This window comes from Ruficoccus amylovorans (assembly GCF_014230085.1).
Classification (GTDB): Bacteria; Verrucomicrobiota; Verrucomicrobiia; order Opitutales; family Cerasicoccaceae; genus Ruficoccus; species Ruficoccus amylovorans.
In genome coordinates this window covers 1-53,460 of record NZ_JACHVB010000044.1, presented here as the reverse complement: position 1 = coordinate 53,460, position 53,460 = coordinate 1, and the positions used below count along the sequence as shown (strand labels likewise).

Below are 53,460 nucleotides of genomic sequence, written 5' to 3'. Positions count from 1 at the left end.
CGAGGGTGTAGCAGCTCAGTCCGACGAGCAGCAGTCGCAGGATCAGGTTCACGGTTGTCCTTTTGCTTGAGTTTGGCCTGGGTGATGAGGCTCGCTCCCCAGATCAGGGAGCAGAGCACCGACGAGCCTCCGAGGACCCGGAGCGCCCCGGCGAGGGGCCCGAAGTCCACCGGGGGCGGCGAGGCGGGTGGCGGTCCGCACTGGCAGGCGACCGCCACCCCCACGGTGAGCAGGACGAGGATGAGGTTAGGCCACATCGTTGCCTCCCCTCCAGCGGGCGCAGGGTCCGCGGTACGGACACCAGCCGCAGTGCATGCCCGGCTGCGGATGCCAGCGCTCGTGATAGACCCCGTCCACCATGGCCTGGGCCATGCTCCAGAAGCGCTCCCGGGCAGCCTCGTCGGCAGGCGGGAGTCGGTGGACGATGACCTTGGGCGTCTTCGTCTTGACGAGGAAGACCAGTTCGCGGGCCGAGACGGGTTGTCCGGTGGCCTCCTCGATGAGCAACTGGTAGGCGCACAGTTGCCCCTCGTGCAGGAAGGCCTCCAGCTCGACGTTGGGGGTGGCGGCGACCGTCTTGAAGTCGCACACCACCGGGCCGTCCGCAGCGGACAGAACCAGGTCCACGTAGCCCAGCAGGGGCGAGGGCAGCTCCGGGAAGTCGTCCTGGAGCTTGACCTCGACCCCGATGGGCTTGGCTTCGGTCTGGGCGTGTTCGCTCTCGCAGTAGGCCCGCAGGAGGGACTCGCCCTTGGCCAGGGTGGTTTCCCGTTCCTCCTCGGCGAAGGAGACGGAGGCCTCCTGCTCGTGGGCGGCGAAGGCCGTCTGGTAGCTGGCGAGGACCGCCTCGGTCGAGGCATCCCCGCCGCGCCAGCGGGCGATCCAGTAGGCCTGGATGCCCGCGTGGACGGCCTTGCCCAGGTGCAAGCTCACGCTGCCCGGCTCCGGCAGGCCCAGCACGCGCTTGAAATAGAAGCGCAGGGAGCATTGCAGGTAGTCGCGGATGGACGAGGGGCTGACGTGGGCCAGCGCCCCGTCGCTGGAGCGCAGCGGGAAGGCCACGACATCCGCCGGGGGGCGGTGGTCGGGATCGGCGGGCCGGATCATGGCGCCCTCCCGGTTGGGGCCGTGCGACGGGTGCTGCCCCGGCGTGGGGAGCGAGCGGCCTGGCCCTTGCCCCCGTGGCGTTCCAGTAACTCGTCGATCAGCCCGGAGGCTTCGAGTTTGTTGAGGGAGCGCACGCCCTTGCCGAAGCGTTGACGGGCCAGTTCGTTGATGGCCTGCTTGTCGAGGGCGTGTTCTTCTACGAGCCTGAGGATCAGCTCACGCTGTTTGGGTGAGCAGGTCCAGGTGTCCTCGCCGGTGGGCGGTGGCGAGGACGGGTCCGCCTGCGACGGGGTGGTGGTTGAGCCCGGCTGCCTGCCTTGCGGCAGCCAGCCGGTCTGTTGGAGTTCGCGGTCCACGGAGGTTTGGAGCAGGCGGTACACCCGCTCCGACTCCTCTGGGACCTGGTTGATGTCGCCCAGCTCCGCCCGGATCGTCACCCCGTACTGGTGCGACGAGTACCCCGGCAGTCCGAGCTTCTTGCAATAGTTGGCCTCCAGTACGATTGCCATGAGGGCCTCCTTTCCTGGTTCATCGACCGGTCCAGATACAATAAGACCCGGGCGGCGGTCGATCCGCCCCGGGTCTCAGATAACGGAACCTTCCGCTATCAAAAGTATATAACGCAGAAATGGGGCAAGTTGCCGGTGGAGGGGCGGCGGTAGATGCCGCTTCGACGGGACCATACAAAATTCGTCGCAAGCTCTGACCGGATTGCCCAACTGACCTGTAATACCAGAAGGCACCCACATCATCCATAAGTGCTCCTGTAAATCTCTCTCCTTCGCCGAAATTGAGAAGCTCAATAAAAAGCTTTTTTCTGACTATCTGAAAGCTGTATGCTGATTTACGACCTCGGCATGTTTGCCCCAAGCCACTGCCCCCCCCCCTCCCCCCCAAAAAATAAGCATGAAAACACACCTCTGCGCAGCCCTTACCCTCGCGCTTGCCATGACGCTGAGCCTGGCCGCCACGCCACGCTCCGGGGAGATCGTTCTCCCAATAACGACGGCCGGCGAAGCCACTCCGCCCCCCGAACTGGTAACGTATCGGCAGAAACATCTCGATGACCGCGGCCTAAACCGGACCATTCGCGACATTTCCCAGCCCACCCTGAACCTCTTCCTGCCCGAGCATCCCCTGCCAGGCCATCCTGCCGTCGTCATCTGTCCCGGCGGCGGCTATGCTGCCGTGGTTTATGATCGCGAAGGACTGGCCATCGCCCGCTACCTCTCCTCGCAAGGCGTGGCGGCTGCCGTCTTGAAGTACCGCCTGCCCGCCCCGGACGCAACCGGCGACGGCCTGCCCCGGAGCCAACAGGACGCCCTCGCGGCCATTCGCTACCTGCGGGACCACAGCGCCGATCTCGACATTAACCCTGACCGGATCGGGATCATGGGCTTTTCCGCCGGAGGCCACCTCGCCGGTTCCACCGCCGTCTTTGGCACGAGGGAGGAGGGAACCCGCCCCGACTTCGTCGCTCTGGTTTACCCGGTCGTATCCATGAGCGACGACATCGCTCACCGCGGCTCCCGCGATAACCTGCTCGGCAGCGCCCCCTCCGAGCAGCGCCTGATTGATTTCTCCCTCGACCGGCGCGTCACCGGCGACTGGCCGCCGTTCTTTCTCGTCCATGCCACAGACGACAAGGTCGTTGTCATCGAGAACAGCGAACGCCTGGCCACCGCCCTCAAAGAGCACGGCGTGCCCACGGTCTGGATGCCCGTCTCAAGCGGGGGCCACGGCTTCAGCTTGGGGCGAACTCCCGAGTCCTCGGTCTGGAAAGAGCGCTTCATCGAGTGGGTCGGCCAGTTGGACTGACCCAAGCTGCGCCCGAAGTCGCCTTGCCCAATATCCAAATTGCTCTCGTCTCGCTCGTGACAGGTTATTCGCAGTGTTCTAATAACGAACAAGGAAGACTGACCGGAATCCTTTGTTGTAAAAATAACGTAACAAACAAGTTGCTGCGACCGAATATAATGAGAGGGCAAGAGCGTGGTCGATTCGTTGCCCTCTGCCTGATTTGACGAGGTTTTTCTTGTTGCCTGTAATCAGGCATGCCGGTAGTTCCTTTCGCTTTTCCAGAAGCAGATCCGACCATGAAAGATACTCAGAGTCCCTTGGAGCGGGTGCCGGCGTCAGGCACGCCGGGTTCCGTTAACAAACGTACCTCCAATAGCTTAACTCTGTCTATCGTAACTGCCACCTATAATAGCAGCGCTTTCGTCAAGGATTGTGTCGCCTCCGTCCATGCCCAGACATTCGCACAGATAGAGCATATCATCATAGACGGTGCCTCCAGTGATAATACCCTGGAAATAATCAATACCGTACCGAACCGTATATCCCAGATAATATCCGAACCGGACAAGGGCATATACGACGCTATGAACAAGGGCATTTCCGCCTCCAGCGGAGACATAGTAGGAATCCTCAACTCCGACGATTTCTACGCCGACGAGAGCGTTCTGGAAAAAGTCGCGGACACCTTTTGCCAGACCGGATGCGACGTCGTGTTCGGCAATCTCGACTTCGTCAGCCCGAATGACACCTCGCGTGTCCTGCGCCACTGGAAATCCTCCCCCTACCGCCCCGGCAGCTTCAAAAGCGGCTGGCATCCGCCCCATCCGACTTTCTTCGTGCGCCGCGAACTGTACGAACGCCACGGCCTTTTCGACATTTCCATGAGCGTATCGGCGGACTTCGAACTGATGCTCCGCTTTATGGAGAAGCACCATGCCCAATCGAGTTACCTCGATCAGACCATGGTCAAGATGCGCTACGGCGGGCACAGCACCGGGTCCATCCGGGAGATCATCCGCGGCAACAGACAGATCATGCGCGCCTTTCGCAATAACGGTATTTCCGTCTCCCCACTCTACCCCGCCGTACGGCTTCTGCCGAAGCTCAAACAGTTTATCACCCGGCAGTCATGAAAAATATTTGCCTCATCGGTGCATCCGGCTTTGTCGGCAGCCGCCTGATCGAACTGATCAAGGACGACTGCCAACTGAGCAACTTCGACAAACGCGAGAGCGTCTTTTACCCGGAGATCACGGTGAGTGGCGATGTCCGGCACCAGGAGGAGCTCGACCGGGCGCTGGCCGGGCAGGACTCGGTCGTGCTGCTGGCCGCCGAGCACCGGGACGATGTCAGCCCCACCTCGCTCTACTACGATGTCAATGTCCAGGGCACCAGAAACGTGCTCGCCGCCATGGACAAGAACGGCGTCCGCAACATCATCTTCACCAGTTCCGTCGCCGTTTACGGACTCAATAAGGAAAACCCCGCCGAGGACCATCCCGCCGATCCCTTCAACCACTACGGTAAAAGCAAATGGCAGGCGGAAGAGGTCTTGCGCGCCTGGCACCAGGCCCGGCCGGAGGAACGTTCCCTGACCATCATCCGCCCCACGGTCATTTTCGGCGAGCGCAACCGCGGTAACGTTTATAACCTGCTGCGACAAATCGCTTCGCATAAATTCCTCATGGTCGGCAAGGGCGAGAATTACAAGTCGATGGCATACGTGGGCAACATCGTCGCCTTCATCCGGCACCACCTGAATAACCAACAGCCGGGGTATCAGGTTTTCAACTACATCGACAAGCCCGACCTCAGCATGAACGGCCTCGTCGCCCAGGTGGAAAAAAGCCTCAACACGCAGGTTCCTTCCGTCCGCATTCCCTATTGCCTGGGGATGCTCGGGGGGCTCTCCTTCGATGTACTGAGTAAGCTCAGCGGCAAGAAATTTCCGGTCAGCGCAGTGCGCGTCAAAAAATTCTGCGCCACCACCCAGTTCGACGCTACCCGGGCCCATAGCTGCGGTTTCCAGGCCCCCTACACGCTGGCCGAAGGACTCAACCGCACGCTCCAATACGAGTTTGCTGACGGACACAAGGACGACATCGTCTTCGTCAGCGAGTAGGACCCAGCCCGACTTTTAAACTCCGGCGCTATAGCAGTGTCCGCAGATACGCCCCGTAGGAGGATTTCCCCATGCGGTCGATTTGCCGCCGGAGCGTATCGGAGTCGATCCAGCCCTGGCGGAAAGCGATTTCCTCCAGGCAGGCGATTTTGAGGCCCTGGCGCTTCTCAATCGTCTCGACAAAAGTCCCCGCCGCCAGCAAGTCCGCGTGCGTGCCCGAGTCCAGCCAGGCTGTCCCCCGGCCAAGCTGTTCGACACGCAGTTGCCCGGCCTCCAGATAGAGGCGGTTCAGGTCGGTGATCTCCCGTTCGCCCCGGGCCGAGGGCCGCAAGGTCCGCGCCAGAGCGACCGCCTGCCCGTCGTAGAAGTACAGGCCCGGTACGGCCAGATTCGAGCGCGGGCGCTCCGGTTTTTCTTCCAGCGAGAGCACCTGGCCTCCGGCATCCAGTTCCACCACCCCGTAGGCGCGCGGATCGGCCACCCGTGTGGCGAAAATCGTCGCTCCCGTCTCGCGGGCCGCCGCCTGCCGAACGGTGCGGATGAGGTCGTGCCCGTAAAAGAGATTGTCCCCCAACACCAGCGCGGAGGGTCCGTCCGCCAGGAAATCCGCCCCCAACAAAAACGCCTGCGCCAGCCCGCCCGGCTCCTGCTGGCCGGTGTAGGTGAAGCTCAGCCCGAACTGGGAACCGTCCCCGAGCAGCCGCTCGAACAAGGGCCGGTCCTGCGGCGTGGTCACGATGAGGATCGCCCGAATGCCCGCAAACATGAGCACCGAGAGCGGGTAATAGATCATCGGCTTGTCGTGGACGGGCTGGAGCTGCTTGCTCACGGCCAGCGTCAGCGGGTAGAGGCGGCTGCCGGTGCCCGCCGCCAGTACGATGCCTTTGCGCGTTTTCATGGACGGAGTTTTTGATGGAAAATCAGGCAACAGCTTAGTCGCCCGGCCCGTCCGCAGGCAAGCTTGCGGCGCGGCCCCTTGCCGCAGTCACACCCCAAGCGCCCGGCGTACCCGGCACATCCATTCGCGCCAGCGCCGCCTCCCACCAGTCGCGGTTTTCCAGGTACCAGAGCACCGTCTCGCGCAACCCGCGCAGAAAATCCGTCCGGGGCCGCCAACCCAGCTCCTCCCGCGCCCGGCTCGCGTCGATGGCGTAGCGGCGGTCATGGCCGGGGCGGTCCCCGACAAAGGAGATCAGCCGCCCGTGCGAGCCTTGCGGCGAGGGGGCCAACTCGTCCAGCAGGGCGCAGAGAGACTGCACGAGGTCGATGTTGCGGCGCTCATTGTCGGCCCCGATGTTATAGGTCCGCCCCACCCGGCCACACTCCAACGCGGCGTAAAGCGCCTCGGCGTGGTCGGCGGCGTGGAGCCAGTCGCGGACGTTCTCGCCCCGGCCATAGACCGGGATCGGCTCGCCGCGCAGGGCCTTGATAATCGTGACCGGGATCAGCTTTTCGGGGAACTGCCAGGGGCCGTAGTTGTTCGAGCAATTAGTCACAATAACCGGCAAGCCGTAGGTCGTGTGCCAGGCCCGCGCGAGGTGGTCGGCGGCGGCCTTGCTGGCCGAATAGGGCGAATGCGGCTCGTAGGGCGAGCTTTCCGTAAACGCCGCCCCTTCCGGCCCGAGCGAACCGTAAACCTCGTCCGTCGAAACATGCAGGAAGCGGAAGCTCTCCCGCGCCGGGCCAGACAGCCCCTCAAAATACGTCCGAGCCTGCTCCAATAGGCGGAAGGTGCCGACGATATTGCTCTGGATGAACGCCTCCGGCCCGGTGATGGAACGGTCCACATGCGACTCCGCCGCCAGATGGATGACCGCGCCGGGCTTTTCCCCGGCGAAAACATCGGCCAGCGTCCGGCTGTCGGCGATGTCCGCCACCACCAGCCGATAGCGGGCCGCGTCCGTCGCGGCGGGCACAGGGGATGGGTTGGCGGCGTAGGTCAGCTTGTCCACATTGACCACCCCGTGCCCGGTCTCCCGCAGGAGGTAACGCACCAGATGCGTGCCGATAAAGCCGCTGCCGCCTGTGACGAGGATGGTCATGCTCAGGGAAAATAAAGAGATTTAACAGGAAGAGCGGAAAGAACGATAAGCAAGAACGGAAGCATGTCCTTCCTCACTTCCCGGCCTTCCTGTTAGGGCCTGTTCAGGTAAACGGAAAAGATGGAAAAATGGGGAAATCAGCGAACGGGAACTTTATACAGGGCGATGTCATCCCAGTCAATCCAGTCCCCCGGCCCCTGATTCTGGACCACGAGCGTGATGCTGGCGGTGGCGGCTCCGGCGGGCGAGTCCGCCAGCACGGTCAGGGGCAGCCAGCCGTGTTCCCCGAAAGGCAGCGCGTCCATGTTCCAGGTGCCCATGGCCTTGCCCTTGGCGTCCTGAAAGCGCACCGAGGCAAACACCTGAGCGTCCCCGCTGAGCTTGCCCCGCGCCCACGCCCGCAGGTAGAGCTGCCCGATCCCGGCGCAGGAAAGGCTGCGCTCCAGCCGGAAGTACTCGACCCCCTCGACCCGCAGGCCACCCTCACCCTCGCCGCCGTCCGCTTCGCGGGCGGCTTGGGAGGATTGCGCCAGACGCAGGGCCTCGCAGTTGCGCAGGGTCAGCTCCCACTCGCCTTCGCCCGCCTTGTTGACGACCAGCCCCGGGTAGTCCCTGGCCGTCACGACCGGCTCGGGGATCAGCAGCTCGCCAAAGGACTCGACCAGAACCGGCTCGGCCCCTTCCGGCGGCTCGGTCCCGCGAAAAGTCGGGTTGCTGCGCAGGAGGAAAAACAGCGGCAGGCTGCGCCGCCACTGCCCGGTCATGGCCCGGTTTAGAGCGGACTCCGTGGCCAGCCACTCGGCCGCGTCGGCGGAGGTCACCCGCGCCTGTGAAGCCAGCCGTCGCCAGGTCTGGTAGCGGTTCACAGCCAGCTCCGTCAGGGCGAAGCTGTCCGAGACCCGGGCGATGCGCCGACGGATCAGGTCGCTTTCGGCCAGTGCCTGCGCGTCATCGAGGCAGGCCCGCAGTTCCCGGCACAGTTCCGGCGGAAACAGCTCCGCCTGCGAGGGCGCGGTGAAATACTTGATCCATCGCCCCGGCGGAGGCTGGTCCATCCACGCCTGTTCGCACAGGTCGAAGAACCGCCGCATGGGCACGGCGGCTTCGCCATAGCAACGCTCAAAATACTCGTCCATCAGCACGGCGGGGGCTTTGTCCACGTCCCAGAGCAACTGCGCGGCCAACCAGTATTTCGGGTCGTCCAGTCCGGGGTTGCGCAGCCCCTCGGCGAAAAACGAACGCACGCCGTGCGTGTGCAGATAGGGCAGCGACTCGCCAATGACCGTCGGGTAGTGGCGCGGGATGAAAAACGGGATGCCCTCGTAGTAGTCCCAGGAGCCGAGCTTGTTCACGCCGGTTTTTTCCCAGCGGCGGATGAGCGCCTCGTCCCCGGCGCGCACCTCCGGGTCGAACCACTGCGCCCGGTCGGAGGTCAGCCAGGGCATGATCTGCGGCTGAAGCTCGATCTGCGGCACCTCCTCGGCGTAGTAGTAGGCGAGCTGGGTCAAGACCCGGTCGGCGTACTTGTTGCCCCCCTCGCCGTCCTCAAAGAGCTGGAGCGCCACGGCGTTGGTGAATCCGAAAATGACATCCGAGTAATCCGGCCTCCCCCGAAAATAACGAAACGGCTCGACCACCGAGCGGGTGCGTTCGCTGCGGTCGAAGGTCACGCTGTCGGTGATTCCGAGCGACACGCTCTGCTCGCCGGGGTGCTCATCGAGGGACTTCGCCGCCTGCTGCCCGATATGCGCCTGATAGCCGGGCGAGAGCAGGTCGGGCTGTGGCCCCTTCCCCGTGACCCGATTCGTCCGCCGTCCCCAGGCCTCGGACTGCCAGTCGGGGTTGTCCTTGAAAAGCTGCTGGTCGGTCAGGCGGTGCAGGTTGTGATTATAATAAAAACGGCTGCCCAAGCCGTTGCGCAGCGACCAGTCCTTCTGCTCCGGGCTGAGACTGTGCCCCAGCCGACGCTCTTCAAAGGACGGCTCGACCGCCCGGCCCGAGCGAGGCAAGAGCGCGGGGGCTGTTTCCGGCAGGCTCAGGCCGTCCTCCCCCGGGAAAAGCCACTGCACCCCATAGTGCTCGCGCAGGAGCCAGGCCGCTCCGTAATACGTCCCCCTCGGGGTCGCCCCGACAATCGCCAACCAATCCTCCGCCCCGGCGGGGCGGAGCCGCAGAGGCCGGTACCCCACCCGCCGGGGCCCCACTTTGGGACGCCAGGGACGGTGCCGGATTAATGTAAAACCATCCTCGTCCAGCGCATCCGCCGAGGCACAGCGAGCCGTTTCCCCGTCCGCCGGATAGCCGGGATAGTCCCCACCGACAAAAATCGCCGGGCCGGTTAGTGGGACCTCTCCCCCCGTCACCACCTCGACCCGCTCCGGATAAATCTTCCCCAGCGTCTCCGTCAGCAGGTCAACGGCCTGAGCTTCCTCTTTGGCCGGATCGGCGGGAGCCACGATCGATAATTTCTCCGGCTCCGCCCCGCCGGCTCCCGCTTCCGACAACAGCAGGCCCCCGGCCACCGCGAACAGGCATAGACGAAAAAAGATACGTACGGGCATAGCGTTCGTTTTTGAGAGGGGGGTTAGAAAATTGGCTCAAGGCAACGGACGCCGCCCGCCAACGATCAGCCGAGAATGTCGTGCATGCGCAGGATGCCCGCGAGGCAACCTTTGGCATCCACCACCGGGACCACGTAAATCTGGTACTGTTCCATCAGGTCCATGATCTCTCCGGCCAGAGTCTCGGGGTGGACGGATTTCGGGTGGGCGGTCATGAGCTTGCTGGCCTCGCAGGGGCCGCCCCCGCCGGGCAGCATGGCGCGGCGGATATCCCCGTCGGTGATGATCCCCAACAGGCGGTTTTCCCCGTCCACCACGAGCACGGCCCCGAGGTTCGGGCGACTCATTTCGCCGATCAATTGCTCGAAACTGGCCTGCGCCGGGACCACGGGCATCTGGTCGCCGGTCAGCATGACGTCCGCCGCCGTCAGCAGCAGGCGGCGGCCCAGCGTCCCGCCGGGGTGGAAAAGCGCGAACTGCTCCGGACGGAAATGCCGGGCGTTCATCATGGCCACGGCCAGGGCGTCGCCGATGACGAGGGCGATCATCGCGCTGGTCATCGGGGCGAGGTTGAGCGGGCAGGCTTCGCGCTCGATGGAGGCGTCGAGCACCAGGTCGCAACGGGCGGCCAGCGGGGTGTTGGTTTTGCCAAAAATCCCCAGCGCCTTGGCCCCGATGTGCTTGATCGAAGGCAGCATCTTGATCATCTCGACCGTCTCGGCGCTGTTGGAAACCATCAGGACCACGTCCCCCTTTCCCACCACGCCGAGGTCGCCGTGAAGGGCCTCCGCAGCGTTGATATAGACGGCGGGCGTGCCCGTACTGGCAAAGGTGGCCGCGAGCTTGTGCGCGATGATGCCGGACTTGCCGATGCCGGTCAGCACGATCTTCCCCTCAACCGCTAGCAGCGCCTCGACGAAGGCGTCGAAGTTGGGCCGCATGCGCTCCAGGGTCTCATCCAGCGCAGTCCTGCCGCGCTCGAACACATCGAGCGCGGAGGAGAAATGGGTGCGTTTTTCGGTATTCATCAGGCTTGGATGCGGACGGCGGACCAGACGCGCAGGCAGGACTCGACCAGCGCGGCGAACTGCTCCAGCGGAATCTGGTTCGGGCCGTCAGAAATGGCCTTGGACGGGTCCGGGTGGGTTTCAAAAAACAGGCCGTCGGCCCCCGCGCCGAGCGCCGCGCGGGCCAAGGCGGGCACGAACTCGCGCTGGCCGGTGGTCTTGCCCCCACCCGCGCCGGGAAGCTGCACGCTGTGGGTGGCGTCGAAAACGGTCGGGTGCCCGTAGCCTTTCATGATCGAGAAGGAGCGCATATCGACCACGAGGTTCTGGTACCCGAAGGTCGAGCCGCGCTCGGTCTGCCAGATCTCGGCGGCCTTGGCCCCCTCCAGCTTGTCCACTACGAAGCGCATCTCGGCGGGCGAGAGGAACTGGCCCTTTTTCACGTTGACCACGCGCCCGGTTTGGGCGGCGGCCACCAGCAGGTCAGTCTGGCGGCAGAGGAAGGCGGGCACCTGAAGCACGTCGCAGACCTCGCCTACGGGCGCGGCCTGCTCGGGCAGGTGGAAGTCCGTCGTCACCGGCAGGCCGGTCTTTTCCTTCACCTGCCGGAGACGGGCCAGGCCCTCCTCCATGCCGGGACCGCGCTCACTGCCGAGCGAGGTGCGGTTGGCCTTGTCGAAGGAGCCCTTGAAGACGACGTTCAACTCCGGGTGCGCGGCGGCCAGTTCGGCCAGCTTGTCAGCCACAGAGAAGGTCACGTCCTCGGTTTCCAGCGAGCAGGGACCGGCGATCAGGAGCAGGCGGTTGGGATCGTAAAGTTTCATAAAGAGTCGGTTTCACCTTTATTGGCGAAGCGGGGATTGAGCCGCAGCCAGGTTACAGTCAGGGCCACCAGCAGGCTGACCAGCACGAGGACAGAAGGGTTACTGAGGTTAAACTCAAAGGACGCATGCACCAGCGCCAGCAGGCAGCCCAAGAGAATCATCACATGCTCGAAGGAAACCGCACGAATGTAATACAGGATAAGCCCCAGCCAGGATAACCCCAGTGCCGTTATCAGGCCCACCCCCACGGCCCCCGTTTCAGACGCGAATTGCAGGATGTCACAGTGAGCGTACTGGATGCCAAGGCGGTAAAACCTCCATTGCCCCTTTCTCTTGTAATGCACACGCCATAAAGCGTCATATTCTGGCTTCATTTGGTAGTTGCGAAAAATCCAGCGGTAAGAGCCAGCTCCCCATCCATATGCTGACCGGTCCAGAAACATCTCCGAAGTAGCCCTGGACATCAGAAGACGCATTTGAGACGAACGGTCTAACTCTAGATTGCCATCTTTTTCCTTTATTGTGCTCCTAAAGCGGGCCTCGATCCCTTCGACACCCACAATCCCGACAAGCACGTAAGACGTACCAACCAGTAATACCAGCAAAACAACGATACCGCCAATCAAGGTCCGAAAACTTTTGTGCATTATTATGCTCACGAAGTAGAGCAGAACAAAAGCCAACAAAACAACCGCCCCCATCAGGATCCCGCCACGGGAAAGGCACGCCGCCAGAGTTAGTGCGAGGGACACACCAATCACAAGAAACACAATGCCGGGATGAGACTTCTGCATCCGCCTGTGCGCACGTCGCATGTAGTAAAAATACATCCCTGACGACAATGCAAGAATCGGATAAAAATATGCACCGGCATGATTTCTATACGGATAAGTGCCGAAGAACTCACCATTAGAACTACTATAACTCCACAAAATCATATCCGCACCCGTCAACTGTTGAGCCAACCCCACGCCACCCAAAACCACACCATTCAGGCAAATCAACCAAAATAGAACAATGACTGACCGACGACGACTCAACCCGACCCAAGCCGTACACATCCCCAACAGCGGCGTCGCCCAGTTCATCAGCGAGCGCCAAGCATTGCCAACCGAGAAAGGCGCATCGACGCTCGTCGGCAACCAGTCGATGTGCTTGACCGGAGCCAGCCACCAGGCCGAGCTAAAGTGCGTCCAGCCTTCAATGTCCTTGTGCCCGACGCGCATGGAGGGGTTGAACGCCTGGATCAGGATGAATACCAGCAGTAACAGACCGGCCCAGAAAACCGGAAAACGCAGCAAGCGCCTCAGATACTGCTTCGGCACCTCATCCCGGCGGTGAGCCGGAATGAACAATTGCGCAAAAGTCAAAACACTGATCCCGAACAGGATCACCTGCGGCCACATCCGCATGCTTCCCAGCATCCACGGCCCAAGCATGACCAGCAACGCCAGTCCGATGATCGTGCGCCATTCGCGTCCCGGGATCGGCTCACGCGAGCGGGAACGCTCGGAGCGCTGCCGGAAAGCTGCTACCGGGTCGTGAGCCGTGCTTCTGGAAGAACCCATAGAGATGTAAATACGTTGTTGAGGGCCAAAGTGGTCGCGCCAAGTTCAGTCACTGCCGTGTGCCGATCAGTGCCACTCCTCCTGCTCGACCATTTCGAGCCACTGGTGGAGGATAAAAGTGTGGATCTCCTGAATGCGGGCCGTCGTGCGCGAGGGCACAAGGATCTCGTAGTCGGTCAGGCCGTGGGCCTTCCCGCCGTCGCCGCCGGAGACGAGGATGCTCGTCACTCCGCGCTCACGGCAGACCTCGAAGGCGGCCAGCAGGTTGGAGGAGTTGCCGCTCGTGGTGAAGCCGACAAACACATCCCCCGGACGCCCCAGCCCCTCGATCTGACGTGAAAACACCGCGTCGAAACCGTAGTCGTTGGCGATGCAGGTCAGGACGGTGGCGTCCACGCTCAGGCACAGCCCGGCCAGCGAAGGCCGGTCGCCCTTGTAGCGGCCCGTGAACTCCTCGGCCAGGTGCAGCGCGTCCGCCGCGCTGCCGCCGTTACCGGCGGAGAGTATCTTGCCCCCCTGATGGAGGCACTCGATGATGGCGCGTCCGCTACGCTCGACGGCGGGCAGTTGCCCCGTGAAGGCGGAAAGGACTTCGGCCAGTTCGTTGCGGGCCGCTTCAATGCTGAATTTCATAGTCGAGAATTTCCTTGGGGGTGACGGTAGCGGTGCCGAGCTTGCCGATGGCGATGCCCGCCGCGCGGTTGGCCAGATGAGCGGCCTCCTCGATGGCGGCACCCGCCGCCAGCGCGAGGGTGAGAGTGGCGATCACGGTATCGCCCGCGCCCGACACGTCGAAGACCTCGCGGGCCACGGTCGGGATGCGGTGGGCGACCTTGCCCTCGTCGCAGACGAGCATGCCGTCCGCCCCCAGCGTGACCACCAGGTGGCGCGGGGCGTAGTGCTCCCAGATACCCTGGGTGACTTCGGTCTCGGGAAAGGGGTCGTGCGGGTCGATGCTGATCCCGGCCATTTGCAGGGACTCGTCCCGGTTGGGGGTGATCAGGTCCATGCCTTTGACGTTGAGCTTGCGCTTGGGCTTGGGATCGACCGCGATCAGGCAGCCCCCGGCCTCGCGGAACTCCAGCAGGCGCGAAAGGAGTTTTTCCGTGACCACGCCCTTGGCGTAGTCCGAAACGATAACGGCCTTGGCGGCGGCGATTTTCTTTTCCAGCACCTTTAAACAGGCGTCGCTGTCGAAGGCGTAGGCGTCGCGGTGGTCCTCCCGGTCGATCCGGCAAAGCTGCTGCTGGCGGACCATGACGCGGGTCTTCTCAATCGTCGGGATGCGCTCCGAGCGCCACTGCGACGAGTAAACAATCCCGTTGCGCTCCAGCACATCGAGCAGGATGTCCCCGGCCCGGTCCCGGCCCGTCCAGCCGAAAAGCTCCACCGGCGCGCCGAGCGCGGCCAGGTTCATGGCGACATTGGCCGCCCCGCCCGCCGTATAGGTGTCGCGCACCTGCGCCACAACGGGCACCGGGGCCTCGGGCGAGATCCGCGTGGCGTCGCCCCACAGGTAGTGGTCGAGCATGAGGTCGCCCACCACGAGCACCGGGGTTTCCTTGAAATGATCTAAAAGCTCCTGGCTGGTCATAGCGAATACCGCCTCCGACCGGCCACAACCGCCCGGCAGCGTAAGGGCATCAGCATGGGCAAGGAACGGACGGGTTCAAGTTTTTAGAGCAGGGCGTGCCCTGCACCCTCGGTGCTTCGCACCGTGATGGGGCGCTGCCCCATCGGAGCCAGAAAGGCTCCTGCCCCGTAAGCGTACTGACCGCCCCGGTAGGGAACGGGTGTCGGCTCATCCATGCTGGCACTTTCCCGGAAGGAAGGAGGAGCGGGTAGCGGCCTTTCTGGACGGGTAGGGCACAGCCACTCTATGTCCCGTGCGGTCACGCACCGCGCTGGAAGCCCAGCCCCTCAGGCTCCGGCGCGGCAACGCACCGGGAGGGGGGTAGGAGCCTTTCTGGCTCCGTAGGGGGCCAAGCCCCCTCAATCGGATCAAACGCCGAGCGTTTGCTAGCGTTCGCCGCCTTTGCCGATGCCGTAGGCCTCGAAGCCGATTTTGCGCAAATCCGAGAGGTTCAGGATGTTGCGACCGTCGAAGACGAAGGCGGGCTTGAGCATTTCCCTATAAATGCGCTCCCAGTCGAGGGCCTTGAAGCTGTCCCATTCGGTCAGAATGGCCACGGCGTGCGCGCCGCGGATGGCCACATAGGGGTCGGTGCAAATGTCCACGCGCTCGTCGCCCTCGGCCAGCGCGAGGTCATGACGGATGGTGGCGGGCTCGACCTTGGGATCGTAAACGGCAAGGTTGGCCTGCTCCTCCAGCAAGTCGCGGCAGACGCTGATGGCGGGCGATTCGCGGGTATCGTTGGTGTCCTTTTTGAAGGCGAAGCCAAGGATGGCGATTTTCTTTCCCGAGACGGTGTTAAAGAGCGTGCTCACCATGCGGTCCACGAAGCGGCGCTTCTGGTGCTCGTTCATGGCCACCACCTGCTCCCAGTACTTGGCCACTTCGGGCAGACCGAAGTGCTCGCACAGGTACACGAGGTTGAGGATGTCCTTTTGGAAACACGAGCCGCCGAAGCCGACCGAACTGCGCAGGAATTTTGGGCCGATGCGCGAATCCCGCCCGATGGCGTGGGCGACCTCGTCCACGTTCGCCCCGGTGACTTCGCAGAGGGCGGAAATGGCGTTGATGGAGGAAATGCGCTGGGCGAGGAAGGCGTTGGCGGTGAGCTTGGACAGCTCGGACGACCAGACATTGGTGGTCAAAATCCGCTCGCGCGGCACCCAGTGGGCATAGACATCGACGAGGGCCTGCACGGCCTTGTCGCCCTCGGCGGACTCCTCGCCCCCGATGAGCACGCGGTCCGGCGCGGTCAAGTCCTCGACCGCCGTCCCCTCGGCCAGAAACTCCGGATTGGAGATGACCTGGAAGTTCAGGTTCTTGCCCGAACCAGCCAGAATGCGACGAATCGACTCGGCGGTGCGGACCGGCAGGGTGGACTTTTCCACCACGATCTTGTCCGACTCGGCCACCTCGGCGATGCGCCGGGCGCACAGCTCGACGTACTTGAGATCGGCGGCACGGCCCGCACCCACCCCGTAGGTCTTCGTCGGGGTGTTGACCGACATAAAAATCATGTCCGCCTCGCGGATCGCCTCATCCACCTCGGTGCTGAAGAAGAGGTTGCGACCCCGGGCTTCCTTCACCACCTCGTCCAGGCCGGGCTCAAAGACCGGCAGCTTGTCCGAGTTCCAGGCGTCGATACGCGCCTGGTTGATGTCAACGACGGTGACCGGGATGTCCGGGCACTGCTTGGCAATCATGGCCATGGTGGGTCCACCCACATAACCGGCACCGATACAGCAAATCTTCATAGCAGCAGGGTTTTTCTTTCGGGATTAGGGAAAACTCGCAATGGACCCCATATCGACAAAATTGACAACCCTTTAAATCCGGCCCGTCTCAACCCGCCCGGGAAAGGCCCTACTCCTGTTTCGGGATTGCCAGCGTGAACGAGCGGACTTGAGATAACCGCCTGATGCCCCCCGCACCCGACATCTCGGTCATCATCCTCACGCTCAACGAGGAGCGCGACCTGCCCGGCTGCCTCGACTCCCTCACCTGGTGCGACGACATTCACGTGGTGGACTCGGGCAGCACCGACCGCACAGCGGAGCTGGCCACCGCCGCCGGGGCCACCGTCTCCGTCAACCCGTTCCAGTCCTTCGGCCAGCAGCGCAACTGGGCGCTCGACCACTGCCCGCTCAAGCACAGCTGGGTGCTCTTTCTCGACGCCGACGAACGCATCACCCCTGCCCTGCTGGCCGAGCTGACCGACAAGACCGCCCACGCCCCGGACGGGCTCGCCGGTTACTATCTGTGCTGGGCGCTCATGCTGGGCGAACGCTGGCTGAAGCGCTCGGACAACTTCCCCAAGTGGCAATTCCGGCTCCTGCGACGCGGGCGGGCGCGCTTCACGGACTTCGGGCACGGCCAGAAGGAGGATCAGGTGGAGGGCGAGATCGGCTACATTAAAGAGCCCTACCTGCACTACGCCTTCGGCGGTGGCTGGGAAGTCTGGGAACGCCGCCACCGCAAATACGCCAAGCAGGAAGCCGCCGCCCGCCTCCGCTCCGACGTGCCGCTGAGGCAGATTTTCTCCCGCCACGCCTCCCGGCGTAATCCCGCCATCAAGCGCCTCGTCAGCCGCCTGCCCGGCTGGCCGTCTTTGCGCTTCTTTTATACCTATGTGCTGCGGGGCGGCTTCCTCGAAGGCCGCGAGGCCTGGGAATACTGCCGCCGCCTCGCCTGGTACGAGCGCCTGATCCAACTGGAGATGCGGCAACTGCGACACGGATAAGCCATCCCGAACCCTTCATTGGTCGCCAGTCGTCCCAACCGGGAGCGTCGTTTTTTCTTTATTTCATAAAAAAATGAATTTATAGAAACATCAGAAACATGCAAAAAGAAGCGACCGCTACCCTTCAGGACTGGGAGATCGAACTGCTGAACATCTTTGTCGGGCTGTTCGACTCCTTCGGCGTGCCCAAGTCCGTCGCTCAGATCTATGGCGTGCTTTTTTGCGCGGACGGCCCGCTAACCCAGGAGGAGATCGGGCAAAAGCTCCAGATCAGCGCCGGGTCCGCCTCACAGGGCCTGCGACTGCTGGTGGACATGGGGGCGGCCCACCGCCAGTCCATTCCCGGCCAGCGCGGCAACCAGTTCACGCCGGAACGCTCCATGCGGCGGCTGCTGGGCTATTTCCTCGACGCCAAGATGCGGCCCCGCATGCGCACCGGCAAGGAACGCCTCGAATCCCTCCGCGACCGGCTCCCGGCCGACAACATGCTGGCCCGGAAACGCCTGGAGTCGTTGCTCCAGTGGCAAAACAAGGCGAGCAAACTCCTGCCCGTCATTTCCAAGTTTCTCACTTAACTTTACCAGACCCGTTTTTTCCCATGGACAAGTCACAGCCCATTCTCGTCACCGGCGCCGCCGGCTTCATTGGTAGCAAGACCGCCGAACTCCTGCTCGACGCCGGGCACGAAGTCGTCGGCATCGACAATCTGAACGACTACTACGATGTGCGCGTCAAGCAGTACCGCCTCGACCAGCTCCAGGGCCGCGCGGGCTTCACCTTCGCGCCGATCGACATCGAGGACCTGCCCGCAGTGAAAAAGCTTTTTGGCAAGCACGCCTTCGGGGCCGTCATCAACCTGGCCGCCCGTGCCGGAGTCCGGTACAGCATGGAGAACCCGCACGTCTATATGACGACGAACGCCCACGGCACACTCAACCTGCTGGAGTGCATGAAGGACCACGGGGTGAAAAAGTTCGTGCTGGCCTCGACCTCCTCGCTCTACGCGGGCCAGCCCATGCCCTTCGTCGAGACCCTCCCGGTCAACACCCCGATCTCTCCCTACGCCGCCTCGAAAAAGGCCGCCGAGGTCATGGCCTACACCTACCACCACCTCTACGGGATCGACGTGACCGTGCTCCGCTATTTTACGGTCTTCGGCCCCGCCGGTCGCCCCGACATGTCCATCCTGCGCTTTATCAAGTGGATCGACGAGGGCACCCCGATCGAGCTCTTCGGCGACGGCTCCCAGAGTCGCGATTTCACCTATGTGGACGACATCGCCCGCGGCACCATTGCCGGACTCAAACCGCTGGGCTACGAGATCATTAACCTCGGGGGCGGTAACAACCCCGTCTCGATCAACGCCATGATCGAATGCTTTGAGCAACACCTGGGCAAAAAGGCCACCATCAACCATAAGCCCTTCCACAAAGCCGACATGAAGGAAACCTGGGCCAACATCGACAAGGCCAAGTCGCTCTTGGGCTGGGAGCCGCAAATCGACCCCTTCGAGGGCTTCAAGCGCAGCGTCCAGTGGCATGTGGCCAACCGCGACTGGATCAAAGAGATCGCTCTATGATCCGTGAGCTCAAGCACAGCCTGCACCACAAGGCCCCAAGCCGCCGCAAAGCAACCCTGTGGCGTGTCATTACAAGCTGGACGGATCAAGGCACGCTCATCGTCATCGGCCTGCTCCTGCTCCCCTTGTATTTCAAAATCCTGGGTGCCGAAAAGTACGGCTACTGGCTCGCCAGTGGCGGTATCCTCGTCTGGATCGGCATGCTGGACATGACCGCGATCACCGGCCAGCGGGCCTCAAACGCCTACGGCAAAAAAGACCTAACAACCTGCGTCAGCTACCTGTGGACAGGGCTGGCGTTCAACCTGTTGATCCTGTTGCCCGTCATCTACGCGGGCTATCTGATGGGCGGAGAAATCCCCAACTGGCTCTCCGCTCCGGAATCCTTGTCGCAGGAGCTCACACGCGCCTTTCAGATCGGTGTGCTCGCCGTCGCCATCCAGTATTTCTGCTCCTGCTCCAACTCCTTCCTGAACGCGATCCAGCGTCCGGTCGCCATTGCGGTTGCTCGCCCCATCGCAGCGACCGCCCAGATCGTGACCATCTTCTACGGCCTGTACCATGGGTGGGGCCTACTGGCAATCCCGACCGGCCTTTTGGCCAGAAACCTGATCATCGGAGCCCAAGGCGTTGCCTACTCCTGCTTCCTGGCTTTTCTTCTGGTGCCCCGGCTAGTGGTCTCCCGCCATGTCTTCAAAGACTACTGCAAGACCGGACCGGCGGTCATGCTCAATGTCCTCAGCACAGGGGTCGGCCAGAAAATCCAGCCGACGCTCATCACCCTGTTTCTCAGTGCGGAGGCGGCGGCCGCTTACGATGCCACCCTGCGGGTCGGCATGCTCATCAGCACGACCACAGCCCGCCTCAGCCTGGCCGCCTTTCCGTCCTTCTCGCACTTGCTCGGCAGCGAACGCAGCGAACGTGTCCGTACCCTGCTCAAGAACTGCTACCTGGGGATACTCGCCATTTCCACACTTGGACTCGGAGGCTACGCAGCTTTCAATCAATCGTTCGTGTACCTGTGGTTGCAAGACGCCCCGTTTGCCGGTCAATCCGTTACCCTGCTGGCGGCGATCTGGCTGCTGACCCTCTCTATCGGCAGCTATATCTTCACCCTCTACCTCAGCTTCGGGGCCATCAATGCCTCCATGCTGATCAAGACAACCGGTACCGTGGTCCAAGTCCTCCTGGCAGTCGTGCTGTTAAAGTTCACGCCCCTCGGTCTTCTCAGCCTCCCCCTAGCCGCACTGATCGCCACACTCGGCATGATCGGGCTTAATTTCCATTTCTTCACCTTGGATATCCGCGAGCAAATCCCCAAGCTGAGGTTTCTCGCGCCCCGGGCCCTCGGTGCAATGACATTACTTTTCCTCTCCGGCCTGGCTCCCCTGCTTTGGGTGCCCGGCACCTGGTTGAGCTTCGGCCTTTCGGCAACCGGCTACACTGCCATTGTCGGCCTCGCCCTTCTCGGCATTTATCATAAGGCTCTTCTCTCGCTGATTAAAAATAAAACTCGTACGCCCAAAGTTATGCCGACGGCTCCCTGAAAAATGCCTAAAGATCAGAAATAAATCATGGCCTACCATCAAGAAAAACAGCTGCTATTCATCCACATACCGAAAAATGCGGGCAAGTCCATCGAGTCATCGCTGGACCTCATCGACGGCATCCCCGGTAAACGCAGCTTCCCCAATCGCGTCGCCAAATTCCTGCTGAACAAAACACAAAACCAGACCCTGCGTAAACGTGTCTTTGGGCCCTACGACTACACACTGTCCGGACAGCATCTAACCTACTCGGAGATCGAACTGCTAAACATCATCCCGCCCGCCCAACGCGCCCGGGCGATAAAATTCGCCGTCGTCCGCAACCCTTACTCGCGCGCCCTCTCAACCTATCGCCATTTCAAGCAAAACACAGACCTGGACGGATTTAAGCGCTTTTGGGCCGAGGCCTCAGCATACGCAGGCCAAGACCACAATATCCTTGCCCACCTCCGCACGCAGAAACGCTTTCTCATCGACATCAACGGACATCTCGCCATCGAAGAAATCCTGCGCTTTGAATCATTGGAGCAAGACTACACACAATTTCGCGAAAAGCACCAACTCCAGGGCAAAGCCCTCAAGCACATCGGCGCTGGCGGCAAAATCAACCTTCAGGATTTTTACGACACAGAAGCGCAAGCGTTAATTAAGACCCTATTCGCGGAAGACTTTGAGCAATTCGGATATCAAGCCGATCTTCCCGCTCCCTTCTGCTGAAGCCAAACGCTTTGCTCCCACGTCACTTACACCATGAAAATACTTCTATCGTCAGGCCAGGGACGACTACGTTTTCCAGAATTCGCATTGGCGCTTGTCAAAGCCGGTTTCGACGTTCGTCTGATCACTGGGTATGTCCCCAGACATACCCCCGCCTTCCTTCTCAACGGCATTGGCCGTCTGCTCAAAAAACCGGACCTGCATCGACGCCTGATGCTGCGCTGCCCGGCCGGACTCGCCAGGGACCAGATCGACTGCTGCACCGGGGCTGAAATCCTTGAGGGGATCAGACAAATGTGCCAGCAACTCCACTTGCCCATATGGTCGGACACCTTTACCTGGAAGGCATTTGCCCGCCAATCCCTCAAGTACATCCATGACGCAGACATCCTCCACTTGCGTAGCGGCGCAGGCGGGGCGGGTGTCATCGAAAAGGTCCAACAAAGAGGCATCAAAGTCGTTGTCGCCCACAGCATCGCCCACCCCACCCACATCCGGGACAATCTGGCTCAGGAAGCACAGCATTGGCCCGACTCAAAGGCATCCTACCACACAGCGTTCTGGCAGTTGGTGGAAGACGACTGCAAACGAGCAGACGCCATTCTGGTTAATTCCGAATACGTCAAAAAAAGCCTCCAGCAGTACGGCCTGCAAGACAAGCCCATCCACGTCATCCACGGCCCCGTCTCCAGAAAATTCGCCGTAACACACGAACGCAGCCACACACCCAATCGGCTTCGGCTCATTTTCACGGGTAGTTTTGATATGCGCAAGGGGGCCCGGCTACTCTTACGCGCCATGCAGCAGTTACATGAGCAGTATCCGGGTATCTCGCTCGACGTTTACGGCACCGTCTCTCTGCCACCCGATTGGCTCAGTCAGTGTGAGGCCGCAAACATTCATATGCATGGCCACGTCAGCCATGACATTTTACAACAAGCACTGGCCGAAGCAGATCTGTTTGCATTCCCCACACTCTCTGAAGGTTGCGCCCGCTCCGTCATGGAAGCCATGGCCGCAGGGTTACCCGTCTTGACAACAGAGGACTCCGGAGCCCCTATTGAACACCTTAAAAATGGTTACCTGCTGGAAACCGGTTCCATCGACTCTCTTGTTGAAGGCATCCTCTATGCCTACAACCATTGGCAGGAGGCCAGGCAATGGGGGCAACAGGCCGCCACAGAAGTCGCCGAGCGATACACCGAAGAAAACTTTGCGCTCCAACTCAAAGCGTTTTATGAGCAACTGCTAAAATCATGACAACCCTAAGTATCGTTACCTACATCTTAGGCTTTCTCTTTGGAGTCGGCCAAATGGTGGATATTAATCTCGTTGGTCGCATCACCCTGGCAGACTTCGTTGTATGGATCCCCATGCCCATCTATCTCTATCAGACCCGCCATATCATTTTTTCCAAAAAAGGGGCTCTCATACTGTTCGCGCTAGCCTGCTACCTTGCTTCACTGCTCATTACCAACTGGCTGACGCATAACCCGTTTTTCCTGTCCCTGCGTGGTTTTCTCCGGGTATTTTTCATGGGCGGCTATATGATCTTTTTCATTTGGTTGCTGCAAACCAACCCCAAAGCCCTTTGGGCCGTCATCCTGGGGGCAGCGTTGGGTAGCCCCATCATCATGCTGCGCCCCGGAGCCTGGCTCGAAGAATCAGCCAATAGCGAGGGTTACGGGCTCTGGGCCTCTATTTACTCCAAGATCACCCTCAGTGTTGTCATCTTTGTTTCCTGCTTCGCATATAACTTCAGCCGGACTGTGGCCATCGTCATTATTTTAGTGAGTACCACAGTCCTCAGCCCCTTTGTCCCCCGCTCAGAAACATTGATTGGATTCGCAACGGCTTTAATCCTCACCTACTTGGCCATCTCCCACAGCGGACACTTACGCTCGTTTCAAAAGCTGACGCCGGGACGTTTGGTTTTCTTTGGATGCCTTGGCTGCATGGGCCTACTGATGATTTACTTCATGTATATTTACGCCGCCCCTGCAGGAATACTCGGCCATTACCAGCAAGAAAAGTTTTACGCCCAAACCTCTACGGAATGGGGAGTCACCCCGTGGGGCTTGGTCTTGTCAGGGCGCACTGAATTTGTCGCCGCCACGATGGCTGTTCGTGACCATCCCATCATCGGCATGGGCTCATGGAATTCCTTTGGCTGGGCTCCCTATCTGGTAGATGCCTTAAGACTGGGCGGGGCAAACGTAAGCTCAAATGCGATGGGGGGTTTTTATGGCAGCTACTATTCTCACCACGCCACCTTCTTAGGGGAATGGGCGGAAGCCGGTATCGGCGCAATGATCTTCTGGGCAATAACCGTCTACTGTTCTGTGAAAGTCCTATTCAACATTATCCGCTATGACAATGTCTTCGCTCCCTATATTATCTCCGCACTACTCTACTTCTATTGGAACCTGATGTTCTCTCCCCTCAACATCTCACTACGTATCGGAACCGGTTTAGTTCTAGCCTTGTACTTGCTCCTCTACGCACCCCGCAGCCCCCTGTTCCCCTTCAGCTTTGCCTGGCTTCCCCGACTCCTGAGAAACCAACTCCCCAGAGCACCACGGTAGACTCCGTCAGACTCTTTTCCGAGACACTCTCTGCGAACGAAGAACGCAGCATGAAAATAGCATTCATCACACACGGTAACTTTAAGAAGCATGCCACCCTCAAACGCGCGACCGGCATGGCCGAGCCGCTCATAGATGCCGGCCACGAGGTTGCTATTTTCATGGAGGACTGCCCTGACAATCAGGAAAAAGTGACCCTGGAATGCCCGCGAGCAAAGATGTTCTGGCACCAGAGACAAAAGGCGGGTTGGAAAGAGCAGCGCGCCAAACAAAAAGCTCTGTCACAATGGCAGCCCGACGTCGTCTGGATTTGCGGAGTGGGTCTGCGCAACTGGGTCTTTCGTCCCACCAAAACATGCATCATTCTCGGAGACCATTCTGAGCTTTATTCTGTCATTTCTACCGGTCGCCTGCGACGGCTGTTTTACTGGGGTCTTGAGTGGCTTTACAGTTTATATTTTGATGGTCACATCTGTGCCAGCCGTTACCTGGAGACATTCTATGCCAAACGCCTAAAGCGCTTCGGCAAGAGAAACACTGTCCACTACTCCCCCTATGCCAACAACGACGCGGTAATCTTTCCCCCAAAAGCGGAGGACAATGCCCTGCATGAGCGCTTCGGGGACAAGAAAATCATCCTCTACATGGGCAGCTTTATGCAAGGCTACGGCTTTTGGGATATGCCCACCGCCTTCAAGCGCCTCGCACAAACACGTGATGATTTTGTTGCCGTGATGATTGGTCGCGGTGCAGAAAAGCAAGCCGCGATTGATTGGGTCCGTCAGGAGCAACTCGGCTCGGTCATACACATTGAGGGTTACATAGCAGAAGAAGACCTGCCGTCATACTTTTCCATCGCGCATGCGTTTCTCTGCCCGCTACGCGACATCATTCAGGACTGGGCCCGCTGCCCAAGCAAGCTATTCATGTATTTGCCCTTCCGCCGTCCCGTTGTTACGTGCGCCATCGGTGAAGCCGCTGAATTATTCGGCGAGTCTGGATGCTATTACAATCCAAACGACACTGGCTCCCTCGCCGAAACACTCGCGCGCGTACTCGATGATCCCTGCCAGTTCTCAACCCCCAATCCCGAGGACCATACCTATACAAGTCGCACCAAAGACTTTCTTCAATGGATAGAGAGTTGTTTTCAAAAAAAGAGCAGGAAGTAGCTCCCGGGAACCTCGCCCCGACACGTCACCAACACAATTAATGCCACACCTCGTATGAGCCAGCCATCCCCCTGCTTTCTTAACCCGGAATCGTTCCCCAAGCTCGGTGGACCGTATAAATCCGTACGTCTTTTCCAAAAGGCACTCGGGGGCACCGTTGTCTCTCCGACCTCGGATAGGGAGGAAACAATGCAGACAGCGGATCAGTGCAACACCAAGTACATCTACACCTCCCAACAACACTGGCTGCACGGAGAAACGAAGCGTAACCTCGAGCATCTGCTGTCACAGGCATCTCTGGTCTCCTGTCACCAGATATTCAGGGGGCACAACATCGTTTGTCGCGATATTGCCCGCCGGCATAAAATCCCCTACTGGGCAGTTCCCCATGGCAGCATGGACCCATGGGTATTTACCTACGGACGCCTACAAAAGCAGCTTTGGTACAATATTTTCGGCAAAAACTACTTCAAAGAAGCACGTTTCATCATTCTGGCCACCGAACGCGAACGCGAGAAAATGAGCCAACGCTATAACGGCGATAACATGAGGGTAGTGTACTGGCCCGTCGAACCGCTTGACATCACCAACCGGGAAGCGCACCGCCAGAATTTTAGACAACAGCTCGGCATCCCTCCTGAATCACGGGTATTACTATACTTTGGGCGCTATCACTCCATGAAGCGACCGATGGAGACTCTCCATGCCTTTGCACAAGCACGACTCTCGGAAAACACGCATCTGGTTATGGCAGGAATCGACTACGATGTCAGCCAGCAACAGCTTCTGAACCACAAGGAGAGTCAACAAATTCGCAATGCTCATATTTTAGGCCCAGTTTACGAAGAGCAGAAACTTCGCCTGCTCTTTGGCTCCGATGTTTACATTTCGCTTTCGATTAGGGAGAACTTCAACCATACCGCTGCCGAATCTATGACCGCCGGACTCGCCCTCATCCTCTCACCCGGCAACGACCTCCAGTACTCCTTCCCGCAGGGCAATGATTTCGGGTGGAATCTCCCAAGCGACAGTCAGGAAACCATTATCGAAAGTCTTCGTATGCTGGACAAATCTCCGATCGAAAAAATCCATAAGAAGGGTGAAGCAGCCAGGCAATGGGCACTGGATACGTTAAGTGTCGAGCGTTTTCAAGAAAAGCTACGGTCACTTTATCAGCAAAGCCTGGCGTAGCTTTAGCTTATGTTTCAGTCCAACTCAATGGTATGAATCACCTGCTGGCGCCACGATCGTAAAAGCAGTACCACGGCTGCCGAAACATAGAAGATGCTTGTGGCCGTGGCCAGTATCGCGGGCAAACTGACAAAGAGCACGCGTTTTAGCCGGCACTCCCAACACTCTGCACACAGCAACGTGACGATACGCGGTCAAGCCCGAGTATGCGCAGTTTGACCGGGTCAGCTCTGCCTTCATAGCGGCAAGCGTGCCGCCGGGCTATGCGACGACGCCGGAGTCGAGGTTCTGGTTGGCGATAGCCTCGTTGCAGGCCATTTCCTTTTTGGCCAGGGCGAGGTCGGCATCGACCATAATTTTCACCAGATCCTTGAACTTCACCTGCGGCTCCCAGCCGATGTTCTTTTTGAGCTTGGCCGGATCGCCGATTAACAGGTCCACCTCCGAGGGGCGTTCGTAGCGGGCGTCATACTTGACGTACTTTTCCCAGTCCAGATCGAGCAGGCCGAAGGTTTCCTCGCAAAACTCACGGATCGTGTGCGTCTCACCGGTGGCACACACGTAGTCGTCCGGCTTGTCCTGCTGAAGCATTTTCCACATGACCTCCACGTACTCCTTGGCGTAGCCCCAGTCGCGCTGCGCGTCAAGGTTGCCCAGGTAGAGCGCGTCTTGCAGGCCAAGCTTGATGCGGGTGGCCGCGCGCGTGATCTTGCGCGTGACAAAGGTCTCGCCGCGGCGCGGGCTCTCGTGGTTAAAGAGGATACCGTTGCTGGCGTGCAGGCCGTAGCTCTCGCGGTAGTTCACCGTCAGCCAGTAGGCGAACACTTTTGCGCAGCCGTAGGGCGAACGCGGGTGGAACGGCGTGGTCTCCTTTTGCGGGACCTCATGCACCTTGCCAAACATCTCCGAGGACGAAGCCTGATAGTAGCGGACATTCCCCACGAGGTTGGCCTCGCGAATCGCTTCCAACATACGCACGGCAGCCAGGCCCACGACATCGCCCGTGTACTCCGGGATGTCAAAGGACACACGCACGTGGCTTTGCGCACCGAGGTTATATATCTCATCCGGCTTCAACTCATAAAGCAGCTTCACCAGATGCACGGAGTCGGCCAGGTCACCATAGTGCAGGAACAGCTTCACGTCGTTGACGTGCGGATCCTTATACAGATGGTCGATGCGGCTCGTGTTAAAGGTGGAACTCCGGCGAATGATGCCGTGAACCTCGTAGCCTTTATTTAACAGCAGCTCGGCCAAATAAGAGCCGTCCTGACCAGTGATACCCGTGATGAGTGCGCGTTTCATAGATGATGCAGAGTCGTGTCGAACAGAGAGAAGCCGAAACCATCATCAAAATCCGTCCCCACTGGCAACACTAAAGCCAGCAGAACTCCAGGCAGCATCTGAATCTCATCCCACAACACCGAGTCACAGACCCAACCCCGTGATCTCTATGATCTCCTGGCGCACAGGTGGCAACAGTAGGGACATGGTCAGGTTGCCAAACACGCCGGACCCGACGACGAGGGTATTGGATTTCTCGGGCTTAACAACCCCCGGCTGGTCGGGAAGCAACCGCCCCACGGTCACCATTGTGCCTATCAACTTCCACCCCTCATCTGTATAAGCAAACATTGCACCGCCGGAATCCTGCGAAATCGCCTGAGCTTCAAAGGGCGTTGCTTGCGAGGATGGCGGAGAAAAGTCCGTCACCAGCCACTTGCCCTGGACGGCGGAGATACGGTTTGTGCCCCAGGCCATCTGATACCCCCCCTTGCTGAGCACCCCCGCCATATTCGCCCCCTTCGCATCGGGCAACTCTGTCCATGCCCAAGGCTTGGTTGATTGATCGACCTGCCAGAATGTCAATTTGTCTTCGGAGATACGCCCTGCGCCAATCATGATCACCTCGGCACCCACCTCTGGCGGCTGCGCGGCGATCTTAACCGCGGGCAAATCCAATGCCTCCTTTAGATGAATGAGCTTTAGGTCCGCTCCTTTCACTCTCTTCACTTTATCCACCACTTGCTCGCTCGGCACACGCACACCGTCCAATTCTATCCATTTCGCCGAAACGTGATTTGCGGTCAAAAGCCATCCCTCTCCCAGATAAACCGCCGTCCCGCCATCAACGACAAACATGTTGGCAAAGCCCGGATCCTCCGGCTGACCATCCAGCCCAGTCGGGGCGGTGGTGTTCCCCCCCGGGTTGCCCGCATTAACAAGAGCGTGTGAGCTAAGCGGACTGCACAGACAAAGCGCAGCAACAATAGTTCTAAAAAATGGCATGATACGGAGATTACACAGTCCCCCCAAGATCGTAAACAATTGATTTCCCATTCACCTTCGACCATGCTGCAAGGAGATCGTAGGGCTATCATCGGCTTAGGTAGAATGGCCCCTCCCGATCATCAAACGCCCGCCTCTCTCCTGCACCACCATGAAAAATATTCTCGTCACCGGCTCCTCCGGACTCATCGGCTCGGAAGTCTGCACGTTTTTCTCCGATCAGGGCTTCGCCGTCCACGGACTGGACAATAACCAGCGGGCCGAATTTTTCGGGCAGTCCGGTGACACGCGCTGGAACCAACAGCGCCTGCAACAAACGCTCGCCCACTTCGAGCACCACGAGTTGGACATCCGCGACCGCGCCGCTGTGCGCGAGCTGGTCAAATCCCTGCGTCCGGACGTGATGGTACACGCCGCGGCCCAGCCCTCACACGACAAGGCGGCACAGATTCCCTTCGACGACTTCGACATCAACGCCGGGGGCACGCTCAACCTGCTCGAAGCCGCCCGCCAGCACTGTCCGGAAAGTCCCTTCATCCACATGTCCACCAACAAAGTGTACGGCGACGCGCCCAACCGCATCGCCCTGCGCGAGGAAGACACGCGCTGGGAGTATGACAACCCGGCCTTCGCCCACGGCATCGCCGAGGACTTCACCATCGATCAGTCCAAACACTCGCTCTTCGGGGCTTCCAAAGTCGCAGCCGATGTCATGGTGCAGGAGTACGGGCGCTACTTCGGCCTGCCTACCTGTTGTCTGCGCGGCGGCTGCCTGACCGGCCCCAACCACTCCGGCGTCGAACTGCACGGCTTTCTCAGCTACCTCATCAAGTGTAATCTCGAAGGGCGTGAGTACACCGTCTTCGGCTACAAGGGCAAACAGGTTCGCGACAACATCCATTCGCTCGATGTCGCCCGCTTCATGTGGGCGTTTTACCAAAGCCCGCGCATCGGCGAGGTTTACAATCTCGGCGGAGGTAAATCGAACAGTTGCTCCATCCTCGAAGCCTTCGCTCGCATCGAGGCCCTTAGCGGCCAGCCAATGAAGTCCCGTTATGTGGAACAGAACCGTGAGGGCGACCACATCTGCTACTACAGCGATCTGCGAAAAATGCGCCACCACTATCCCGATTGGGATCTCACCAAAAGTCTGGACGACATTTTCAAGGAAATCCTCGCCAGTTGGCAGGCGCGCCAGAGCTAAGTCATTTCACAACCGCCATGCGCTGCACGATCGTCAACCGCGTCATCCATGCCGATTCCAACACCGAGTGGCACCACGCCACCGAGCTGGCTGATTACCTCGCCCGGCGCGGGATCACCGTTACCCGTGTCGCGCTGCGTGAGCCCGGCCAACCCGACGCGCCTGCCGAAAGAAATCTGCACCTGCTCCCCCGCCATTACAGCGGCAAACACAAGATCCGGCGCCTGCTCGCCAGCCTGCTTGAAGGTCGCCGCCTCATTCGCCATGCCCTTAAGCTGGACCACGGCCCAATTATCTGCATGACCGACCCGCCCTTGCTCAACTTCTGGATGGCCAGGGAGACACGCCGCCGCCAAATCCCGTGGATCTACTGGTCGCTCGATCTCTACCCGGAGGCCTTCGCTGCTGCCGGGCTCGTGCGCCGCTCCAGCCCCTTTTACCGGTATTTGCAAAAGACAGTCGAAGGCAACGCCCCCAGCCACCTGCTCGCTCTCGGACCGCAACAGGCCGCGCATATCCGGCAGCAATACACCCCCTCGCCGGGTGCCTCCATCCTGCCCTGCGGTATCGCCCGCACACCAGACCCCGCTGCTGCGCCGGAATGGGCGCGGGCGGAAGGCAAGATCATCCTCGGCTATGTCGGTAACCTCGGCGAAGCCCACAGCGACACTTTTGTCGAGGCTGCCCTTAGTTGTCTTGATCCGAAACGCCACCGCTTCATCCTGGCCGCTTCCGGAGCGAAGTCTGCCCGCCTTCGTGAGTTGGCCAAAGACATGCCAGCAGTCATCACCCTGGACAGCGTACCGCGTGAGCACTTGCGCTTCATCGACATCCATCTGGTCACGTTGCTGCCGCACTGGGATCACATTTGTGTGCCCTCGAAAGCCGTCAGCGCAGTTTGCGAGGGCGGCAGCATCCTCTTTCATGGCAGCCGTGAAAACGATAACTGGAAACTGCTGCACGATGCGGGCTGGCGATTACCACCAGAGGAGAAGCCTACTTCAGCGATGAAAGCCTTTTTCGAAAAACTTAGCCCAGGCAGCCTTCGGGAAAAACAACAAGCCGCCCGCAAACTCAGTTCAGACCTTCTGGCAATCAGGGACCGCGCTTTTGATGACATTTATCGCAAGGTCAAGGAACTGCAATAAAGCCGACCGGCCCTGTCGGCGCGCTACGCCACCACCTGACGCCGCCGGTAAGCCGCGGGACTGAGATGGGTATGGCGGCGGAACATCACGCACAACGCCGAAGCGTTGGAAAAACCACAATCGGCGGCGACTTTCTTGATCGGGTCGTTCGTCCCGGCGAGCTGGACGCGGGCGGCCTCTATCCGGCGCTCGATCAGGTGCTGGTGCGGACTGCAACCCAACGCCTCGCGGAAGCGCGCATGCAGATGCGGCACCGACCACTGAGCGATGTCGGCCAGCGCCTCCAGACGCAAAGGCGCGGCGTAGTACTTTTCCACATACGCGAGCACGCGCTGGAGCTCCGGGGCGAGCGCTTGGCGCGGGGCTTCGCGCAGGTACAGTTCCGCCTGGAGCCGGAGGCGCGAAAGGATGTAGTCCCGCAGCACCGCGTGGTCGAGGCGGTCCGAGGCATAGAGCGAAACTGACTCGTCCGCGAAGCGGCACACGGCGTCGAGATTTTGCCACCAGGTCAGATGCGGCACCGGGCGCGGAGCGTCATCGAGCACCTTTACCCGCAGGGACAGACAGCGATACGGGTCCTCGAAGTCGCTACGGCCAATCGTATAGTCCCCCGCCTGATGCCACAGGAGAGCCCCCGGCAGCACCTCCACCCATTGCCCCTCCATCTGCACCCAGCCGCGTCCGCCGGTCATCAGTTCCAGGCAATAGGTACGCCGAGCGATTGGTTTGGGGATCGGATGGCGCCCTGCCGGATTATGGTAATGCCCGACCCGGATCAATTCGCCCAATCTCATCGTTTTCTCCTGCCGATTTTTACACAACTAATCATAGCTTTTAAACATCATAGAGCATTGAATGTCTGATCCAACAAGGAAAGCATAAACCTCGAAGCTAACTTTCAAATACCCATGAAAAACTCCGATAAAATCCGATTCGGTTTCGTCGGCACCGGAATGATCACCAATTCCGCCGCCGACCAGATCAACGCCCACCCCCACGGCGAAGTCGTCGCCGCCTTCGACCCGAGCGAAGTGCGCGTGAAGAACTTCTGCGACAAGCACAAGGTCACCACCCCCTGCACCAGCCTCGAAGCCCTCCTGGCCGACGACAAGGTGGACGCCCTCTACGTCGCCACCCCGAATAAATTCCATGCCCCCAGCGCCATGCAGGCCCTCAAGGCGGGCAAGCACGTCATCCTCGAAAAGCCCTTCGCCATGAGCCTGGCCGAGGCGCAGGCCGCCGTCGAGCTGGCCCGCGAGACCGGGCTGACCCTGAGCGTGGGCATGAACCAGCGCTTCACCCCCGACGCGCTCAAGATCAAGGCCGCCGTCGAGGCCGGCGAACTGGGCGAGATCTACCACGCCAAGGCCTACTGGCGGCGGCGCACCGGCATCCCCAAGCTGGGCACGTGGTTCGTCAGCCACGAGATGGCCGGCGGCGGCGCGCTTTACGACATCGGTGTGCACATGCTCGACCTGTGCCTGCACTGCATGGACAACTTCGAGCCCGTCGCGGTCAGCGGCGCGACTTACAGCAAGTTCGGTCCCCGCGGGCTGGGTGAAGGCAAATGGGGCATGTCCGACAAGAGCGACATCGCCTTCGACGTGGACGACTTCGCCAGCGCCTTCATCCGCCTGGCCAACGGCGCGACCGTCAACCTCGAAGCCGTCTGGGCCTGCCACACCCTGGCCGCCGACAGCCACAATGTCGAACTCTTCGGCACCGAGGCCGGAGCCAGCGTCTTCCCGGCCAAGCTGTTCCGCTTCTCCAAACACGACTGCGCCGCTTACGAGATCCTCGAAAACCTCAAGGACCCCGAGGCCCCCGGCATGGCCAACCGCTTCACCAACTTCATCAACCACCTGCACGACGGCTCCGCGCTGTGCTGCACGCTGGAGCAGGCCCTCGCCGTCCAGAAGGTGCTCGACGGCATCGCCGAGTCCAGCCGCACCGGCCGCGAAGTCGTCCTGGCCTGAGCATTTCAACCACACCAACCCAACAGCATTATCCCATGAGCCAAGCCATTCAACTGGGGGTGCAGAGCTACTGCTTCCGCAACTTCAAAGACAACGCCGACGTCGCCTCCAAGGTGAAAGAAATCGGTCTCGACCGGGTGGAAGTCTGCGCCATACACGCGAACTTCCACGACCTCGAAGGCTGGAAGAACGTCGTCAAAACCTATGAGGACGCCGGGGTGAAGATCGTCTCCATCGGCGTGGAAACGCTCCACGGCGATCCCGCCGAGCGCGACCTGTTCGAGTGCGTCAAGCTGGCCGGAGCCAAGCACATCTCCGTCCACTTCAAAGTCGAGAGCTACGTCCGCGCCATCGCCCAGACCCGCCAACTGGCCCGCGAGTACGGGGTCAAGGTCGGCATCCACTGCCACGGCGGGTACATGTTCGGCGGACAACCGGATGTGCTCGACCACCTGATCGGGCTCGGCGCGCCTGAGATCGGCCTGTGCATGGACACCGCCTGGTGCATGCAGATCGGCCCGAAGCTCGGGCAGCCGATCGAGTGGCTCAAGCGCTACGCCGGACACCTGACGGGCATCCACTTCAAGGACTTCGTCTTCGAGAAAAACGGCCAGTGGAAGGACACCGTGGTCGGCCAGGGCAACCTCGACCTGCCCGCCTATGCCAAGACCGTGACCGACTCCGGCTTCGGCGGCATGGCCGTGATCGAGTACGAGGCCGACCCGCAGAACCCGGTCCCCGCTCTCAAGAACTGCGTCGAACAGATGAAGAAGGTGCTTTAACCAGCACTCCGGCAATTGCCCGCTTTCTACAACCCCAAAGCCCGTCCTTGCGAAAGAGGACGGGCTTTTGTTGTAAATTAAGGCTATCCGCAGGATACGCCCACAAACGCCCGATCAACACAGACACGAACCGAACAGGCTCTACTCGCCCGACAGTCCGGTCACGCGGAGAATCTCCTCGCGGTATGGGGCCAGGTTCACCGAGAGGGTCAGATTGCCAAACACCCCGGATCCGATGATGAACGAACTGCTCCCCTCCGGTTTGCCGACTCCCGGCTGGCCCGGATAAAGCCTCCCGACGGTTGCCATGATCCCGGTCAGCACCCATTCGCCCTTTTCATCCTGGGCAAAAAGCGCTCCACCCGAATCCTGAGACACAGCCTGCGCCTCAAAGGCTGTTCGTTCCGCCGGATTGGCGGAAAAATCCGTCACCAGCAATTCGCCCATGGCGGAAGCGGGGTTCACCGCGGAAATACGGTTTGTCCCCCAACTCATAAGGCCACCGGGATCAGTCACGACACCAGCCATGTTCGCCTGCTGCGGATCAGTAACCTCTGTCCACGTCCAGGGGTTGCTCGCCTGGCTCACCTGCCAGAAAGTCAAGTGGTCCTGCGATCGGCGACCGGCCCCGATCATCACCACCTCCGTGCCCACGGCAGGTGTGGATGATGCGATTTTAACCGTGGGGAGATCCGGCGTTTCCTTTAGGCGGATCAACATTAACTCCGCATTTTTGAATTTGTACATTTTCCCGATAATTTCCTCCCGCATCCGCTTCTCTCCATTCAGGATAATCATTCCCGGCGTGATATGGCGAGCCGTCAGCACCCAGCCATTGCCCAGATAGACACCCGCCCCACCTCTGATAACCAGCATATTGGCAAAGCCGGGGTCGGTTGGCTGCCCATCCTGGCCAGTCGGTGCAGTCCGGTTTCCGCCCGGATTTCCGCTATTGACCAGAGCCGGACAAAACAGCGGAGTCAGCACCAGCGAGAGAGTAAGAATCAGGCTACGTCTAAACATTACGCATGGATATACCGTAGAATCGCCCGCAGGTAAACCCTTCGTTGCGGTTTTGGCAGGAGGATCGACATGGCCTGTCGCTATTTCAGGACGATAGAGCATGTTCGCTTTAATCTGTCGCATGAGGTGGGGAAATGTCTTGAAGCCTCGCCAGGCGACAGCGGGTGTAGCGGGCTGGAAGCCCGTAAGCCCGCTGCCAACGCCGCGAGCTCCAAGACAGGCCCCATCCGAAGGACTGGCTGCTTTTGAGTTCCGGCAAGGCTCTTTCATGGGGGTTGGGCTAGAAGCCCCGCCCCCATGAAAGGAACGCCGCCGGGGCTCAAAAGCAGCTCAGCCTCAGGCGACAGATTAAAACGAACATGCTCTAGGTCGTAAAACCAACCACTTCACTTCACGCCAAGGTAGGCCTTCACCTCGGCCAGCGGGCGGGTGTTGAGAATGTGCTTCGGCTCCAGCCAGCCCTTGCGGGCGGCGTAAACGCCGTTGCGATAGAAGCCGAGCTGGTCGGGGGCGTGGGCGTCAGGGTTGATCGAGCACAACAGGCCGCGCTCGGCCCCCTTGTGCCAGAGCCGCCAGTCCATATCGAGCCGCCACGGGTTGGCGTTCAGCTCGATGATCTTGCCGTTCGCCAATGCGGCGTCGATGACCTTGGCCGTGTCCACCGGGTAGCCCTCGCGCCGCAGCAGCAGGCGGCCCGTCATGTGCCCGAGCATGGTGACGTGCTCGTTTTCGAGCGCCTTGACCAGTCGCTTCGTCATCGCGGCCTCGTCGTTGGTCATTCCGGCGTGGATGGAGGCCACTACGCAGTCGAGCGTCTTGAGCACCTCGTCGGAAAAGTCCAGCCGCCCGTCGGTGAGGATGTCCACCTCCGAGCCGGTGAAGACCCAGGTCTTGAATTTGCCCGAGGCGTTGAGCTTCCCGATGGCCTCGACCTGCGCGGCCAGCCGGTCCTCGTCCAGCCCGTTGGCCTGGAAGCTCGACTTCGAGTGGTCGGCGATGCCGAGGTACTCGAACCCCAGATCCTGCGCCGCCTGCACCATCTCTTCCAGCGAGGCGCGGCCATCGGAGGCGGTGGTGTGGTTGTGAAAGACCCCGCGAATGTCCTCCGGCTCGACCAGCACGGGCAGCGCATCCTTGGCGGCGGCCTCGATTTCGCCCCGGTCCTCGCGCAGTTCCGGCGGGATATAGGCCAGATCGAGTTTTTTAAAGAGTTCCTGTTCGCCCTCGATCGGCTCGGGCTGGCGCTCGCTCGGCTTGGGGGCGTTTTCCTTCGCTCCGCGCGTGTCCTCAGGGAACAGGCCCCACTCGGACAGGCTCAGCCCGCGCTCAAGCGCCCGCTGGCGCATGCGCACATTGTGCTCCTTGCTCCCGGTGAAGTGGTGCAGCGCGTAAAAGAACTGCGCCGGGGGCACGACCCGCAAATCCGCCTGCATGCCGCCCTCCAGGCGGACGGAGGACTTGGTCTCGCCCTTGGCGGTGACTTCGGCCACGCCGTCCTGCGTCGTGAACCACTCCATGATCGGGCCGGGCTCGGTCGCGGCCACCAGAAAATCCAAATCCCCCACCGTCTCGCGCTTGCGCCGAAGGCTTCCGGCGGCTTCGGCCTGCTCGACTGCTTTCAACTCGCGCAGCCCCGCCAGAATCGGCGCGGCCACGGCCTCGGCGTCGGCCCAACGGTGACGGGCGGCGTAGGCTTCGCGGTTGGCGATCCCGGCGAGGATTTTCTCCTGCGTCTTTTCGCCAAAGCCGTCCAGCTCCGCCACCTTGCCCTCGCGGCAGGCGGCAGCGAGCTGGTCGATGCTCTCGACCCCGAGGGCGTCGTGCATCTTTTTGATCTTCTTCGGCCCCAGACCGGGGATTTCCAGCATCTGAAGCATGGTCGCGGGCACGGACGCCTTCAACTTGTCGTAATATTCGAGCTCGCCCGTCTCGTGCAGGGTGGTGATTTTCTCCACCAGCGCCTTGCCGATGCCCTTGACCTCGCCCAGGCGCTCCTCCGCGATGACCGTCCCCAGCTCCTCATCGAGCGTTTCCAGGGCGCGCGCGCCGTTCTGGTACGCGCGCACCTTGAAGGCGTTCTCGCCCTTGAGTTCCAGCAGCTCGGCAATGGCTTCGAGCACCTCAACGATGTCGGCTTTATCCATGACGCGACTATCTGCCAGCTTCCGCCCGGAAGCAAGCACCCGGTGCGTGACCGCACTGGACATTGAGGGGGGTCCGGCTGGACCAGCAAGCACCCCTTGCCGGTTGCTACCCCGGAGACTGGGCCAAGGCAGGGCAGTTACGCCACGACGCCGTCGTTGTCGAGATTCTGCTCGGCAAAAACGGCGGCGGTGGCCTGCTCACGCTTGGCCAGGGCCAGGTCGGCATCGACCATGATCTTGACCAGCTCCTTGAACTTCACCTTGGGCTCCCAGCCGATGTTTTTCTTGAGCTTGGCCGGATCGCCGATGAGCAGTTCGACCTCGGCGGGGCGCTCGTAGCGGGCGTCGTACTTGACGTACTTCTCCCAGTCCAGATCGAGCAGGCCAAAGGCTTCCTGGCAAAACTCGCGGATCGTGTGGGTCTCGTTCGTGGCGCACACGTAGTCGTCCGGGTTGTCCTGCTGGAGCATCTTCCACATGACCTCGACGTACTCCTTGGCGTAGCCCCAGTCGCGGCGCGCGTCGAGGTTGCCCAGGTAGAGCGCGTCCTGCAGGCCGAGCTTGATCCGGGTGGCGGCGCGGGTGATCTTGCGCGTGACGAAGGTCTCACCCCGGCGCGGGCTCTCGTGGTTGAAGAGGATGCCGTTGCTGGCGTGCAGGCCGTAGCTTTCGCGGTAGTTGACGGTCAGCCAGTAAGCGAAGACCTTGGCGCAGGCGTAGGGCGAGCGCGGGTGGAAAGGCGTGGTCTCGGTCTGGGGCACTTCGTGCACCTTGCCGAACATTTCCGAGGAGGAAGCCTGATAGTAGCGGACCTTGCCCACGAGATTCGCCTCGCGGATGGCCTCCAGCATACGCACGGCAGCGAGACCGACGACGTCGCCGGTGTACTCGGGGATGTCGAAGGACACGCGCACGTGGCTCTGGGCCCCGAGGTTATAAATCTCGTCCGGCTTCAACTCGTAGAGCAGCTTCACCATCTGGACCGAGTCGGCCAGGTCGCCATAGTGCAGGAACAGGTTCACGTCATTGACGTGCGGATCCTTGTACAGGTGGTCGATCCGGCTCGTGTTAAAGGTCGAGCCCCGGCGAATGATGCCGTGTACCTCGTACCCTTTTTGCAACAGCAGTTCCGCCAGATAGGAACCATCCTGGCCGGTAATACCCGTGATGAGAGCTTTCTTCATGGAAAATAGATTTAGGCAGTAAAGCGCAAGGCATCGCATACCGGAGGCATTTCTGCAAACCAAAAGGCAGCCAGCCCCGGAACGGCCACCAGCAGCCCCGGCAACGTTCACTTGAGGTTGCCTAATCGAGAATTCTCCAACAACGTTGCCGGCTCAGACTCCCATGAACTCCTCGACCAAGATCTTTCTCTCCGGCCATCGCGGGATGGTTGGCAGCGCGATTCACCGGGCCCTGCTGGCGCAGGGGCACGAGAACTTCGTCCTGCGCACACACGCCGAACTTGACCTTTGCGACGCCGCGGCGGTCGAGGCGACCCTGGCCTCTGAAAAGCCCGAGGTGCTCATCGTGGCGGCGGCCCGTGTCGGCGGCATCCACGCCAACAACACCTACCCGGCCGAGTTCATCCACGAGAACCTGGCCAGCGCCCACAACCTCATCCACTCGGCTTGGAAAAACGGGGTCAAGCGCCTGCTCTTTCTGGGCAGCTCGTGCATTTACCCGCGCGACGCGGCCCAGCCGCTGACCGAGGAGTCCCTCCTGACCGGCCCCCTGGAGCCGACCAACGAGCCCTACGCCATCGCCAAAATCGCCGGGCTCAAGCTCTGCCAATACTACCGCAAGCAGTACGGCGTCCTTTTTCACTCCGGCATGCCGACCAACCTCTACGGCCCCGGCGACAATTACCACCCGGAAAATTCCCACGTCCTGCCCGCCCTGCTGCGGCGCTTCCACGAGGCGACCGAGAGCGGCGCGCCCGCCGTCACCCTCTGGGGCACGGGCAGCCCGCTGCGGGAGTTCCTGCACGTGGACGACCTGGCCGCCGGCACCCTCCACCTGCTCGGCCTCGACAACCCGCCGGACTGGGTCAACATCGGCTACGGCTCCGATGTCAGCATCAAGGAGGTGGCCGAAATCATCAAGGACGTGACCGGCTTCCAGGGCGAACTCAAGTGGGACACCACCCGCCCCGACGGCACCCCGCGCAAGCTCATGGACAGCTCCACCATCCGCGCCACCGGCTGGGAGCCGAAAATCTCCCTGCGCGAGGGCATCGCCCAGACCTACGCCAGCTTCAAGGACGAGTTGGCCAAGGGCACCCTGCGCGGGTAGGCTTTTCCGGGCTTGCGCAGCCCGGACCCGCGGTGCGTGGCCAAACTGGACATCTATTTGGGAAATTTCGTCGAGCTCCCTGTGATTGTTTGGGGGGTAATATCGATACCCGGAACCACCGATTGCGATGACTGTCGCAAAGCTCATGCCGTTTCGTCCCATCATTTCGTCCCTGTTAATCCTGTCCGGGCTTCTCTTGACTGTCGCAAACAGTCAGGCCAGATCCACAGGAATCCCCCAGGACATGATCACCGTATACTGCCATGGGAATGTAAAAGCTCCCGGCACCTATCAGGTTCAAAAAGGCACGACGCTGCTCCAACTGATGTATTATGCCGGAGGGATAACCCAACCAACGACCTTGAAAATACGAGAGGTAAAAGAGGGAAAAACCTACCTATATAGTTATACTTTCGAGGCAATCCTCAGCGGAAAAGACGACGACGTAATCCTCCAGGACCACTGTCACGTCATTTTTCCGTGGGCCGACTTCTCCAGCGATACACCGGAAAAAATCAACCCTCTGGTTCAAGTCTATGTGGAGGAGCATTATCCAAATTTCCGGGTAATCAGGGAAGTCCCTCGGCAGACGGACAAAGACGAGTCAAAATAAATCCTGCCCCTCCACCATCACTCCAGCCGGTGGAGCTGGCTGCGGGCCAGTTCGAGGTCTTCGGGGGTGTCGATACCAAGCGGTTCGTAGGCGGTTTCGACGGCCTGGATGCTCATGCCGTGCTCCAGGAAGCGGAGTTGCTCCAGCTTTTCGCACTGTTCGAGCTGGCCGGGGGCGAGTTCCGTATAGCGGGCGAGCGTCTCACGGGTGTAGCCATAGACGCCGATGTGCGCCCAGAAGGTGTGCTCCGTGGGCCACTGCTCCTGTGCCACCCCGCGCACATGCGGCACCGGGCTGCGGGAGAAGTACATGGCCTCCCCGTCGTTGCGGCGGACGACCTTGACCAGGTTCGGGTCGAGGACTTCGCGGTGCGTGCGGATGCGGTAAACCGCCGTCACCAGGTCGCAGCGGGTGTTTTCCCAGACCTGCACCAGGCTGTCGAGCAGGTCGGGCTGGATAAAGGGTTCGTCTCCCTGCACGTTGAGAAAAAACTCGCTGTCGAGCTTGGACAGGAGCGAGGCCAACCGCTCGGTGCCGCTCTGGCAATCGGGGCTGGTCATGAAAACCGTCGCGCCCCAGGCCTCGGCCCGCTCAAGGATCTCCTCCGAGTCGGTGGCGATGGCCACCCGGTCGGCTTTGCGCATTTTTGAGGCCTGCTCCCAGACGTGCTGGAGCATCGGCTTGCCGCCGATGTCGATCAGGGCCTTGCGGGGCAGACGGGTCGAGCCCAGGCGGGCGGGAATGATAACGGATACGCTCATGGGAAAAAATAACTGTTCGGGGCGGGAAAGTGCCGGTGCGAGCCGCCTTGGCGACGAACCGCGTGGGCCGGGGTTTGTTTACACGCTCCCCACTCTCTTGCGGACCAGGCGGACGGGCGAGCGAATTTTTTACCCAAAACCTGCGACCGCCAGCCCGCGTCGGCCAATCAGCGACAGCCAACCGATCACGGCTAACCCGCGACGATCCAACCGCCGTCGGCAAGGCCCCCTCGGCTCAAGCCGGTCCGGCACGCGCTCAGGCCCCCGGCGGGGAGGCGGATGCTGCGGTGTCGTCCAGTTCGCGCTTTTTCATGAATTTAGCCGGGGTGCCAGCGACCACCGTCCACGGCTCAACATCGTCAAGGACGGTCGAACGCACGCCGACCACGGCCCCCTCGCCGACCGTAACGCCCGGCCCGATAAAGGCGTCCGCCGTCACCCAGGCGTACGCCCCGATCTCGATGGGGGCGGCCAGGTGCGGCAGGTCGAGCCGCCGGGTGTCGTGCGTGCCCGCGCACAGGAAGCAGTATTGGCTGACCGTGCAATGCGCCCGCAGGACAATCGGAGCCTGCGTGTAGCAGTCCACGTAGTCGCCCAGCGTGCTGCCTTCCTCCATCGTCAGTGCCCAGGGAGCCCAGATACGGGCACCGGAGGCGGGCTTGGCACCGGGAGCGATGTTTGCCCCGAAACACCGCAGCAGCAGTCGCCGCCAGGGGTAAAGATTCCTCGGAGTCGGTCGATAAAACAATGACCAGACCACGGCCCACACAATCCGCCCCGCCTTGTGCGGGAATGAATAAGTGACCGGTTTTGGGGGCAAACGCATGTTTATTTCTCACATAAATGAAGGCACAGGGAACTTATGCCAACTTTGTTTTTCCTTGACTCCTCCGGCCTTAAGGACGTTCTGACCTGAGGTATCTCCCCTGTATCTATCGCCATGCTTAACATTACATTGATCAAATTCATCCTGAAAACAGGATGTGTCACGCTACTGCTCGTAGGTGGCATCTATATGCTGGCGCTCTCCCGCGAAAAATGCACCGCCATCGCCAGCAACCTGTTCAATGTGCGCGATCTGGAAATCACGACCGGTAACGTCGTCTTCCTCAAGGTCATGGGCACGATCATGACCCTGCTCGGTCTCTTCCTGATCTGGAAGTTCTTCATTTACTTGCCGCCCATGCCCAAGGCCTGAGCCAGCCGTCCGTGGTCCGGCTTTCCATTGGGCTTGAGCGGAAGCTCCGCCACCGCCAACCAGCGCTTGGGTACACTGGCGGCCTGAAGTCGCTCCCGGAGCGCCACTTGCAGCGCCGCTAGCTCCCCATCCGGGATTCCCGCAACGAGCGCCGTCACCCGCTGCCCCCAGTCCGGGTCCGGCTCGCCCACCACCAGTGCCTCCGCCGACGGGGACACGGCCCGGATCGCCGCCTCGACTTCACGCGGATCGACTTTTTCGCCCCCGGTGATAATCAGCCGATCACGCCTGCCGATGACCCGCAGACGGCCCTTCTCGTCCAGCGCCCCCTCGTCGCCCGGACGAAACTCCTCCCGCGCCGCCGGTGGCTCCGGGTAGTAGCCCCGGAAAAGCGACTTCGCCCGGATGGCGATCTCCCCGGCCTCGACGGTGACACGTACATGGGGAAAAACTTCGCCCGCCAAGGCTTCACCCGCGAGAAACGCCCCGGGTCGCTGAGCGGCGACCACGGCGGCGGTTTCCGTCATCCCGTAGCTGCACGCCAGCCCGAGCCCGGCCCGGATCGCTTTTTCCCGCAAATCCGGCGGCATTCCGGCCCCGCCGATCAGGAGCAGCCCGAAGCCGCGCAGCCAGTCCGCCCCACCCGGCAGCGCGAGGATGCGCCCGAGCTGAGTCGGCACGAGCGAGAGGTGGAAATCCCCCCGCCCCGGCAACGACGCGCCTGTTTCCGGTTCGGCCAGGTCCCGGTAATCGCCCAGCACCAGCCGCCCCCCGCTCATCAAGGTCCGCAGCGCCTGCATCAGCCCGCTGACATGCCACAGCGGCAGCACGCACCAGGCATTGACCGGCTCCGCCTGGAAAAACTCCCCGTACCCCGCCACGGCGGCCCCGAGCGTTTCCCAGGTGTGGGCGGCGAAGCGCACCCGCCCGCCGGTCCCGCCGGTCGGGATCATCAGGTGCCCGCGAAAAGGCTCCATCGGCGGCAAGGTCACCCCCATCCGCTCCGGCCACGAAACCCGGCCCCAGGTCAGGGTCGGTTCGAGCTGGGCGGCGACTTGAGCCCATTCGTTTTCGCGCCAGTCGGGGTTGGCCAGAAAAACCGGCGCGTGCGCCGCCACCGCCGCCAGCAGCCCCCCGAGCAAGGCGGCGGGGTCACTCTCGGCCAGCAGGACGGAGGCGGCGGGGACTTCCGCCTGCCGGGCGTTCAACTCGGCCAGACGTTTTTCAAAACACGCCACCACCCGCTCCTGTAGGGGCGCGGGCAGCCAAGGCTGCTCCAACCGGGCGCGAATGGCCGTTACAGACGCTTCCATAGCTCCTCGCAGGCGGCGGCGTCAAGCGTCCCGGCGGTCAGCGACGGGCCGTAGGTGTGCCAGCCGAGTTGGTCCTCGTGGGGGAAAGACTCCAGCGTCCCGAATCCCGCCGCCTCGGCGCAGTGCTCGTCCAGCGCGGCCAGACGGAGGGCGTTTTCGATCCCGATAGCCGTTTCAAAAACCGAGGAGTAGATCACGCGCACGCCGGGGTGGAACGCCCGCCAGGCCCGGTAATCCTCCACCCGCCCGATGAGCGCGGGCTTCACAATAAAAGGCCCCTGCGGGAAAAGCCCGCTCCAGCGCTCCAGCGCCCCAGGCCCGCAGAGCGACTCGTCCAGCGCCACCGGCACCGAGTAGCGCCCGGCCAGCGCCGCCATAAACGCCTCCTCCCCCGGCGGCAACGGCTGCTCCAGGTACTCCACCGGGTAGTCCTCCAAAAAGGCCATCCAAGCCTCCGTTTCCTCCCGGCTCAGCCCGGCGTTGGCGTCGAGCCGCAGAATACCGTGCCCGTGCAGCAGCTTGAAAAGCTCCGCGCACAGCGCGCGCTCGACCTCTATCGGCTCGACCCCGATTTTCCATTTAAAAGTCGTAAACCCCTTGTCCAGAAGCACCTGAAGCGCCGCATAGGCCGTGATCCCGGCAGGCAGCAGCCCGGCCACATGCAGCGGGCGGGCGGGGGCCGTCTCCAGCGCCCCGGCGGCACAATCCAGCGCGAAACGCGTGCAAACCAGCTCCGGCGGCGGCTCCAGCGAGTCGTCTTCGGCGCGGGCGTCGAGAAATTCCACCGCCTGCACCAGCGTCTCCGTCCCGAAGTCCTCCAGCGGGGCGATCTCGCCGTAGCCGACGCGCCCCTCCCGCTCCAGGCGCACGATCAGCCCCTCACGCAGCGGCCAGTCCCCGTGCGCGGTCTGCAACGGGGTCCGAAAGGGACGGCAGTAGGGTTTCCAGGCGAGGCGTTCCATGGGCGGCGGATGGGACCGGTTCGCCCGCCGGGAGCGGGCGACCGTCTGGAGGGCAGCTTGGCAACTGCCGGGCAAAGTGTCGATCCCCGTGTTTTTTCATTGTCGCCCCGGCCCCCGCGCCCATAATTCCCAACGGCAACAACCGTTGCCATGAGCGAAGATACCGATTCAGTCTTTTATAAGCCCGCGGATGCTTTTTTCCGGGATAACGCACAGGTCGCCCTGACCTACGACGACATTACGCTCGCCACCCGCTACTCGGAGGTGCTCCCGCGCATGACCAACCCGGAGACCTCGCTCTCCGAGTCGCTCCAACTCTCCGTGCCGATCGTCTCGGCCGACATGGACACCGTGACCGAGTCCCGCATGGCCATCGCCATGGCCAACAACGGCGGCATCGGCCTGATCCACTACAACATGTCCGAGCGCGAGCAGGTCAAGCAGGTCGCCCGCGTCAAAAACAACATCCACGGGCTCATCCAGGACCCGATCAGCGTCAAGCCCGGCATGCACATCGCCGAGGTGCTCGACATGATGGACGCCAAGGGCTTCAAGTTCAGCACCTTCCCGGTGGTGGACGAGAGCGGCAAGCTCCTCGGGCTGCTCCCCGGACGCGCCGTCAAGCAGCGCTACCGCGACCGCACGGTGCTGGAGGCCATGCAGCCGCGCGAGCAGGTCTTTACCCTGCGCCAGTCGCAGCTCGAAGGCGACCCCATCGCCGCCGCCGACCGCTTTTTCAACGATCACCTGGGCATCCACAAGCTCCTCGTCGTCGATGACGGGGACCACCTGGCCGGACTTTTCACCCTCAGCGACATCGAGCGCATCACCGGCGAGAGCCGCGACAACGTAAAGCCCGCCCGCGACTCGCAGTTCCGCCTGCTCTGCGGGGCCGCCGTCTCCGCCCCCCGCACTCCCGAGGGCATCATCGACCGTGACAAGCTCCTCGGGCACGTCACCGCGCTGGTCGAGGAGGGCGTGGACGCCATCGCCGTCTCCACCGCCCACGGGCACACCGCCGGGGTGGGCGAAGCCGTCCGACTGCTGCGCGGGGAGTTTCCGGGCCTCACCCTCATCGCGGGTAACGTCACCAGCGGCGAGGGCGTGCGCTTCCTGGCCGAGGCCGGGGCCAACGCGATCAAGGTCGGCCAGGGGCCGGGCTCGATCTGCACCACGCGCATCGTGGCCGGGGTCGGCATCCCGCAGTTGACGGCGCTCTACGTGGCCAGCCGCGAAGCCGCCAAGGCCGGGGTCAAGATCATCGCCGACGGCGGCATCACCAAGAGCGGTGACATGGTCAAGGCCCTCACGCTGGCCGACGCCGTCATGTGCGGCGGCCTGCTCGCCGGTTGCCCCGAGGCCCCCGGCAAGATCATGGAGATCAACGGCAAGCTTTACAAACAGTACCGCGGCATGGGCAGCCTGGAGGCGATGAAGGCCGGCAGCGCCGCCCGCTACGGCCACTCCAACAACATCCGCAACGCCAAGGTCGCAGCCGAAGGAGTCGAGGCGGTCAAGGAAGTCTCCGACTCGGTCGATCAGGTGCTGGCGCAGTTCATCGGCGGCATCCAAAGCGGCATGGGCTACCTCGGTGCCCGCAACCTGCCCGAGCTGCGCGAACGCGCCCGCTACATCCGGGTCAGCCCCGCCGGGCAACGCGAATCCGCCCCTCACGACGTGATCGAGGTCAAGACCACGCAGGAGCACAGCTAAAGACTGTTCTAATGGGTCAAATGGCTGATCGTTAATCGTTGGACGTAAACCCGGAAAACAACAATTAGCCATTTAACCATTCAGCCATTCGCCCTTCCAACGGAGGCTACGGCCTTCTTTTAATCCCTTAAAAAACAAGAACCGGGGGCGGTAACCGGATATAAACCGCCCCCGGCCTGCTGTTGGGGAGAAACAGGGCGCATGGGATGCGCCTGTGCAGGGTTTGCTTAAGACCTGATTCAGTATCGGCAGAGACCCTATTTGCTTAAGGGACTAGAGCGTTTTAAAAAATAGTGTAGCCACAATAATTGAATGGTTAAATGGTCAATTGTTAATTGTTGGATGCGGAACGTAGAAAATAACATTTAGCCATTTAACCATTTAGCCATTCGGCCCTTTTGTGACGGCTACGACTTTATTTAAACCGCTCTAATTGGCCTCGGCGGCCTGCATGTAGCGCTCGCCGACGAGGCGGAGGATCGACGCCTGAGTGGAGCTGTCGCGCACGTCGTTGGAGAGCTCCCAGAACATGACCCCGCCCAGCCCCTGCTCGGCCACGTAGTCGAGCTTGCGCTCAACCGCTGCCGGGCTGTCGTAGCTGATGAAGTTGCCGGTAGCGGCGTTGTACAGGTAGGAAACCTGTGCGTCCGCGTCCCAGTACTCGATGTTGTTGGCCGGATCGGCCTGCATGTTCTCCACAATCGTGCGGTAGTCGATGATCCCGGTCTCGACCGTGCCCGCGCCCAGCCCGGTCGCGCTCTGGAAGAGGCCGTTGGCCGTGGCCGGAACGCCCGTCCAGGTGTAGCCGTAGAGCGGGATGCCGAGGTTGATCTTCGAGGCCGGGACACCCGCGTCGAGATAGCCCTGCACGGCGGAAGCCGCGTTGTAGCGGGGCATCGGGTCCGCCGGATTGGCGGTGAGCGGGGCGTTGTGCCCGGTGCGGGTCTTGTCCCAGCGACCGTGGAAGTCGTAGGTCATCAGGTTGAACCAATCGAGCTGCTGCGCCAACGCGGCCAGGTCGATCTGCTCGTACTTGTCATAACCGGCGGGCACGGCGGCGCTGATTTCGTAGGTTTTGCCGTCAACCGCTCCCTGCGCGTCGAGCGCCTCCCGCAGCGCCTTGGCCAGCAGGGCGTAGTTGGTGGCGTCGACGGGACGGACGTTGGAGTTCACATCGGTCGCGACCACGGGATATTCCCAGTCCAGGTCGATCCCGTCGAAGTCATACTTGACCACGAAATCCACCACCGACTGCGCGAACTTCTCCCGCGCCGAGGCCGAAGCCGCCACCTCGGAGAAGCGGCCCGAGTCATACCAGCCGCCGACGGCGATCATGACCCGCAAGTGCGGATAGAGCGCCTTCAGTTCCTGATACTGGTTGAAGTTACCCCGCAAGGGCTGGTCCCAGGTATCGTCGCCGAAGGTCTTCTCCAGATCGGCCCAGGTGTCGATCACCTCGATCTGTCCGCTCGTGCTGATGCGGGCGAAGGCGTGGACGATGTGGGTCAGGTTTTCCGCCGGGATGTCGGCCACCTCGTAGCCGCGGGCGTAGATGCCCCAACTGGGGAAGTAGCCAACAACACGGCCCGCGAGCGTGGACGAGTCACCACCGGAGTTGCCGTTGCCGGTATCGCCGCCGTTACCCGAGGAGTCTCCCTCGCCGTTGTCCTCGCCCGAGCCGTCATCCGACCCGTTACCATTATCCGATCCATTATCGGAGCCCGAGCCGTTGTCGCCACCGCTGCCAGAGTCTGTATCGGAATTTCCACTACCGTTATCGCCGGAACCGTTGTCCTCACCGGAACCGGAGCCATCGGAAACGCTGACACCGTTGAGCGTGACATGGGTCGGCTGGCTGGCAACGCCGCCCGGAGCGCCGTTGAAACCGAAGCTCACGCTCGCCCCGGCGGCCAGCGCGGCGTTCCAGTTCAAACCGGAAACGGTGTAGCGGTCGCCCTCATGGGAGACGAGCTTGGCGTCCCACAGGCTGGTGATCCCGTAGGGCCAGTCAAAGGAGACCGTCCACGCGTCGAGATTCTCCCCGGTGGTGTTCGTCAACGTGGCCGTGGCGGTGAAGCCGCTGCCCCAGTCACTCGACACAGTGACGACGAGTGCCGCCGATGTATCCGGATTTTCACTACCGCCATCACCACTGTCGCCGTTGTTATTATCCTCACCATTGCCGTTATCTTCACCGTTTCCGGTGCCATCATCCGTATCGGAATTTCCACTACCTTCGTCGCCGGAGCCGTCCGATAGGTTTTCGCCATTGACCACGATGTCCGTCATCTCAGCGGAGGAGTTCCCCGTAGCCTGAAAGCCGAAGCTCACCGTCTGCCCGGCGGCGATGCCGCCGTTCCAGCTCTCATTGCTGAAGGTGTATCGGTCGCCCGAGGCGGTGCCGTCCTTCGCGCTCCAGTAACCGGAGATACTCACGGGAAGATCAAAGCTGATCGTCCAGCCGTTGAGCGCGGCGGTGCCGTTGTTGGTCAGGCTGACCGTGGCGGTAAAGCCGTCGCCCCAGTCGCTCCCGATCACGTAGGCCACCGCGATGTCCGCGCTGCCGGTGCCGGTGTTGTCATCACCGCCGCCGGTGTCACCCGTTCCGGTGTCACCGCCGTCGCCGTTGCCTGTATCGGAATCTCCACTACCATTATCATTGCCATTGTCGCCGTCGCCACCGGAGCCGTCCGGCAGGTCAATGCCGCCAACCTGGCCATCGAGGACGACCGGACTTTCGTAGTAGTCCTGCACCCTGGAAATAAACCAGTAGTCGTCCGTCGGGGGCGAGCCCACGCCGTCGGTACTGGCTCCGACGCCCGCGCCGAAGAGCGCGACCACCACGCCCGCTTCCTTGGCCAGCGGCAGATGCGAGCCCCAGGTGACGGTGCCGCCGCTGACCGCGACCTCGGAAGTGCCGCCATCGGTGGTGCCAAAATAGGCCAGCCGCGTCTCCGTGCCGGGCACAAAGCTGTCCCCCAGGAAGTACGTGCCGCTGGAGTCCTCGTAGTGCTGGACCGTGTTGGCCAGGTCGGCGAACGAACCGCCCGAGGCGTAAGGGTTCGCCGCCTGCGTCGAGTTGATATGGCCGACGGGAAGCTGCCACAGGACAACGGGCAAGCCGGTTGAGTCGTGCATGGCGTTGACAAAGACGAGGTAGTTCGTCCAGTGCGCAGCGTTCCAGAACCAGGTGCTGGCGGCAGGGTTGGCCGCGTTGCCGTCATAGGCGGCGTCGAGGCCGTATTTGTCGATGCTGACAAAGCTCGCCCCGTGCGTGAGCACGCCCGCCGCCGCGTAGTAGTCGGCGATGGCGGAGGCTTCGTCATAGATCGCCTGACGACCATCAGCCAGCCCGAGCGTGTCGGTCAGCCGGATCACGCCCTTGGCACCGACCGGCGTTGTCCAGCCACCGGCGGGCGAGGCCCAGAGATTGAACTGCCAGCCGAAATACGCCTGCGGCTGGTACTTGTGAAAGGTGTAGTTGATCGCCTCGACCAGCCCGCGCAGGGTGTCGGGGAAAACCGGGTCGCCCGCGTCGAGAACGCCCGCCGAGTAGGCGGCGCTGGTGGCAGCGTAGATTTCGTCCGGGCTGGCGGCGTTGTTTTGCGCGAAGTAGCCGAGGAAGTCCGGCTCCAGCACCCAGCCGATAACCTCGTCACCGGCCACGGCCCTGGTGATCTCCAGCGCGTGCTTCAGGTCGGCGAAGTAGCCTTCCAGGTAGGAGGCCGACTCGATGTGCTGCTTGTCGGTGTAGTAGCTCTCGCCGCCGTCGGGGATGTTGTACCAGACAAAAAACGGGATCATGCCGAGCTTGACGCTCTCCTCGACGTAGCGGGTGGCCCGCTCGCCGTCGTTGAGCGCGCGCCAGTTCCAACCGTCGCCGATGCTGTTGGAGACCCCGCCGTTAAGGTAAATGTAGCGAATGTCCACGCGCTTGTTTTGGGCCGGGTCTTCAAAGTCCTGCCAAAAACCCAGGTCCGCGCTCGAATCCTCACTCACCGAGCCGATGGCCAGGTAGCCCGGCAGTCCCGGCACCGATCCGTCCGCGTTGAGCACACGCACGCCGAGGTATCGCACATCGCCTGTATCCAGATTTTCAATACGCATCGACGCCCTCCCCGCCGACAAGCCCCGCAGCGTGACGGCCTGCCCGGAGATTCCCGGCTCCAGCACATCGGCGTTGTTCGTGGCCACGGCGTAGTTGCCTGCGGTTTCCAATGCGAGGCTGTTCGCCCCCTGCGCAACCGTCACCTGCAACGCCGTCCCGCCCGCATCGACCAGCGGGAAAACAATCGAACTGCCGGCGCCGGAGCTTCCGCCGGAGGAATCGCCGCCACCGGTGTCGCCGGTTCCGGCCTCACCGGAGAGCACGGCGCTCAGGCTGGCGGGCGCGGAGCCCGTCCCGCTGAACCCGAACTCGACCGTCGCCCCGGCGGCGACGGAGCCGTTCCAGGAGGCATTGCCGACCACGACCTTGCTCCCTTCCGTGCTGAGGACTTGCGCGTTCCAGATGCTGCCAACGGTAAAAGGCGCATCGAAGGCCAGGGACCAGCCGCTGAGGGCGGTCCCGGTGGTGTTGGTGAAGGAGGCGTTCGCGGTAAAGCCGCCGCCCCAGTCATCGGAGACCGAGATTTTTAGTTCGGTATCCGCACCGGCAGCCAAGGTCCATGCCAGGAGGGCATTGATAGCCGTAGCCGCCGCCAGAGGTCGTAGTCGGAACAGTTTTAACATAGTGCTTTGTTTTGGGAGGTTGCACCGTGACCGGCGCGCTCGTCGAGTCGGTCACGTCCCGGGCAGAGACACAGCACCCCGTGCCCGGAAACATCAGTTTTGGGAGAAAAAAAGAAGGGCGGAAGCCGGACGGTCCCTCTGCCGAGCTGTCACTCAGTGCCGCGGCAGGGCCGGGCCGTCCGTCACCGCCCCAGGGGTAGAAGCGGCGTTTTCACACGCCGCCGCGATGAGGGTTGGGGTATTTTATTGGAAAATCCTGCCAGCGATGCTCCTTTCCGTCAGGCGATTAGGCCTCAATTTCTTTCAGGTGAGAGCCCTAGCCCTGCGCCTTATTCCTACAGGATGCAAAAACCGCAAAAAACGGGAAAAACGCCGCCCGCGCGGCTTGGGGTTGCATTTCCCCCGGGGAGCGGACAAGCTGCCAGGTTTGTGCTCATATCCGAGCTCTTCACCCATCACGCATCGATTTACTCATGGCGCTGACTCCGTTTAAAAGTCAACTGCTGGCCGACGTCGGCATCAGCATGGGCGACGAAGGCAAAGGCCGCGTCGTTTACGAACTTATCGCCGAGCTCAAGGAATCCTCCAAGCTCGCAAAACCCGTTGCCGCCGTGCTCAAGGTCAACGGCGGAGCCAACAGCGGCCATACCGCCGGGGGCCTCAAGCTCAACCTGCTCCCGGCCGGGGTGATCGATCCGGATATCGACCTGCTCGCCATCGGCATGGGCGTGGTGGCCGACCCGCGCAAGTTCTGGTGGGAAGCCAAGCCGCTCGAAGCCGCCGGTTACGACGTGGTTTCGCGCCTCGCCATCGACGAGCGCACCCAGGTCAGCGATCTGTGCCACCGCCTGCTCGACCTGGCCTGGGAGAGCTACCGCTCCAACATCCTCGGCGAAGCCCCCCGCGGCTCGACCGGGCGCGGCATCACCCCCGCCTACCTCGACGAGGTCGGCCAGATGCAGATCGGTTACGCCGAGTTCCGCGGCAGCCGCGAGAGCTACGCCCGCCGCCTGGCCGCCCGCGCCGACCGTGCCGTGCGCACCATCCAGCACGTCTGCCAGGTCAGCCCGCAGGAGTGGCACCAGTTTTTTGAAACCCTGACCACCGCCGAAACCCGCGCCAATCAGGCCTCTATCGACGAGGGGATCTTCCCGGCCAGCGAATTCGACTTCACCCGCTTCCGGGGCGAAAAGCCCTTCACGCTCAACCTCGACGCCCTGACCGACGCCTACTGGGAAGCCGGCAGCCTCCTGGCCGACCGCGTGATGGACCTGCGCGAACGTCTCCTGGCCGAGCTGCGCGACGGGCGCAGCATTATCGGTGAGTTCGGCCAGTCCTACTGGCTCGACAAGCGCCACGGCTTCGCCCCCAACGTCACCGCCTCGCACACCTACTCGCCCGAGTTCTTCCAGTCCGCCGGGTTCCCGGTCCAGCCGGTCCACACCGTCGGCTGCTGCAAGGCCTACGACACCAAGGTCGGCACCCACATTTTCCTCACCCAATTTCCCGACAAGCACCCGCTGGGCGAACGGCTCAAGCTGCTCGAATTCGGCACCAGCACGGGCCGTCAGCGCATGGTCGGCTGGTTCGACGCGGTGGAAAAGGGCGACGCCCTGCGCTTCGGCGGCTACGAGGACATCGTGCTCAACAAGCTCGACGCCCTCACCTCCGCCCCCGGCGAAGACGGCAAGCTGCTCGTCTGCACCCACTACCGCGACCAGGACGGCAAGTCCTACTGCGAAGTGCCCCGCGACGACCGCGTCCGCCGCGCCCTGCAACCGGTCTATGCCGAGCTGCCCGCGTGGAAGGAAGACATCTCCGGCGTGCGCTCCTTCGCGGGCCTGCCCGCCAACGCCCAGCGCTACGTGGCCTTCTGCGTAAAAAGCCTGCTCGCCGTCGCCGAACGCAACGGCCACCGGATCGAGAAACCCAACCTGCGCTACATCGGCGTCGGCCCGGATACCTCGCAAATCATCCGCGACGTCCCCACCACCAGCGAGCTGCTCAAGCTCGCCTAGGTCGTGACCGCACAGGACAATAATACCGGTTCCAAGTCGTTTTGAAGATTCGCGGATTCCAACTTCTAAGGAATCATTTTTGTGCTGGGTTGAGGTGGTCAAGCGGCGAAGTGTAGTTTGAGGTTGTTGGGAGAAAGGAAGTGTAGGGTTTTGCGTGGGCGTTGGTTGAGTTGGGCTTCGATGTGGGCGAGCCTAGGCTCGCCCACATCGAGGAAGTTTGTGCCCTTGGGGAAGTATTGTCGGACGAGTCCGTTGAAGTTCTCGACGCCGCCTTTTTCCCATGAGTGGTAGGGCTTGCAAAAGAATCCGGCTGCGCCGAGGGCCTCACTGACGCGCCGGTGTCCGGCGAACTCCAGCCCGTTGTCATAGGTGATGGTGTGCACGCGGTAGCCTTGCAGGACGCCGATAATGGCCTCAGCGGTCTCGTTGGCATCTTTGCTTTGCAGCAGCGCCAGCCGCCCATAGCGGCTCTTGCGCTCGTAAAGACTCAGCAGGTAGCCTCCACCCCGGCAACCGGCGATGAGGTCCGCCTCCCAGTCGCCGTAACGCTCGCGCCGCTGCACGATCGCAGGCCGCAGCTCAATGTCCACGCGGGCCGGGAGCTTGTGGCGGCTGGCTTTGTTCTTGTGCCGGTAGCGGCGTTTGCCGTTGATGCGCAGGTGCCGGTAAAGCGTGCCCCCGCGATCACGGTCAGCCTGGATAAACGTGTAGATGCTCGTACGCGAAGGCGCCGGACGCCCCTGCCGCCGCAGAGCTCCGCTGATCTGCTCGGGGCTGTGCTTGCACTCAATCCGCTCCCGCACGAGGGCCTCCAACTCTCCCTCGATCACGCGGTGACGACGACGCTTGCACTGCTGACGCCCAAGCGCCTTGGCATGCGCTTGTCCAGGACGATACCCGCGCAGCCCCCGATTACGACTCAGCTCCTTGCTGATGCTCGATTGAGAAAACCCCAGAAAATGGGCGATCTCGCGCTGACTCTTTCCGGCTTTACGCATGCGATAAATAATGGGACGATCCTCCACGCGGAGGCGACGGTAGCTTCTTGTTGACATGTTGGTTCTCGCAAACCGCCATGCTTAAGCACCCTCTCGC

General features: G+C 61.7%; 46 protein-coding genes. 21 read left to right on the top strand and 25 right to left on the bottom strand.

The window, feature by feature from the left end; all coding sequences use genetic code 11:
* The 3 genes from H5P28_RS15310 to H5P28_RS15300 all read right to left on the bottom strand — a co-directional run.
* On the bottom strand, positions 1-257 hold a 257-nt coding region (locus H5P28_RS15310; protein ID WP_185676588.1), incomplete at its 3' end, for a hypothetical protein.
* Positions 247-1,107, bottom strand: coding sequence for a RecB family exonuclease (locus tag H5P28_RS15305; RefSeq protein WP_185676587.1), 861 nt, complete (start codon positions 1,105-1,107; stop codon positions 247-249). The genes H5P28_RS15310 and H5P28_RS15305, both read right to left, overlap by 11 nt.
* Positions 1,104-1,616, bottom strand: a complete 513-nt coding sequence (locus tag H5P28_RS15300; RefSeq protein WP_185676586.1) for a hypothetical protein — start codon at positions 1,614-1,616, stop codon at positions 1,104-1,106. Before H5P28_RS15300 ends, H5P28_RS15305 begins: the two co-directional genes overlap by 4 nt.
* Positions 1,617-2,013: 397 nt before the next feature.
* Here H5P28_RS15300 and H5P28_RS15295 point away from each other — a divergent pair, with 397 nt between their 5' ends.
* From H5P28_RS15295 to H5P28_RS15285, 3 genes are all read left to right on the top strand, one after another.
* Positions 2,014-2,925, top strand: a complete 912-nt coding sequence (locus H5P28_RS15295; protein ID WP_185676585.1) for an alpha/beta hydrolase — start codon at positions 2,014-2,016, stop codon at positions 2,923-2,925.
* A 236-nt stretch (positions 2,926-3,161) separates the two neighbouring features.
* The gene (locus H5P28_RS15290; protein ID WP_343075484.1) at positions 3,162-4,040 is read left to right on the top strand and encodes a glycosyltransferase family 2 protein; all 879 of its coding nucleotides are present in this window, start codon (positions 3,162-3,164) and stop codon (positions 4,038-4,040) included.
* Positions 4,037-5,029 carry an NAD-dependent epimerase/dehydratase family protein gene (locus H5P28_RS15285; protein WP_185676583.1) on the top strand — a complete coding sequence of 331 codons (993 nt, stop codon included), beginning with the start codon at positions 4,037-4,039 and terminating at the stop codon, positions 5,027-5,029. Before H5P28_RS15290 ends, H5P28_RS15285 begins: the two co-directional genes overlap by 4 nt.
* 28 nt (positions 5,030-5,057) lie before the next feature.
* Here the strand turns inward: H5P28_RS15285 and rfbA are convergent, their stop codons facing one another.
* From rfbA to H5P28_RS15240, 10 genes are all read right to left on the bottom strand, one after another.
* A complete protein-coding gene (gene rfbA, locus H5P28_RS15280) occupies positions 5,058-5,927 on the bottom strand; it encodes a glucose-1-phosphate thymidylyltransferase RfbA (protein ID WP_185676582.1) in 870 nt (289 codons plus the stop codon).
* A 34-nt stretch (positions 5,928-5,961) separates the two neighbouring features.
* A complete protein-coding gene (gene rfbB, locus H5P28_RS15275) occupies positions 5,962-7,071 on the bottom strand; it encodes a dTDP-glucose 4,6-dehydratase (RefSeq protein ID WP_185676581.1) in 1,110 nt (369 codons plus the stop codon).
* A gap of 137 nt (positions 7,072-7,208) precedes the next feature.
* The gene (locus tag H5P28_RS15270; protein WP_185676580.1) at positions 7,209-9,632 is read right to left on the bottom strand and encodes a DUF4838 domain-containing protein; all 2,424 of its coding nucleotides are present in this window, start codon (positions 9,630-9,632) and stop codon (positions 7,209-7,211) included.
* Between the two features lie 65 nt (positions 9,633-9,697).
* Positions 9,698-10,660 carry a KpsF/GutQ family sugar-phosphate isomerase gene (locus H5P28_RS15265; RefSeq protein WP_185676579.1) on the bottom strand — a complete coding sequence of 321 codons (963 nt, stop codon included), beginning with the start codon at positions 10,658-10,660 and terminating at the stop codon, positions 9,698-9,700.
* Entirely contained in the window at positions 10,660-11,463 is an 804-nt protein-coding gene (gene kdsA, locus H5P28_RS15260) for a 3-deoxy-8-phosphooctulonate synthase (RefSeq protein WP_185676578.1), read from the bottom strand. The genes H5P28_RS15265 and kdsA overlap by 1 nt, the downstream gene beginning before the upstream one ends.
* Positions 11,460-13,031 (bottom strand): O-antigen ligase family protein, encoded by a 1,572-nt coding sequence (locus tag H5P28_RS15255; protein ID WP_185676577.1) that lies wholly within the window; start codon positions 13,029-13,031, stop codon positions 11,460-11,462. Before H5P28_RS15255 ends, kdsA begins: the two co-directional genes overlap by 4 nt.
* Before the next feature lie 66 nt (positions 13,032-13,097).
* The gene (locus tag H5P28_RS15250; RefSeq protein ID WP_185676576.1) at positions 13,098-13,664 is read right to left on the bottom strand and encodes a D-sedoheptulose-7-phosphate isomerase; all 567 of its coding nucleotides are present in this window, start codon (positions 13,662-13,664) and stop codon (positions 13,098-13,100) included.
* A complete protein-coding gene (locus H5P28_RS15245; protein ID WP_185676575.1) occupies positions 13,648-14,625 on the bottom strand; it encodes a bifunctional heptose 7-phosphate kinase/heptose 1-phosphate adenyltransferase in 978 nt (325 codons plus the stop codon). The genes H5P28_RS15250 and H5P28_RS15245 overlap by 17 nt, the downstream gene beginning before the upstream one ends.
* Positions 14,626-14,708: 83 nt before the next feature.
* Entirely contained in the window at positions 14,709-14,840 is a 132-nt protein-coding gene (locus tag H5P28_RS19920; RefSeq protein WP_281398250.1) for a hypothetical protein, read from the bottom strand.
* Positions 14,841-15,050: 210 nt separating this feature from the next.
* Positions 15,051-16,418: a UDP-glucose 6-dehydrogenase gene (locus H5P28_RS15240; RefSeq protein ID WP_185676574.1), complete on the bottom strand. Its 1,368-nt coding sequence runs from the start codon at positions 16,416-16,418 to the stop codon at positions 15,051-15,053.
* A 164-nt stretch (positions 16,419-16,582) separates the two neighbouring features.
* Between H5P28_RS15240 and H5P28_RS15235 the strand changes: the two genes are divergently transcribed.
* The 9 genes from H5P28_RS15235 (at position 16,583) to H5P28_RS15195 (ending at position 26,195) form a co-directional block, all read left to right on the top strand.
* Positions 16,583-17,404, top strand: a complete 822-nt coding sequence (locus tag H5P28_RS15235; protein ID WP_185676573.1) for a glycosyltransferase family 2 protein — start codon at positions 16,583-16,585, stop codon at positions 17,402-17,404.
* 98 nt (positions 17,405-17,502) lie between these two features.
* The gene (locus H5P28_RS15230) at positions 17,503-17,979 is read left to right on the top strand and encodes a GbsR/MarR family transcriptional regulator (RefSeq protein ID WP_185676572.1); all 477 of its coding nucleotides are present in this window, start codon (positions 17,503-17,505) and stop codon (positions 17,977-17,979) included.
* A gap of 23 nt (positions 17,980-18,002) precedes the next feature.
* Positions 18,003-18,983, top strand: coding sequence for an SDR family NAD(P)-dependent oxidoreductase (locus H5P28_RS15225; RefSeq protein ID WP_185676571.1), 981 nt, complete (start codon positions 18,003-18,005; stop codon positions 18,981-18,983).
* Positions 18,980-20,530, top strand: coding sequence for a lipopolysaccharide biosynthesis protein (locus H5P28_RS15220; RefSeq protein ID WP_185676570.1), 1,551 nt, complete (start codon positions 18,980-18,982; stop codon positions 20,528-20,530). Before H5P28_RS15225 ends, H5P28_RS15220 begins: the two co-directional genes overlap by 4 nt.
* Positions 20,531-20,557: 27 nt before the next feature.
* Positions 20,558-21,247, top strand: a complete 690-nt coding sequence (locus tag H5P28_RS15215) for a sulfotransferase family 2 domain-containing protein (protein ID WP_185676569.1) — start codon at positions 20,558-20,560, stop codon at positions 21,245-21,247.
* Positions 21,248-21,280: 33 nt separating this feature from the next.
* On the top strand, positions 21,281-22,507 hold the full coding sequence (locus H5P28_RS15210) for a glycosyltransferase family 4 protein (RefSeq protein ID WP_185676568.1): 1,227 nt from the start codon (positions 21,281-21,283) through the stop codon (positions 22,505-22,507).
* Positions 22,504-23,832, top strand: a complete 1,329-nt coding sequence (locus H5P28_RS15205) for a hypothetical protein (protein ID WP_185676567.1) — start codon at positions 22,504-22,506, stop codon at positions 23,830-23,832. The genes H5P28_RS15210 and H5P28_RS15205 overlap by 4 nt, the downstream gene beginning before the upstream one ends.
* A 50-nt stretch (positions 23,833-23,882) precedes the next feature.
* A complete protein-coding gene (locus H5P28_RS15200; protein ID WP_185676566.1) occupies positions 23,883-25,004 on the top strand; it encodes a glycosyltransferase in 1,122 nt (373 codons plus the stop codon).
* Positions 25,005-25,058: 54 nt separating this feature from the next.
* Positions 25,059-26,195: a glycosyltransferase gene (locus H5P28_RS15195; RefSeq protein WP_185676565.1), complete on the top strand. Its 1,137-nt coding sequence runs from the start codon at positions 25,059-25,061 to the stop codon at positions 26,193-26,195.
* Positions 26,196-26,456: 261 nt separating this feature from the next.
* On the opposite strand, the gene gmd (H5P28_RS15190) is transcribed toward H5P28_RS15195, so the two are convergent.
* Entirely contained in the window at positions 26,457-27,500 is a 1,044-nt protein-coding gene (gene gmd / locus H5P28_RS15190; protein WP_185676564.1) for a GDP-mannose 4,6-dehydratase, read from the bottom strand.
* Between the two features lie 123 nt (positions 27,501-27,623).
* Positions 27,624-28,484 carry a hypothetical protein gene (locus H5P28_RS15185; protein WP_185676563.1) on the bottom strand — a complete coding sequence of 287 codons (861 nt, stop codon included), beginning with the start codon at positions 28,482-28,484 and terminating at the stop codon, positions 27,624-27,626.
* A 151-nt stretch (positions 28,485-28,635) separates the two neighbouring features.
* Here H5P28_RS15185 and H5P28_RS15180 point away from each other — a divergent pair, with 151 nt between their 5' ends.
* On the top strand, positions 28,636-29,688 hold the full coding sequence (locus tag H5P28_RS15180; protein WP_185676562.1) for an NAD-dependent epimerase/dehydratase family protein: 1,053 nt from the start codon (positions 28,636-28,638) through the stop codon (positions 29,686-29,688).
* A gap of 17 nt (positions 29,689-29,705) precedes the next feature.
* Positions 29,706-30,836 carry a glycosyltransferase gene (locus tag H5P28_RS15175; RefSeq protein WP_185676561.1) on the top strand — a complete coding sequence of 377 codons (1,131 nt, stop codon included), beginning with the start codon at positions 29,706-29,708 and terminating at the stop codon, positions 30,834-30,836.
* Between the two features lie 23 nt (positions 30,837-30,859).
* Here H5P28_RS15175 and H5P28_RS15170 read toward each other — a convergent pair whose 3' ends face one another.
* Entirely contained in the window at positions 30,860-31,630 is a 771-nt protein-coding gene (locus tag H5P28_RS15170) for a helix-turn-helix domain-containing protein (protein WP_185676560.1), read from the bottom strand.
* 114 nt (positions 31,631-31,744) lie between these two features.
* On the opposite strand from H5P28_RS15170, the gene H5P28_RS15165 reads away from it, so the two are divergent.
* A complete protein-coding gene (locus H5P28_RS15165) occupies positions 31,745-32,812 on the top strand; it encodes a Gfo/Idh/MocA family protein (protein WP_185676559.1) in 1,068 nt (355 codons plus the stop codon).
* A gap of 35 nt (positions 32,813-32,847) precedes the next feature.
* The gene (locus tag H5P28_RS15160) at positions 32,848-33,594 is read left to right on the top strand and encodes a sugar phosphate isomerase/epimerase family protein (protein ID WP_185676558.1); all 747 of its coding nucleotides are present in this window, start codon (positions 32,848-32,850) and stop codon (positions 33,592-33,594) included.
* 141 nt (positions 33,595-33,735) lie between these two features.
* Here H5P28_RS15160 and H5P28_RS15155 read toward each other — a convergent pair whose 3' ends face one another.
* The 3 genes from H5P28_RS15155 to gmd (H5P28_RS15145) form a co-directional block, all read right to left on the bottom strand.
* Positions 33,736-34,740, bottom strand: coding sequence for a trypsin-like peptidase domain-containing protein (locus H5P28_RS15155; RefSeq protein WP_185676557.1), 1,005 nt, complete (start codon positions 34,738-34,740; stop codon positions 33,736-33,738).
* 263 nt (positions 34,741-35,003) lie between these two features.
* On the bottom strand, positions 35,004-36,761 hold the full coding sequence (gene polX / locus H5P28_RS15150; protein ID WP_185676556.1) for a DNA polymerase/3'-5' exonuclease PolX: 1,758 nt from the start codon (positions 36,759-36,761) through the stop codon (positions 35,004-35,006).
* A gap of 137 nt (positions 36,762-36,898) precedes the next feature.
* Positions 36,899-37,945, bottom strand: a complete 1,047-nt coding sequence (gene gmd / locus H5P28_RS15145) for a GDP-mannose 4,6-dehydratase (protein WP_185676555.1) — start codon at positions 37,943-37,945, stop codon at positions 36,899-36,901.
* Between the two features lie 163 nt (positions 37,946-38,108).
* On the opposite strand from gmd (H5P28_RS15145), the gene H5P28_RS15140 reads away from it, so the two are divergent.
* Entirely contained in the window at positions 38,109-39,056 is a 948-nt protein-coding gene (locus tag H5P28_RS15140) for a GDP-L-fucose synthase family protein (RefSeq protein WP_185676554.1), read from the top strand.
* A 244-nt stretch (positions 39,057-39,300) separates the two neighbouring features.
* The gene (locus H5P28_RS15135) at positions 39,301-39,669 is read left to right on the top strand and encodes an SLBB domain-containing protein (protein WP_185676553.1); all 369 of its coding nucleotides are present in this window, start codon (positions 39,301-39,303) and stop codon (positions 39,667-39,669) included.
* 17 nt (positions 39,670-39,686) lie between these two features.
* On the opposite strand, the gene kdsB is transcribed toward H5P28_RS15135, so the two are convergent.
* Complete coding sequence (kdsB, locus tag H5P28_RS15130; RefSeq protein WP_185676552.1) at positions 39,687-40,430, bottom strand: 3-deoxy-manno-octulosonate cytidylyltransferase; 744 nt, start codon at positions 40,428-40,430, stop codon at positions 39,687-39,689.
* Positions 40,431-40,686: 256 nt separating this feature from the next.
* A complete protein-coding gene (locus H5P28_RS15125; RefSeq protein ID WP_185676551.1) occupies positions 40,687-41,256 on the bottom strand; it encodes an LbetaH domain-containing protein in 570 nt (189 codons plus the stop codon).
* Between the two features lie 114 nt (positions 41,257-41,370).
* On the opposite strand from H5P28_RS15125, the gene H5P28_RS15120 reads away from it, so the two are divergent.
* Positions 41,371-41,628 carry a hypothetical protein gene (locus H5P28_RS15120; RefSeq protein WP_185676550.1) on the top strand — a complete coding sequence of 86 codons (258 nt, stop codon included), beginning with the start codon at positions 41,371-41,373 and terminating at the stop codon, positions 41,626-41,628.
* On the opposite strand, the gene H5P28_RS15115 is transcribed toward H5P28_RS15120, so the two are convergent.
* Both H5P28_RS15115 and menC read right to left on the bottom strand, forming a co-directional pair.
* Positions 41,601-42,941, bottom strand: coding sequence for an AMP-binding protein (locus tag H5P28_RS15115; RefSeq protein ID WP_185676549.1), 1,341 nt, complete (start codon positions 42,939-42,941; stop codon positions 41,601-41,603). The two genes, H5P28_RS15120 and H5P28_RS15115, sit on opposite strands and share 28 nt — an antisense overlap.
* Positions 42,926-43,903: an o-succinylbenzoate synthase gene (menC, locus tag H5P28_RS15110; RefSeq protein WP_185676548.1), complete on the bottom strand. Its 978-nt coding sequence runs from the start codon at positions 43,901-43,903 to the stop codon at positions 42,926-42,928. Before menC ends, H5P28_RS15115 begins: the two co-directional genes overlap by 16 nt.
* Positions 43,904-44,053: 150 nt before the next feature.
* On the opposite strand from menC, the gene guaB reads away from it, so the two are divergent.
* Positions 44,054-45,616, top strand: a complete 1,563-nt coding sequence (guaB, locus tag H5P28_RS15105; protein ID WP_185676547.1) for an IMP dehydrogenase — start codon at positions 44,054-44,056, stop codon at positions 45,614-45,616.
* Positions 45,617-46,045: 429 nt separating this feature from the next.
* On the opposite strand, the gene H5P28_RS15100 is transcribed toward guaB, so the two are convergent.
* Positions 46,046-50,347: a glycosyl hydrolase family 18 protein gene (locus H5P28_RS15100; RefSeq protein WP_185676546.1), complete on the bottom strand. Its 4,302-nt coding sequence runs from the start codon at positions 50,345-50,347 to the stop codon at positions 46,046-46,048.
* A gap of 473 nt (positions 50,348-50,820) precedes the next feature.
* Here H5P28_RS15100 and H5P28_RS15095 point away from each other — a divergent pair, with 473 nt between their 5' ends.
* Positions 50,821-52,365 (top strand): adenylosuccinate synthetase, encoded by a 1,545-nt coding sequence (locus H5P28_RS15095; protein ID WP_185676545.1) that lies wholly within the window; start codon positions 50,821-50,823, stop codon positions 52,363-52,365.
* A gap of 98 nt (positions 52,366-52,463) precedes the next feature.
* Here the strand turns inward: H5P28_RS15095 and H5P28_RS15090 are convergent, their stop codons facing one another.
* Positions 52,464-53,420, bottom strand: a complete 957-nt coding sequence (locus tag H5P28_RS15090) for an IS30 family transposase (RefSeq protein ID WP_281398168.1) — start codon at positions 53,418-53,420, stop codon at positions 52,464-52,466.
* Positions 53,421-53,460 lie beyond the last annotated feature (40 nt).

Excerpts from the sequence above, each read along its gene's own strand:
- H5P28_RS15305 (WP_185676587.1), bottom strand. The coding sequence starts at position 1,107 with ATGATCCGGCCCGCCGATCCCGACCACCGCCCCCCGGCGGATGTCGTG.
- H5P28_RS15300 (WP_185676586.1), bottom strand. The coding sequence starts at position 1,616 with ATGGCAATCGTACTGGAGGCCAACTATTGCAAGAAGCTCGGACTGCCG.
- H5P28_RS15295 (WP_185676585.1), top strand. The coding sequence starts at position 2,014 with ATGAAAACACACCTCTGCGCAGCCCTTACCCTCGCGCTTGCCATGACG.
- H5P28_RS15290 (WP_343075484.1), top strand. The coding sequence starts at position 3,162 with ATGCCGGTAGTTCCTTTCGCTTTTCCAGAAGCAGATCCGACCATGAAA.
- H5P28_RS15285 (WP_185676583.1), top strand. The coding sequence starts at position 4,037 with ATGAAAAATATTTGCCTCATCGGTGCATCCGGCTTTGTCGGCAGCCGC.
- rfbA (WP_185676582.1), bottom strand. The coding sequence starts at position 5,927 with ATGAAAACGCGCAAAGGCATCGTACTGGCGGCGGGCACCGGCAGCCGC.
- rfbB (WP_185676581.1), bottom strand. The coding sequence starts at position 7,071 with ATGACCATCCTCGTCACAGGCGGCAGCGGCTTTATCGGCACGCATCTG.
- H5P28_RS15270 (WP_185676580.1), bottom strand. The coding sequence starts at position 9,632 with ATGCCCGTACGTATCTTTTTTCGTCTATGCCTGTTCGCGGTGGCCGGG.
- H5P28_RS15265 (WP_185676579.1), bottom strand. The coding sequence starts at position 10,660 with ATGAATACCGAAAAACGCACCCATTTCTCCTCCGCGCTCGATGTGTTC.
- kdsA (WP_185676578.1), bottom strand. The coding sequence starts at position 11,463 with ATGAAACTTTACGATCCCAACCGCCTGCTCCTGATCGCCGGTCCCTGC.
- H5P28_RS15255 (WP_185676577.1), bottom strand. The coding sequence starts at position 13,031 with ATGGGTTCTTCCAGAAGCACGGCTCACGACCCGGTAGCAGCTTTCCGG.
- H5P28_RS15250 (WP_185676576.1), bottom strand. The coding sequence starts at position 13,664 with ATGAAATTCAGCATTGAAGCGGCCCGCAACGAACTGGCCGAAGTCCTT.
- H5P28_RS15245 (WP_185676575.1), bottom strand. The coding sequence starts at position 14,625 with ATGACCAGCCAGGAGCTTTTAGATCATTTCAAGGAAACCCCGGTGCTC.
- H5P28_RS19920 (WP_281398250.1), bottom strand. The coding sequence starts at position 14,840 with ATGGATGAGCCGACACCCGTTCCCTACCGGGGCGGTCAGTACGCTTAC.
- H5P28_RS15240 (WP_185676574.1), bottom strand. The coding sequence starts at position 16,418 with ATGAAGATTTGCTGTATCGGTGCCGGTTATGTGGGTGGACCCACCATG.
- H5P28_RS15235 (WP_185676573.1), top strand. The coding sequence starts at position 16,583 with ATGCCCCCCGCACCCGACATCTCGGTCATCATCCTCACGCTCAACGAG.
- H5P28_RS15230 (WP_185676572.1), top strand. The coding sequence starts at position 17,503 with ATGCAAAAAGAAGCGACCGCTACCCTTCAGGACTGGGAGATCGAACTG.
- H5P28_RS15225 (WP_185676571.1), top strand. The coding sequence starts at position 18,003 with ATGGACAAGTCACAGCCCATTCTCGTCACCGGCGCCGCCGGCTTCATT.
- H5P28_RS15220 (WP_185676570.1), top strand. The coding sequence starts at position 18,980 with ATGATCCGTGAGCTCAAGCACAGCCTGCACCACAAGGCCCCAAGCCGC.
- H5P28_RS15215 (WP_185676569.1), top strand. The coding sequence starts at position 20,558 with ATGGCCTACCATCAAGAAAAACAGCTGCTATTCATCCACATACCGAAA.
- H5P28_RS15210 (WP_185676568.1), top strand. The coding sequence starts at position 21,281 with ATGAAAATACTTCTATCGTCAGGCCAGGGACGACTACGTTTTCCAGAA.
- H5P28_RS15205 (WP_185676567.1), top strand. The coding sequence starts at position 22,504 with ATGACAACCCTAAGTATCGTTACCTACATCTTAGGCTTTCTCTTTGGA.
- H5P28_RS15200 (WP_185676566.1), top strand. The coding sequence starts at position 23,883 with ATGAAAATAGCATTCATCACACACGGTAACTTTAAGAAGCATGCCACC.
- H5P28_RS15195 (WP_185676565.1), top strand. The coding sequence starts at position 25,059 with ATGAGCCAGCCATCCCCCTGCTTTCTTAACCCGGAATCGTTCCCCAAG.
- gmd (WP_185676564.1), bottom strand. The coding sequence starts at position 27,500 with ATGAAACGCGCACTCATCACGGGTATCACTGGTCAGGACGGCTCTTAT.
- H5P28_RS15185 (WP_185676563.1), bottom strand. The coding sequence starts at position 28,484 with ATGCCATTTTTTAGAACTATTGTTGCTGCGCTTTGTCTGTGCAGTCCG.
- H5P28_RS15180 (WP_185676562.1), top strand. The coding sequence starts at position 28,636 with ATGAAAAATATTCTCGTCACCGGCTCCTCCGGACTCATCGGCTCGGAA.
- H5P28_RS15175 (WP_185676561.1), top strand. The coding sequence starts at position 29,706 with ATGCGCTGCACGATCGTCAACCGCGTCATCCATGCCGATTCCAACACC.
- H5P28_RS15170 (WP_185676560.1), bottom strand. The coding sequence starts at position 31,630 with ATGAGATTGGGCGAATTGATCCGGGTCGGGCATTACCATAATCCGGCA.
- H5P28_RS15165 (WP_185676559.1), top strand. The coding sequence starts at position 31,745 with ATGAAAAACTCCGATAAAATCCGATTCGGTTTCGTCGGCACCGGAATG.
- H5P28_RS15160 (WP_185676558.1), top strand. The coding sequence starts at position 32,848 with ATGAGCCAAGCCATTCAACTGGGGGTGCAGAGCTACTGCTTCCGCAAC.
- H5P28_RS15155 (WP_185676557.1), bottom strand. The coding sequence starts at position 34,740 with ATGCGACAGATTAAAGCGAACATGCTCTATCGTCCTGAAATAGCGACA.
- polX (WP_185676556.1), bottom strand. The coding sequence starts at position 36,761 with ATGGATAAAGCCGACATCGTTGAGGTGCTCGAAGCCATTGCCGAGCTG.
- gmd (WP_185676555.1), bottom strand. The coding sequence starts at position 37,945 with ATGAAGAAAGCTCTCATCACGGGTATTACCGGCCAGGATGGTTCCTAT.
- H5P28_RS15140 (WP_185676554.1), top strand. The coding sequence starts at position 38,109 with ATGAACTCCTCGACCAAGATCTTTCTCTCCGGCCATCGCGGGATGGTT.
- H5P28_RS15135 (WP_185676553.1), top strand. The coding sequence starts at position 39,301 with ATGATCACCGTATACTGCCATGGGAATGTAAAAGCTCCCGGCACCTAT.
- kdsB (WP_185676552.1), bottom strand. The coding sequence starts at position 40,430 with ATGAGCGTATCCGTTATCATTCCCGCCCGCCTGGGCTCGACCCGTCTG.
- H5P28_RS15125 (WP_185676551.1), bottom strand. The coding sequence starts at position 41,256 with ATGCGTTTGCCCCCAAAACCGGTCACTTATTCATTCCCGCACAAGGCG.
- H5P28_RS15120 (WP_185676550.1), top strand. The coding sequence starts at position 41,371 with ATGCTTAACATTACATTGATCAAATTCATCCTGAAAACAGGATGTGTC.
- H5P28_RS15115 (WP_185676549.1), bottom strand. The coding sequence starts at position 42,941 with ATGGAAGCGTCTGTAACGGCCATTCGCGCCCGGTTGGAGCAGCCTTGG.
- menC (WP_185676548.1), bottom strand. The coding sequence starts at position 43,903 with ATGGAACGCCTCGCCTGGAAACCCTACTGCCGTCCCTTTCGGACCCCG.
- guaB (WP_185676547.1), top strand. The coding sequence starts at position 44,054 with ATGAGCGAAGATACCGATTCAGTCTTTTATAAGCCCGCGGATGCTTTT.
- H5P28_RS15100 (WP_185676546.1), bottom strand. The coding sequence starts at position 50,347 with ATGTTAAAACTGTTCCGACTACGACCTCTGGCGGCGGCTACGGCTATC.
- H5P28_RS15095 (WP_185676545.1), top strand. The coding sequence starts at position 50,821 with ATGGCGCTGACTCCGTTTAAAAGTCAACTGCTGGCCGACGTCGGCATC.
- H5P28_RS15090 (WP_281398168.1), bottom strand. The coding sequence starts at position 53,420 with ATGTCAACAAGAAGCTACCGTCGCCTCCGCGTGGAGGATCGTCCCATT.